Raw genomic sequence first — 49318 nt, 5'->3', positions numbered from 1 at the left:
CGGCGCTGTTCCGATCCAAGGATATTGCATGACCCGCCTGCGCGATTTGCCGGACCCCGATTATCTGCCTGCTTTGAAGCCGCAATACGCCCATCGTCGCCCTGCATTGGGGCTGGGCGCGCTGGAGCCACCGCCGCGGATACTGTTGCTCTACGGTTCCTTGCGTGAGCGGTCCTATTCGCGTCTCGCCGTGGAAGAGGCAGCACGCCTGCTGCGTTGGTTCGGCTGCGAGACACGCATTTTCGACCCTGCCGATCTGCCGTTGCCAGATCAGGTGGTGGGCGACGATCATCCAGCGGTGGATGAACTGCGTCAGCTATCGCTGTGGTCCGAGGGGCAAGTGTGGTGCAGCCCCGAGCGCCACGGCCAGATCACCGGTATCATGAAGACGCAGATCGACCATCTGCCCCTGGCGATGAAGGGACTGCGGCCAACCCAGGGGCGCACGCTGGCGGTGATGCAGGTCAGCGCGGGTTCGCAGTCGTTCAATTCGGTCAACACCTTGCGCGTGCTGGGGCGATGGATGCGGATGTTTGCAATTCCCAACCAATCCTCGGTCGCCAAGGCCTATGACGAGTTTGACGAAGCCGGCCGGATGAAGCCGTCCGCCTATTACGACCGTATCGTCGATGTGATGGAGGAACTGGTCCGCTTCACCGTGCTGCTCCGTCCGCACGCCGACCAACTGGTCGATCGCTATTCCGAGCGGGTCGAGCGCGATTGTCCCGTCGAGACGCCAGTCGACAAGGCTGGACTGGCCAATTGAAGTCGCTTCACTGGAATGGCTGCAATCCATATAGTCCTGTCGGAACTTGCCGGTCGGCAAACGGCCTAGTTGCTGTCGGGACGACGAGCGGTCAAACAAACGCTGAGTGTCCGGTCCTGCCGGAACCTGTCGTTAAGCATCCAGCCAGGGAACGTCGGGTTTGTCCCAGCCTTGGTCTTTCAAGTGCCACGTTACGACGCTGACCGAAGGACCGGTTCTGACGTCCCAACTCGCGCTGCTTAGCGTCGGGTTTGGCGGCGGAGACCGACGCGCGCCCTTGCCTTGACAACGAACACCGGCTTTCAGCATCTGTGCGCGCTATAGGGGTGGGTTCGACCGCTTTGAGAATTTGACCTCGTGCGGAATCAGGGCAGGGTGGGGCGATGCTGACGCGATCCGGGTTCCTTGCACTTGCTGCATTTGTGCTGGTTGCGGCGGCGCCTTCTGCGGGGCTGGACTGGGCGTTTCCTGGTGCGGGGCCCACGGGGGCGCCGGTTTCGGCGGCGCGGGTCTATCGGTTGCCGGGGGCGGCGAAGGGGTTCAGCCAGGCGGCGATTGACGATATGGACCATGCGCCCGACTGGTATGCGGATGAGCATCCGCATACCAGTCGGGCGCGGTGGTGGACCATGTCGGGGGGGCCTGCGGCTATTGCCATCTGGTCAGTGGCGCGGGGCGGAGCGAGAATGCGCAGCTTCGCGGGTTGCCGGTGGACTATATCGAAGAGCAGGTGCACGCCTTTGCCAGCGGCGCGCGCCGTTCGGCCCGGCACGCCTATCCCACGGCCTATATGGCGGCGGCGGCGCGCACGATCGGCGCGGCGGATCTGCGTGCGGCCGCGCGGTACTTTTCCGCGCTGGAGCCGGTGCGGCACGCCCGCGTGATCGAGGCCGCCACCATTCCCCGCGCGGTGCCGATGGATTTCGTCTATACGTTCGACACCTCGGCGCGTGAACCGCTGGGCCATCGCATCATCGAGGGACCGGTGGATGCAGAGCGGCACCGCCTGCGCGATCCGCACGAACAGACGGTTGCCTGGGTTCCGATCGGTTCGATCGCGCGCGGCGGTGCCCTGGCCAACCGTGGCACCGCCCGGTTTCCCGCCTGCGCCGGGTGCCATACGCGGCATTTCATCGGCATCGGAGGCGCTTCGCCGACGTATATCGTTCGCCAGCTTCAGGAATTCCGCGCGCGCACGCGCAACGATCCCGGCGCGGGCCCGATGCAGACGGTCGCGGCGCGGTTGCGCGATGCAGAGATCATCGATCTGGCCGCCTATATCGGCAGCAGACCCGCCTGGACACGCGCCGAAATGGCCGCCTCGATGGCGAAACCGTGACCGGCGGGCTTGCGCAAGGGTCACACCGCGTCGGGCCGCGAAACGCGCGAGATTGCTGACGAATTGTTGCTTAACCCGATGAAATCACTCACACAGAGCCCTATCTGGGGCGGGACAATGGCAGCGTCGTTGCGGCAGGGGTCTGCTGTGCGGCGGCGGCATTTGATCACCCGCAAGTGAACGGCACTTGCGCGCACAAGGACCAGAACAATGGATCTTCAGCTTCACGACAAATTGGCACTCGTCACCGGCAGCACCGCGGGCATCGGCAGGGCCATCGCCGCCGCGCTGGCCCAGGAAGGCGCGCGGGTGATCGTCAATGGCCGCACGCAAGAGGCGGTCGATCGCGCGGTTGGCGAACTGTCGGCGGCGGGCGGCACGATCGAGGGCTTTGCCGGCGATCTGGCGACGCCTGACGCCGCGCAGGCGCTGTTTATGCGGTTTCCCGATGTCGAGATTCTGGTCAACAATCTGGGCATTTTCGAACCCAAGCCGTTTGAAGAGATCCCCGATGAAGACTGGCGCCGGTTCTTCGATGTCAACGTGCTGTCGGGCGTGCGGCTTGCGCGGCTCTATCTGCCCGCGATGCGCACGCGCAACTGGGGGCGCATCATCTTTATCTCCAGCGAGAGCGGGGTGCAGATCCCGTCGGAAATGGTGCATTACGGCATGACCAAGTCCGCCCAGATCGCGGTGGCGCGCGGCATCGCCGAAAGCGTGGCCGGAACCGCCATCACCGTCAACAGCGTGCTGCCCGGCCCGACGCGTTCGCGCGGCGTGGTCGATTTCGTCGAGACCCTGGCGCAATCGGGGGGCAAGAGCTTTGCCCAGGTCGAAACCGAGTTTTTCGAGCATGTCCGCCCCACCTCGCTGATCAGGCGCTTTGCCACGCCCGAGGAAGTGGCGGCGATGGTGACTTATGTGGCCAGCCCGGTCGCCGCGGCCACCAACGGCGCCGCGCTGCGCGTGGATGGCGGCGTTATCAAGAGCGCATTCTGATTGCACGACCGGGGGGTACGGCCGTTGGCGCGTACCCCCCGGATACTTGCCTAATCGAAAGGAACCCTTGATGCGTGTTCTGCACAAAGGCCTTGGCTGGTTGGCGCTGCTGACCGCCGCGTTGCTATCGATGCCGGTTTACGCGCAGACCAGTGCCGCGCCCGCCGACACCTGCCAGCCATCGGCTGATTCGATCCAGAGCCGCGCGGGGCAGGAATGGACGGTGTTGTTCGGGTGGCGCTTTGCCAATCCCGCAGATGGGGTGGCGGCCTATCGCAAACTGGTCGCCGGGATGTCGCCATGGGCCGATTGGGACCCGCCGGTGGCACAGACCCTGGCCATAGGCACGCGCTTTGCCATGGCGATGGCGCCGGATCAGCCGGCGACCAGCCCCGGCGGGTTTGGCACCTTCGATCATATCGCGGCAGTCAGGGACGTGCGCGAAGACCTGGCCGTGCGCGCCGACTGGAAGCCAAAGGTCGATCATGTGGTTATTTTCGAGGTTGTCCGCCCGCTGCCGGTGCTGGTCGGCCCGATCGGGCCGCAAGTCGATCCCACGGTCTGCGAAATCCTGCCCGGTCGCTGGTCGCAGTTCCAGATGCAGGTCGCCCCGGCCGATCGCGCCAGCTATCTCAAGGTGGTGACGAGTTACACCATTCAGTAATCGGGGCGCCCCGCAGGAAATGTCCGGCCCTGCTCCGCCCGCCAAACCTCGCCTTTTTCGATCCTCCCCGTTTCGGGGAGGGGGACCAGCGAAGCTGGTGGAGGGGTTTCGTGACTGGGTAAGATCTTGAAAATACGCGGATCATGACTGGCGGCTTGGTCCATCTTCGTGGCATTGCACAATCCGGTGGGGCCCCTCCACCGGCTTCGCCGGTCCCCCTCCCCGTTTCGGACAGGATTTTTCTGGACTTGATCGAAGGGCCCTTAATCGGTTAACCATTTACGTTGACCGGGGGATAACCATTTTCAGGCGCACAGGCATAGCGTTTGCGTTGTTTTCGCTGGTGTTGCTGGCCAGCGCGACGCTGTTCGCCGCGTTGCTGCCAGCCCGCGCCGCGCAGGAACGATCGGCAGCGACGGCGTTCGGCATCAATGTTCGGAGCGGTCCCGTTGCCGTGCCCGTACGGCAAACGCCGACGATCGCGCAGGCGCTTGAATCGGGCGTGCTGATCGTGATCAGCAAGGCTTCGCAGCGCATGCAGGTATTCAGGGACGGCCAGCCCTGGCTGTGGTCGCCGGTTTCGACCGGACGGCGCGGCCACGGCACACCGGCGGGGGTGTTTCCGATTCTCGAAAAACAGCGGTTTCACCGATCGAACATCTATAGCAACGCGCCGATGCCCTTTATGCAGCGCCTGACCAGCGGCGGCATCGCCATTCACGCCGGGTATGTGCCGAACCACCCCGCCTCGCACGGATGCATCCGCGTGCCTTTTGCCGTCGCCCGCTCGCTTTTCGGCGTGACCCGGACCGGTGACACGACCGTCGTGATCATGAACGAGGCGATGCAATCCGACGATCAGGCGCGCCGTCTGGCGCTCGCCGTCCAGCAGCCCAAGGCCGCATCGCCCGTGTCGCCGGGCCTGCCCCACAGCCCGGCACAAGTGGCGAACGATACCGGCCCGGCAACGCCCCCGGGCCCGGCGGACGCCCAGCCCGCGCCCGGCGCAGGGCAGACCATCCAGCTTGCCGCCGCCTTGTCACCGCAAGAGGCCGAGGCCCGCTGGACCTGGCTGATCAGCGTCCACGCCGAACTCGGCCGGTTCGACAAGGCCGTCGTCCCCGTGGTGGTGGGATCACGCCGCTATTTCCGCCTGCGCGCCTCGGGGCCGGGTGCCTTTACCACCTGTTCCCGCCTGAAGGGCGCGGGTATCGACTGCTTCAGGGTGATCTGATTGAGATTGCGGAAACCGCAGTCTTTGCTCCATAAACCGGCGATGCGCGCATCATTCGTTTTCGCCCTTTGCCTGTCGACCCCGGTTGCCGCCCAAAGCGACCCGGCCCCGTTGCTCAGCGTCGATCCGATGATCGGCACGGGCGGCGAAGGTCACACCTTTCCGGGGGCCACGGCGCCGTTCGGCATGGTTCAGCTTTCACCCGATACCGATACGACGTGCCAGATCAGGGCCTGCTATGGGCATGCCGCCGGGTATCGCTATGAAGATCCGACCATTCAGGGGTTCAGCCACACCCATTTTTCGGGCGCGGGCCATTCGGACCTTGGCGATATTCTGGTCATGCCACAGGCCGGGGCCGACGTGGCGCTTGATCCGGGTGATCCCGGACAGCCCGGTTCCGGCTATCGCTCGCGGTTTGACCACCACAGCGAGATCGCCCGGCCCGGCTATTATGCGGTGACCTTGCGCGACAGCGGGGTGCGCGCCGAACTCGCCGCCGGGACGCGCATCGGCGTGCATCGTTATACCTTTCCGCAAGGCCAGCCGGCGCATCTGCTGATCGACATGCGGTCGTCGCTGTACTATTATCCCGGCAAGATCCTGTGGTCGGGGCTGCATCTGCTGCCCGACGGCACGTTGACCGGATTTCGCGAAACGCGCGGCTGGGCGCCGGGACGAAAGCTGTTTTTCGCGATGCGGTTCTCCGCGCCATTGACCGGGCACGGGTTTGTCGACCGCGATCCGGCGGTGCTCTACAAGGGATTTCAGGGGCCCGGGCGCGGCAGCGATGCCCTGTCCGAAAAACTGGGGCGCGCGCTGGAAGCCCGGCTCGATTTCGGCGTACTGACCGCGCCGCTAGAAGTGCGGGTGGGATTGTCCGGCGTGGACGAGCGTGGCGCGGTGGCCAACCTCGATGCAGAACCGGGGGATTTCGATGCGGTGCGCGCACGCACGGCCACCGCCTGGACGCAGGCGCTTGGCGCGATCGAGATCGACGCGGCCCAGCCGATGCGCCGCAATATCTATACCGCGCTCTACCACGCCCTGCTGGCGCCGAGCGTGTGGAGCGACGCCGATGGGCGCTATCGCGGACCCGATGATCAGGTCCACCTGGCGCAGGGCTTCACGTTCCGATCGACGTATTCGCTGTGGGACACGTTTCGCGCCGAACACCCGCTGCTGACACTGATCCAGCCCGAACAGACCACCGCCGACGTGGTGCGCTCGCTGGTGGAAAGTCAGCGTTACAGTCCCGACGGCATCCTGCCGGTGTGGCAGTTTGCCGGACGCGAAACATGGACCATGATCGGCTATCACGCCGTGCCGGTGATTGCCGACGCCTACCTGAAGGGCCTGCGCGGCTTTGACGCCGATGCCGCGCTCGCTGCGATGGTCGCCAGCGCAGACCATGCCGCCTATGGCGGGCTGGGCGAATATATGGCGCGGGGCTATGTGCCGATCGACAAAGAGCCCGAGGCCGCCTCAAAGACGGTCGAATATGCCTTTGACGACTGGACCATCGCACGCATGGCGCGGGCGATGGGGCGTACCGCGATTGCCGACCGGTTCGAAAAACGCGCAGGCAACTGGCGCAACAGCTTTGATCCACAAACCGGCTGGGTGCGCGCCCGGCTGTCGACCGGCGCTTTTCGCACGCCGTTCGATCCCGCCGCGATCAACTATGGCTCTGACTATACCGAGGGCAATGCCTGGCAATATAGCTGGTTCATGCCGCAGGACGAGGCCGGGCTGATCCGCATGCTGGGCGGCGATGCGAAAGCCGTGGCAAAGCTGGATGCGATGTTCAATTTCGACACCTCGAAACTGGACTACAGCCATGCAGAGGACATTGCCGGGCTGATCGGGCAATATATCCACGGCAATGAGCCCAGCCACCACGTCGCCTATCTCTATGACTATGCCGGCGCGCCCTGGCGCACGCAGGAACGGCTGGCCCAGATCGTGGCCTCGCAATACAAGCCGACCCCCGACGGGCTGGCCGGCAATGACGATCTCGGGCAGATGTCGGCCTGGTTGGTGTTCACGGCGCTGGGGTTCTATCCGGTTGCGCCGGGATCGAACCAATATGTCATCGGCCGACCGTTCGTGGACCGCGCGGTGATGAACCTGCCCAATGGCAAACGGTTTGTCATTGTCGCCGAAGGGCTGTCGGCAGCCAATGGCTATGTGCAATCGGTCATGCTCGATGGCCGCGCCCTGCCCCGCAGCTTTATCACCGATGGCGATATCCGCGCCGGGGGCGAATTGCGCTTTACAATGGGCCCGACGCCCAACCGGCACTGGGCCACATCGGCAGCGGCGCGGCCCTATTCGATGTCGAACGGGTCCGCGCCTGCGAACTGAACAGGATCACCGCGCCGGCAGGATCAATGCACGCGGCCCAGCTTGTCGGGATTGCGCGTGACATAGATTGCGCTGATGCGGCCATCCTCGATCAGCAGCGCGGTGGTCGGTGGCAGGCCATCGGGTTCGCGCGTGATAAAACCGGGCAACCCGTTGATCATGGCAAACCGGATCAGTTGCGACGGGGCGCGACGCAGGCGGGCCAGCGCCACCTGCGCGCGCAGAAACTCGGTTGCGCCGTGCAGGACGCGGGCAACCGACGGACGTTTGCCGCCGCCATCGGAATGGAAACGCACATCCTGCGCCAGCAGGGCGCCCAGTTGCGCCATGTCGCCGTTGCGTGAGGCGTCGAAAAAGGCCGCGGCAATCGCCTTGCCCTGGTGCTGGTCGAGCGGAAAGCGCGGACGTTCCATCCGTACATGCGTTCTTGCGCGGCTGGCCAGTTGCCGACAGGCCGCCTCGTCCCGGTCGAGCACGCGGGCGATGTCCTCAAAGCTTTCGTCAAATACGTCGTGCAGCAGAAAGGCGGCCCGTTCCAGTGGCGACAACCGTTCCAGCGCCAGCAACAGCGGCAAAGTCACATCCTCGTCCCAGTCGTCTTCCACCACGGGTTCGGGCAACCACGGGCCGATATAGCTTTCGCGCTGGAACCGGGCCGATTTCATGTGATCGAGGCAGAGCCGCGTGACGATGCGGCGCAGGAATGCGGCAGGCACTGCAACCTGCCCATGGTCCACCCCGCGCCAGCGCAGGAAGGCATCCTGGACGATATCTTCGGCATCCGCCAGCGAGCCCAACATGCGATAGGCAACACGCAGCAGCCCGGGCCGCTGCGCATCAAAGATCAGGCTGGCCGCCTCGGTCATTGCCAGCCCAGGTCCGGGGCATAGATGTTGAAACCCACTGCCAGCCGGTTCCACCCGTTGATCGCGTTGATCGCCAGCGTCAGTTGCACTTGCTCGGCCTCGGTAAACTGCGCCGCCAGCGCGGCATGGACGGCATCGGGTGCGCGCCGGGTGGCGATTTCGGTCACATGCTCGGTCCAGCCCAGCGCGGCGCGTTCGCGATCGGTATAGCATGGCGCTTCGTGCCAGGCAGCCAGCAGATGAATGCGCTGTTCGCTCTCGCCCGCCTTGCGCGCATCGGATGTGTGCATGTTCAGGCAATTGGCGCAGCCGTTGATCTGCGAAGCGCGGATCTTCACCAGTTCGAGCAGCGACGTTTCCAGCCCGCAGTCGGCCACGGCCTGCGAAAACGCGTACCACGCTTTGAAAATGTCGGGCGAGGCGGTGTAGAGATTAAGGCGCGGGGCCATGGTAACATCCTTTTGCGATTGGGATGCCACCATGACGAGCCGGGCATGTCCGATGTGACATGCGGCGCACATTTTTTCTGTCGCGGCGCGCCGATCCGGCCGCTTCGCGTCAGGGATAGGCGGGTTTGCCGTCTTGCGCGGCAGCGATGCGGGCGTTGGCGGCCTTCAGATCGCGAAACCCGATCAGGCGATGGCTCTCTTCGTCCCACAGCGCCAGGCGCCAGCAGGTCAGACTGTCGCGCAGCGTGATGCGGCGGCTGACCCGGTGCAGTTCGGGTGCTGAATCGAGGCAGGCCTGCAAGTGATAGTTGGGAATGCGGATCGACAGGTGATGGATGTGGTGCAGGCCGATGTTGCCGCTGAACCATTGCAGGATCGGCGGAAGATCGAAATAGGAACTGCCCCGCAGCGCCGCCGCGTGGAAGTTCCAGGTGCCATCGCGTTCCCAATAGGTGTCTTCGAACTGGTGCTGGACATAGAACAGCCAATTGCCGATCCACGCCGCAACGATCATCACCGGCAGGTATGTCGCCAGCACCGCGCCAGCGCCGAACAGCACCATCGGCACGCCAAACACCACGATCAGGACGACGTTGAGCGACATCACACTGCGCCGCGCCGTGCGGTCCTGCCACTTCCGGCCCGTAGCCAATCGTTGCAGCACGATGAAGTTGAGCGGTGCGCCGACCAGCACCATCACGAACGGACTGCGGAACAGCCGGTAGCCCAGCCTCTGCAAAGGCGTGGCCGCCTGATATTCGCGGACCGTCATGGTATCCACATCGCCCCAGCCACGGCGGTCGAGATTGCCACCCGTCGCGTGATGGATGGCGTGGCCCCTTTTCCATTCGGAATAGGGCGTGAGCGTGAACACGCTGATCAGGCGACCCACCAAATCGTTGGCGGCGCGCGACTTGAAAAAGGACCCGTGGCCGCAGTCATGCTGGATAATGAACAGGCGCACCAGCAGCCCGCCAGTCGGGATGGCCAGCAACAGGGCCAGCCAGTACCGGCCTTTGGTCGCCGTGGCGATCACCACCAGCATAACCAGGAACAGCGTCCCGGTCGTGATCAGTTGAAACAGGCTTCGTTTCAGGTCGGGCCCATAGGCCCTGAACCGCCGCACAAGGTCGCGGCCGATCATCTCTGCGTCGCGCACAAGCGTCAGGTCCTGGCCATCGGTCATCACGCGGTCGCTGGCGCCCTGTGCCTGGAAGCGAAGGCCTGAGCCGGTGGCGCGATCATACTGGGTGTCGTTGGGTATCGAAGTCACGGAATAGCGGTCTTTCGGCAGGCCGCTTGCTCACCCCGGGGTTTGCATAGCGGAAGCATGGCCGTGCTGACGCGGCCTTGTCGTTCAGTTTGGAATGGACAAACAGCAGCGCCCCGGGTGCCTGCCGCAATCATCGCAGCCTTATCCCTGATCGTGTTTCGCAAGTGGCCGCTCTTCGCACAAATTTCAAGCGCCACCGTGATTGCGCCCGCAATATCAACGCGTGACCCTGACCGCAATGCGCCAGCGTCAGGTCTTTCGGACCGCGAACGCCAGCATCACGATGGTCAAGCCCATGAAGAACAGGTTCACCCCGGCAATCACGCCGATCGCCCACGCCGCGGTTCCTGGCCAACCGTTCCAGATCAGGAACACCAGTCCCAGATCGATGATCCCCCGGAACAGCAGCCAGCCCCAGTTGCGCGCGTGGTGACGAAAATCGAGCCCGGCAAGGATCGCCGAAAGACCCTCGACAAAGAACAGCGCCGCCAACAACGTGGTCAGCGTCAACGCCCCGCGCAACGGATTGACCAACAGCAAGGCGCCAACCACGATCGCCAGCACCCCGGCCGACAAAGACCACCAGTAGCCCGGCGCATGGCGGGCGTGCAGCAGGCTGACCACCCGCACCAGGCCGCCCGCACACAACAGCCAACCGACCAGGATGTCGACGGCCAGCGTGCCAAGCAATGGCATCGTAAACGCCAGCACGCCGAAAAATTCCAGCAACAGGCCTTCGCACAGCATCAGTTTCCAGCGCTCGGCCAATCGCGCTCCGATACGATCGCGCAGCAGGTCTGGTGTCGGCAGGTGTTCGAAGGCCATTGTTCCGCTCCGTGGTTTCGATGCAACGTGATCGACAGGACGCGCCGGACATCGGACGGACGCAAGGCAGAGGTATCCGGACCGCCACCACCCCGTCAATCGACTTGGACCATCCAGCCGACACAACCGCAAAGCGCCGGATCTCGCGCGGAGATCCGGCGCCATGGGGCAATGGGACGTGCGTTTACTGGCCGGCGTTGCGTGCGGCCTCTTCAATGAACGTGGCCACCACGGCGGGCTGAGACACATAGATGGCGTGGCTGCCGGCGGCTTCTTCGACATGGGCGTGGGCGCGTGCGGCCATCATGCGCTGGGCGGCCGGCGGGATCATCTTGTCATCGGTGGAGACGAGATAGAAGGTCGGCTTGACGCGCCACGCCGGATTGGTGACCGCACCGGTCAGCGCGGCAACACCCCATGGCACTTGCGATGCCGCCATCACGCTGGCGGTGTCGGGATCGACATCGGCCGCAAACGACCCTGCAAACTTGGCATTGTCGAGGAACAGATAGCCATCCTTGGGCGGCAGGATCGGCGGCACCGGGGCGCCCGCCGGGGGATTGGCGATCAGCGAACCGACCGATTCACCCTTGTCCGGCGCGAACGCGGTCACATAGACAAGGCCCGCAACTTTGGCATCGGTGCCCGCTTCGGAAATCACCACGCCGCCATAGCTGTGGCCGACCAGGATGACTTTGCCGTCGGCGGCGGCGATGGCCCGCCGGGTGACCGCAACATCGTCGTCCAGCGTCTGGGTTGGGTTCTGGACAATCGTGACTTTATAGCCGTCGCGGGTCAGGATCTTGTAAACCCCGGCCCAGCCCGATCCGTCAACGAAGCCGCCGTGCACCAGCACGATCGATTTGACGGGAGCAGCGGCGTGGGTGGCGTAGGTGTCCTGGGCGAACGCGGGGAACGCGCCCAGAGCGAGAGCGGCAGTGGCGGCGAGCAGGGTGATGGACTTGCGCATGGGCTTTCTCCGTTTGATATGGTGCGATAATTATTATTGCGATAAGTCTTAGCTACAGGAGGCCCTTGCCCTTTGTCCAGCAAAAGTTTATTGCGATATACATTATCGGAATAACATATTGATTCGAAAGCGAGGAATTTTGTGAGCGAACCCGCCAACGCCCCGCCGCCGCTCGACGCACAACTGTGTTTTTCGCTCTATGCGACGACGATCGCGATCAACCGGTTGTACAAACCGATGCTCGATTCGATGGGCGTGACGTATCCGCAGTACCTGGTGCTGAGCACGCTGTGGGAAAAGGACGGCCAGACCATCTCGGCGATTGCCGACCGGCTGGCGCTGGAGCCGAGCACGATTACCCCGTTGATGAAGCGGCTGGAAGCGGCCGGTTTCGTGTCGCGCCAGCGCAATCCTCACGACGAGCGCCAGGTGCAGGTGTTCCTGTCCGCCAAGGGCAAGGCCCTGCGCAGCGATGCCTCATGCCTGACTCAGGCATTGCTTGAAAACTCGAAACTGTCGATCCCGCAGATGGTTGCGCTCAATGATCAGGTCCGCCAGCTATATGGTGCCCTGACCGCGCGGTAAAACAGGGTTCAATCGTGCCCGCCCTCCCCTCATTGCCGGGGAACGGTGCCACATTTCCCCCAAAGCGAGCGAACAGGCCGTCGGACGGGATTGTCGGGGCCGCCAACTTGAGCGATCGTGCACGCAGAACGCAAGGCCCCCATCGGGATGGGGCACATCGGGCACAAAGCGAGACATGATGACGATCGATCTGCCTGAACGAATTGAACAAAACCGCACATTGCGAACCCTTCCAGGCCGGGTGGCACCGGTGCGCATGACAATGCTGGTTGGCGTGCTGTGGGCGCTGTGGCTGGCGGTGGCCGGCCCGGCCTACGGCCAGTCGGCGACGCCGATCGCCACGATTGCCCAGCAGGTCAACCAGTATGACGCCGCGTTGCGGGCGATTGCGCGCGACGCCCGCGATCCGAAACTCGACGACGATGCGCTGCGCCAAAGGGTTGCGGCGATTGCGCCGATCGATCAGGCGCTCGATGCGATCGTAACCGACTTGTCGGCGCGCACTGCCGCAGTCGATGCGCGGCTGGCCGAGCTGGGACCCGCCCCCGGGGCGGGCCAGCCGCCCGAAGCGCCCGAGGTCAGCCAGGAACGCGCGCGCCTGGTCGCCTTCCGCCAGTCGGTCGACAGCGAGGTCAAGCAGGCGCGCGTGCTGACGGTGGTCACCGACCAGTTGACCACCCATCTGGCCGATCGTCGGCGAGAGCTGTTTTCGACGCGGCTGTGGACCAGCGGCCGATCAGTGCTCGACCCGCGCCTGTGGATCGATTTTGCGCAGAATGTCCGGTTCGACGCGGCCCGGATCGTTGCGATTTATCAGGCGGAAGTGCGCCAACTGGTGACCACCGCGCCCAGCGATGCGGTGCTGGTCGGCTGGGTGGTCAGCGCGCTGATCGCCGCACTGCTGATCTTTCCGGGCATCCTGCTCCTGCTCCGCCTGGGCGATCGCTATGTGGCGGGCATCGAGACGGCATCGCGGCTGCGCCGATCGCTGCGCGCCTTGTTGATCGTGTGCATCATCACCGCCTTGCCGCTGATCGCGGGCTGGCTGATCCGGGTGACACTGGGCGCGGGTGGGGCGCTGACGCCGCAGATGGATGGCGCGCTGGCCATCCTCATTCGCGCGACCGGGTTTTCGGCGCTGTTGTATGGCATTGCCCATGCCTTGCTGGCCGCAGAGGCGCCGATCTGGCGACTGGCCCCGATCTCTGACGATCATGCGGCAAAGCTGCGGCGCTTTCCCGCACTGACGGCCATCGCCGTGGGTGTGGCCAACGGCGTGGCCGGGCTGAATTCCGCCTTTGGCATGTCGCTGTCGACTTCGATGATTACCGATGCGATCACCGTGCTGATCGAACTGGCGATCATCGGCCGCGTGCTGATTGTCGTTGCCAGCAACCGCACGTCCGCCAGGGAGGCGCACGTCGATGCCGCCACGCGGCGGTCGCAAGTGCCCTGGGCAATCGCCGCGCTGGCGAGCTGGGTCGGACTGATCTGGGCGGTCGGCGCCGCGGTGTTCGGTTATCTTGCACTGGCGACGTTCCTGATGCGCGAAATGGTGTGGAGCGCGACAGTCCTCGGCTGCCTGTTCCTGCTGATCCATTTCGCCGATGACCTGTTTCCCGCCTTGCTCGGGCCCCACAGCCGCACCGGGCGCTTCATCGGATCGGTGCTGGCGCTGTCGCGTTCGACGCTGGACCAGATCGGGATACTGCTGGCAGGCTTTGCACGGCTGTCGCTGCTGTTGTTCGGCTGGACCGCGATCGTCGCCCCGCTGGGCGCCAGCACCAGCGATGTCGTGGGCCGGATCAGCTCGAGCGATCTCATCCTTCATATCGGTCCCGTCTCGATCTCGCCCGGCACGATCATCGGGGGCGTGCTGCTGTTTGCGGTCGGGCTGATCGTCACCCGCGCAATCCGCAACTGGGTGGAAAAGCATTACCTGCCCAGCACCACGCTCGACATCGGTGTGCGCACTTCGTTGTCGGCCGGCGTCAGCTATCTGGGGGTGTTTGTCGCGCTGCTGCTGGCCAGCGCCTATCTCGGGGTCAGCCTTGACCGGATCGCACTGCTTGCCGGTGCGCTGTCGGTGGGCATCGGGTTCGGCCTGCAGGCGGTGATCGGCAATTTCGTGTCGGGGCTGATCCTGCTGGCCGAACGCCCCGTCAAAGTCGGCGACTGGATCGCGATCGGCGATCTGGAAGGCGATGTAAAACGCATCAATGTGCGCGCCACCGAAATCGAAATGGCCGATCGTTCGCGCCTGATCGTGCCCAATTCCGAACTGGTGACCAAGACCGTTCGCAACGTGACCCATGGTGAAGCGCTGGGCCGCATTCGCATCGTGCTCAAAGTCAACGACGATGCCGATGTGATCGCATTGCGCGATCTGCTGCTGGCCCATCTGGCGGGGCATGAAACCGTGCTGCGGGACCCGGCGCCGAATGTGTACCTGACCGACGCGCGCGACGGCGGCCTGGAATTCACCTGCTTTGCCTATGTCCCGTCCGCGCGCCAGGCCTTTGGCGTGCGCAGCGCGCTGCTGTTCGAAATCATTCCCGATCTGCGCGCCAACGGCTTTGCGCTGTCCAATTCGACCCCGATCGTGAATGTCGGCATGATCGATCGGCCGATCGAACCTTCGGCACCGGGATGAGGTTGCCGGTGCCCGGTTGGAAATTCCGGCCATGCCGGAATTTCCTGAAGACGGCACCGGCCCGCTCCCCGCGACGAAGAGCACGAAAACGTCCGGGGGACGTTTTCGCTGAGGAGCCGACCACCCATAGGATACCTATAGTAGGGTGGTCGGGTGGGGGAGCGGGCCGGTGCCGTCTACAAAAATCACCTCTTTCGGCGAATTTTCAAAACGACTCTCACGCCGCGTGCAGGACACCCCGATACGTCGCATCCTCAAGCACGCGTCCGGCCCCCATGGCCACGCAGTTCAGGGGGTTGTCGGCCACTCTGACCGGCAACCCGGTCTCATGGGCCAGCAGTTTATCGAGATTGGCCAGCAGTGATCCGCCGCCAGTCATGACAATGCCGCCATGGATGATATCCGCGGCGATCTCGGGCGGGGTGTTTTCCAGGGCGTTGCGGACGGCGGCCACGATCTGCCCGACCGGTTCGGCCAGGGCATCGACAATCTCGGACTGCGACATCGCGATTTCGACCGGCACGCCCCTGGCCAGATCGCGCCCCTTGATCACCGCAACCGGCACCGGGCCCTGCCCGCACAACCGCGCAGAGCCCATTTGCAGCTTGACCCGTTCGGCCGTGGCCTCGCCGATCAGCAGATTGTAGTTGCGGCGCACATGTGACACGATGGCATCGTCCATCCGGTCGCCGCCGACGCGAACCGACAACGCCAGGCTGAGCCCGCCGACCGCGATAACGCCGACTTCGGTGGTTCCCCCGCCAATGTCGACCACCATCGATCCGATCGGATGGGTGACCGGCAGATCGGCGCCGATTGCCGCCGCCATGGGCTCATCGATCAGCCAGACTTTGCGTGCGCCCGCGTTGGATGCCGCATCGCGGATCGCGCGCCGTTCGACAGGCGTTGACCCCGAAGGCACGCAAACGACAATTTCGGGTCTGCCCCGCATCGGACCGCCCGGCCCTTGCGCCTTGCGGATGAAATGCTTGATCATCTGTTCGGCCACTTCGAGATCGGAGATGACCCCGTTGCGCAGCGGGCGGACCGTCTTGATATGATCGGGGGTGCGCCCCATCATCATCTTTGCATCGTTGCCGACCGCCAGCACGCTGGTGACGCCGTTGATGGTCTGCAGCGCGACCACCGATGGTTCGGCCAGCACCACCCCCAGCTTGCGCACATAGACCACCGTATTGGCGGTCCCGAGATCGATCGCCAGGTCGGAGGATGCAAAGGAAAACAGATCAAATAGGGACATAGGCTCATCCGCGGTTCAAACATCCCTCCGCCAGCGCCCTGCTAGCTGAGCGGAATATGAACCGATTACCCGGTCTGCGGCACAATCCCCCCTGTGCGGGACCAACGGGCTTGCCCCATGCCGGTTGGTGTGCGCGGATCGCTGCAAAGGGCCGGCGCAGGCCTATTCTTGCGTTTCGCCAAAAAAATTGACGCTGGCGGGAAGGGTTTTTTGGATTCATGTCTCTCACTGGGAAAAGGCAATAAATGCGCAGGGACATTGGGGGAGGGCGTTACGCAGTCGGAAGGGCAACATAACCTTGCGCGTCGTCGTGCGCTTGCGGCGTGGGTGGCGCGCGAGATCATGCCGCATGAGGGGCGGGTGCGTGCGTGGTTCGCACGCAGACGCTTGAGCCCAGAGGATATCGATGAGCTTATGCAGGAAGCCTATTGCCGAATAGCGATGCTGGACGGGGTCGATCACATCGATTCCGGCCATGCCTATTTCTTTTCCGTGGCGCGGAACCTGTTGCTGCGTCGGCTAAAGCGGCAGCGCGTCGTGCAGTTCGAGGAAATCTGCGAAATCGAGAGCTTTCGGGACCAGAGCAATCCTTCGCCCGAAGAACAGGCCGCCAATCGCCAGGCCTATGACCGGGTGTTGACGCTGATCGCCGGTTTGCCCGAGCGGTGCCGCAACATCGTCGAATTGCGCAAGATCGAGGGCTGGTCGCAAAAAGAGATCGCCGCCCATTTCGGGATAACCGAAAAAGCCGTGGAAAAGCAGGTGTGGTCCGGTGTCCGGGCCGTGCGCGAAGGATGGTCGCGCCAATTCGACCAGCCACCGATCGGCGGTGATTTTGCCGACCCTGCGCGCCAGCGCAAGGCGGTTGAGCCATGACCGGCACAGGCCCCGATGATGCGCTGGAAGCGGCGCGCTGGGTTGCGCGGATGGATTGCGGCACCTGGAGCGATGCGGACGAGGCCGCGCTGCAGCAATGGCTGGCCGGTGCGCCCCGGCGCCACGGGCTTTTGCTGACAACCCATGCGGCATGGTTGCTGCATGACGAGACCGCCCCGCAAGCGCCCGCCACCAGCGAGGATGCAATCGAAAGCCCAGTCGCAAGCCCCGTGCGGTGGCGCAGGCGCGCCGTGCTCGGGGGCGTGGCCGCGGCCGGGATCGGCATGGTCGGTTCGGCCCTGTGGTACGATCCGGGCGTGGCCTATGCGACCAAGCTGGGGGAAATCCGCCGCGTGCCATTGGTCGACGGTTCAGTCATGACCATCAATTCGGGCAGCGAAATCAAGGTTCACATGGCCAAGCGCGCGCGCGAGGTCGAAATCGCGCAGGGCGAGGCATGGTTCGAAGTGGCCAAGGATGCCAGGCGGCCGTTTGTCGTGGCCGCGGGCAATGCCAAGGCCATGGCGATCGGGACCGCCTTTTCGGTGCGCAAGCGCGACAGCGGGGTCGAAGTGCTGGTCACCGAAGGGATCGTGGAAACCTGGTCGGAAGATGTTGATTCCCCGCGCCTGCGCGTCACGGCAGGCCAGCGGGCCTTTATCGGCGACCAGTCGATCGTGCATTTCGAGGCAACCCACGCCTCGGGGGTGGATCGTGCACTCGCCTGGCGCGAAGGCATGATCGATCTCAACGGCACGACGCTGGGCGATGCCGCCGAAGAGTTCAACCGTTACAACGATCGCAAGATCCTGATCTCGAACCCGGCGATGATCGGCGAACAGTTCGACGGGGTGTTTCGCATCGACGATCCCGAAGGGTTTGCCAACGCCGTGCGCAGTGCGCTCAATGCCAACGTCAACATGGACGATCCACGCTGGATCAGGATCGAACCGGCGCGATAGAGCGGCCACACGCCAAAAAATCATTGCAAGGCAGTATATTATCGAAAAACTGGCATCTTTTTCCAGAAATTTTTTCTAAAAAATTGCACACATTGGGAAGGAAACTTTGGATCCGGGACTCTTGGTAAGCAAAGGGGCAAAAAAGCTCTTTGGATCAAAGTTTCTTGTTGAGGGGGAATTGATGCCATATTCTGCAATTCGTCAGGCGCTATTTGCGTCCACTGGAATTGTGTGCATGATGACCGTGCCAGCCACGGCACAGGCCGCGGCACAGCTCAAACAGTTTTCAATCGACGCCCAATCGGCCGAGACCGCCATCGGCGAATTCGGACACCAGGCCGGCGTACAGATCGTTGCCCCGCGAAAGTTGACCCGCTCGGTGCGGACCAACCCCGTCCACGGCGAATTGTCGGTTGCCGCAGCGCTCGACCGGCTGTTTGCCGGGACCGGGCTCGAGGTGCGCCAGACCGGGCCGCAGACATTTGCGGTGGTGGCAAAACCGGTCGCCACCGCCGGGCCGTCGGCGGTGGCCTCGGCAGCCCTGGTTGGGCGGACCGCTGTCGCCGAAGAGACCTCTGCCGCGCAGCCGGCGGCGCCGCCTGCCGCCGATCCCACCCAGGGCGCCGCTGCGCCCGATGCGGCGCCGATCATCGTCACCGGCCTGCGCGCCAGTCTCGACAATTCGCGCGGGATCAAGCGCGCGGCCAGCGGCATCGTCGATGCCATCTCGATCAAGGATATCGGCAAGTTGCCGGATGCCAACCTGGCCGAATCGCTCCAGCGCATCACCGGCGTATCGATTGACCGGTCGGGCGGCGAAGGCGCGTTCATCACGGTCCGCGGCTTTGGCCCGGAATTCAACACGGTGCTGGTCAACGGCCGCCAATTGGCCACCCCTACCGACCCTAGCCAGGCATCTGGTCGGGCATTCTCGTTCGACACGCTGGCGTCCGAGCTTGTATCGGGTGTGGAGGTCTACAAGTCGTCGACCGCGCGATTTCAGTCTGGCGGGGTTGGATCGACGGTCAACATCAAGACGGCCCGGCCGTTTGACTACAACGGGTTGAAATTCTCGTCCTCGGTCGATGTCAACTATGACACCAATGCCAAGAAGGCCGCGCCCGACGGGTCATTCCTGTTTTCGGACACCACCCACGACGGCAATTTCGGCGTGCTGCTGTCGGGCAGCTATCAGCATCGCTATGGCAAGCTGAACACCGCGCAGACCGACGGCTGGCTGGTCAACCCGGCGGTTCCGGGCAGCCAGGTCAATGGCGGAGCGGGCACCGTCAGCGCCAGCAACCCCAACGGCAACCTGTTCATCCCGCAGGATTTCGATGAACGCGTGATCACCGAAAACCGCGAGCGCATCGGCGGCACGCTGGTGTTGCAATACCGGCCCAACAACGATCTGACGATTACCGCCGACGCGCTTTACAGCAAGTTTACCGACACCACCGATTCCCGCTCGTTCGGCAACTGGTTCACCGCCACCAACCTGACCAACGTCAAGACCGATGCCAACGGCACGGCCATCGACATGACCCAGGCATCGGGCATTGCCGAGGATTTCCACGACGAAAAATTCGACAAGCGCACCAACACCAAGGCGTTCGGCCTGAATGCCGACTGGAAGATCAGCGAACACGTCAGCGCGGTGTTCGATGTCAACTATTCGGTGGCCAAGGAAGATCCCAACAACGGCCAGGAAAACGAACTGGCTCTGTTGGGCTATGATACGGGTTACGCACGGTTTCAGTCCGACAGTTCGGTATTGCCCTGGTTGTCCCAGGGACTGCCCGTCGCAGGCGGCGGCGCATGCCCCGGATCGGCAACCAATTCTGGCGTGGCCAGTTCCAGCGCAGTGGTGGGGCAGAACAACCAGGGCGCCAACGAACAGTTGTGCCAGCACGTGATGTTCTATCGCGGCTATGGGACGGATGACCAGGTGGTCCAGGCGCGTGCCGATTTCGTCTACAAAAGCGACAGCAAAGAGGGGCTGACCAGGGCCAACTGGGGCTTGTATGTTTCGCAGGATCGCAAGGACACCGCCTACGATTCCAACGAAGACGATTCGGGCAATGCGGTAGCCGGATATTTGATCCCTGCCCCCGCCAGCGTGCCGATCTCGGTGTTCAATGCCGGGTCGAATTTCCTTTCGGGCATCAGCGGCGCCAGTCGCCTGCCAACCCAATGGCTGACGTTCGATGCCGCCACTTTGTTCAGCGCGATCACCGCGCAACAGCAGGCCACCAATCCCGGGTTCACCTTTGCCCCGCATGACATCAACGACACCGTCGTACGCGAACGGGTGTTCGGCAGCTATTTCGAATCGCAATTCGATGGCGCGCTGGCGGACCGGCCGTTCAGCCTGGTGGCCGGGGTCCGCGTCGAACTGACATCGGCCTATGTCAACGGCCTAGCCACGGCCTATACCGGCCTGCGCTATCAGGACCCGACCGACGATATCCCGGTATCATCGGGCACCACGCGGACGGTCGGCACCAACAATTATGTCGATATCCTGCCCAACCTTGCCTTCAAATGGCTGGTCAGCGACACCTTCACCGCGCGTCTGGCCGCATCGCAGACGCTGACCCGGCCCACGCTCGAACAATTGTCGCCGGTCACCACGTTGAACACCTATCGGCCGGGCGATTTTGCCGCGTCCACCGGCAATCCCAACCTCAAACCGTTCAAGTCGGACAATCTCGATATCTCGGGCGAATATTACTACGCCCGCGCCAGCTATGTCTCGCTGGGCGGATTTCTGAAAAATGTCAGCAACTTCATCGTGCTGAACCAGACCACCGGCCCGATCAACGGCGTCAACGGCCCGCTGATCGATCCGGGCACCCCGTCCAGCCCCAACACCACCAACGCGCCGGCGCAATGGACCATCACGGCGCCGATCAACGGCGCGGATGCCACCGTGGTCGGGCTGGAGGCGGCATGGCAGCACGCGTTGGGCAACACCGGGATCGGCTGGCAGGTCAACGGCACTCTGGTCCATTCCAACCGCCAGTTGAACCCCCAGGACGTCAGCCAGAAATTCGCGCTGACCGGCCTGTCGAATTCGGCCAATGCCGTGCTGTTCTATGACAAGAACGGCATCGAGGCACGCATCGCATGGAACTGGCGCGCGCACTTCCTGCAATACCTGACCCCGCCGCCCAACGGCGCCGGTCAGGCAGTGACGCAAGTGCGCGCCTATCAGCAATTCGATGCCAGCCTGGGCTATCACCTGAACAAACAATATTCGGTGTTTTTCGAAGCGGCGAACCTGACCGACAGCAAGCTGGAGAAATATGCCTATTACACCAACCAGTTCCTCTACGCCGAAGACAGCGGGCGGCGGTTCAAGGCCGGTGTGCGGTACAACTTCTGATCCGCACAGGTTGATCGATTGACCGCCAGGGGTCCGGGCGTTCACAACCACGCCCGGACCTTTGCCGTCTGCCCCCTGGGCACTACTGGCGCGAACGCAGCGCGATAGAGGCTTTACGTGGAATGACCCAAGCTGTGAAATCGGTCTGCATTGTCGGCGGCGGTTCGGCCGGATGGCTGACCGCCGGATTGATCGCCGCCCGGCATCGTGGCGCGCCGGGCGGCGAGCACTGCCTGTCGATCACGCTGGTGGAAAGCGTGGAACGCGGGGCGATCGGCGTGGGCGAAGGCACCTGGCCGACCATGCGCCAGACTTTGCGCAAGATCGGCATTTCCGAAACCGATTTCATCCGCGCCTGCCACGCCTCGTTCAAGCAGGGCGCCAAATTCGTCGGCTGGCGCACGGGCGATCCGGACGATTTCTATTACCACCCGCTGGTCCTGCCCGAGGGCTTTCCCGATCTGGACCTGGCGCCGCACTGGCATGAAGCGGCGGCATCCTCGTTTTCGGATACCGTGTGTTTTCAGGAGTTCCTGTGCGAAAACGGTCTGGCGCCAAAGCTGATCACCTCGCCCGAATATGGCGGGATCGCCAACTATGCCTATCACCTCGATGCCGGGCAGCTTGGCAAATTGCTGCGCGATCATTGCGTGGGCAAACTCGGCGTGCGCCACCTCGATGACGAGATCGTCCGCGTGGAACAGGCCGACAACGGCGATGTGACCGCGGTGGTCGGTCTGCGCCATGGCCCGATCAAGGCCGACCTGTTCATTGATTGCAGCGGATTTTCCTCACTGCTGCTGGGCCAGACACTGGGCGTGCCGTTTGTCGATTGCAGCGATGTGCTGTTCATCGATCGCGCGCTGGCCGTACAGGTGCCCTATGACGGACCAGACAGCCCGATCGTCTCACACACCGTTTCCACCGCGCAAAAGCACGGCTGGATCTGGGACATCGGACTGCAAAGCCGGCGCGGCGTCGGCTATGTCTGGTCCAGCCGCCATGCCGGGGCCGACCGCGTGGCGGACGAACTGGCGGCCTATGTCGGCCCCGCCTTTGCCGATCTCAATCCGCGCGAAATCGCCATTCGATCGGGCCATCGCGCCTGTTTCTGGAAAAACAACGTGGTTGCCGTGGGACTGGCCGCCGGCTTTCTCGAACCGCTCGAAGCCTCGGCGCTGGTGCTGGTCGAACTGTCGGCCGACTATATCGCCACCGCGATGCCGGCCACGCGCCATGCGATGGATATTGTCGCCCGGCGATTCAACGCCATGACCCGCTATCGCTGGGACCGCATCATCGAGTTTCTGAAGCTGCATTACATGTTGTCCGAACGCGAAGACACTGCGTTCTGGCGCGACAACCGCGACCCCGACACCATCCCGCAGAATTTGTGCGACCAGTTGGAATTGTGGCGCCACCATCCGCCCGGCGAGCATGATTTCGCCAGCGCCAACGAGATGTTTCCGGCGGCAAGCTATCAATACGTGCTCTATGGCATGGGTTTTCGCACCGAGCCTTTGCGCAGACCCACAGCGGACGAGCGCCACGCGGCGCAGGACGCCTTTGCCCGCACCACCGCCACCAAGCGAAAGCTCGCCGCGATGCCGACCAACCGCGCCCTGCTGGACAAATTGGCGCAGTACCGATTTCAGCCGATCTGAATTTTGGCCATTTTCATCAGACTTTTACAGGGGGCAGTGATGAAACTCGTTCAACTCAGCCGCACCGAGCACGGGCATCTGCGCATCAATCCCGCGCTGGCGCTGTCGGTGGCGGCCAATGTCCATCTGGTGCCGCTGACGCTGTCGGAAATCCGCACCGTTGCCAGCCAGTTTCCGGTGTTCCTGGCCAAAGATGGCGAAACCGGGCAATTCTATCCCTGTGCGCTGATGGGGCTGGAACCGCACGAAAACCTCTATTGGACCGGGTCGGCGCTCGATGCCGACCATATCCCGCTCAACCTTCTGCGCTTGCCGTTCTTCATCGGCGGGGCCGATCCGGCACAGGCGGCGATCTGCCTTGATGAACACAGCCCCGGCGTCGATGCCAACGGACCCTGCGCCATCCTCGAACCCGATGGCAGCGACACCGGCTATATCACCACGATCCATGGCATTCTCGACCGGCTGGCGGCAGGCAAGGCACCGACGCGTGGGTTTGTTGAAAGGGTGGTCGGTCTGGGGCTGGCACGGGAGACAAAGCTCGACGTGCGCTTCGACAATGGCACGGGGGCCGTGCTGAACGGCCTTTATGCCATCGATGAAACGGCCTTGGGCCGCCAGGTGGCGGCGGTGACCGATTTTGACGATGTCATGGTGCTGGCCGCAATGGCGCTGTCGCTGGCGCATGTCGGCGGCCTGGTCCGGCGCAAAAACCGGCGGATCGAGGCCGACGCGCAATGGCTGGGCGCGGCGGCCTAGGCACCATGACCGCGCATCGGGGCCTGGCGCTGGGGCGCGATCACGTGCCCGTGTGGATCTTTGACGATGCCCACCCCGCGCCGCAGGCCTTGCGCGCGGCAGCAGAGGCCGTGTGCTTTGCCCGGCAGGATGGCGATTTCTACCCCGGGGTGCGCGCGGACCCGCCAGCGGACTATGCCGACTGGCTGGCCGATTTTCTGCACATTCGCGCCGAATGGGCCGGAATGCAGGTCCTGCGCGCCAGCTTTGCGATCGCCGCCACCGATCCGGCGTCGCTCCTGCCGATCCAGCGCATTCCCCATTTTGACGATCCCGACCCGGCGATCTGGGCGGCGGTGCACTATCTGGCCGAGGTGCCACACGGCGGCACGCTGTTCTTTCACCACCGCCGCAGCGGGTATGAACGGATCACAGCGTCGCGTGTGTCGGCATGGCGCCAGGCGCTGGCCGCCGACAGCGCCGAACACGGATTTCCCGACGCAGCCTATTGCGGGCCCGATGATGCACGGTTTACCTGCATCGGTTCGGCCGGTTGGCGCCCCAACCGCCTGGTGCTCTATCCCGCCAATTGCCTCCACGCCGGCGACATCGGCGGATCGTGGGCCAGTCGGTCCCGGCTGACGATAACCGCGCTCTTGCGCCTTGGCCCCTAGGCTTAGGGGCGCACCAGCACCTTCAACGCCTCGCGCGCGTTCATCGCGGCATAGCCGTCCGGCACATCATCGAGCGCCACCGTGCGGTCGAACACCAGGCCGGGCTGGATACGGCCCTCCATCACGTCGGGCAGCAGCGTGTCGATATAGGCGCGCACCGGCGCCGGGCCGCCGCCGACCACGACGTTGCGATAGAACATCGGTTGCGCGCCGGGAATCGTGTCGTAATGCGGAACGCCCACGCGGCCAACCGCGCCACCGGCCCGGACAATCCCCATCGCGGTGGCCATCGCATCAGCGGTTCCGACACATTCCAGCACCGATTGCACGCCGATCCCGCCGGTCAACGCCATGATACCGGTGATCGCCTCATCACCCCGCGTTGCCACGACATCGGTCGCGCCGAACTGCCGCGCCAGATCGGTGCGGACCGTGTGGCGCCCCAGCATGATGATCTGTTCGGCGCCCAACCGTTTGGCCGCGATCACCCCGCAGAGCCCGACCGCGCCATCGCCGATCACCGCCACCGTGCCCCCCGGCCTGACTCGCGAGATGACCGCCGCATGGTGGCCGGTGCCCATCACGTCGGACAACGTCAGCAGCCCGGGCATCAGCGCATCGTCTTCGCCGACCGGCAAGGGATAGAGCGTGCCATCGGCCCAGGGCACGCGCAAGGCTTCGGCCTGCGCGCCACCGGCTTCGCCGCCAACACCGAAAAAGCCCCCGTGACGGCACGCGGTCTGCAAGCCTTCGTCGCAAAACAGGCAACTGCCATCGGAAAAGGCAAACGGCATGATCACCACTTGCCCGCGCCGGATCGTGCGCACCTCGCTGCCGATATCGAGCACCACGCCGATCGCTTCGTGGCCCATCTGCTGGCCCGCCACATTTGGCCCGCCGTTGTAGGGCCACAAGTCGCTGCCGCAGATGCAGGCCCGCGTGATGCGGATCACCGCGTCGGTGGGTTGACGGATGGCGGCATCGGGCACGGTCTCGATACGCACATCGTGCGCCTTGATCATCACGGTTGCGCGCATGTCAACTACTCCTGATCCTGCACCGGGCCACCGAGGTAATCGGCATCGGACACGTGTTCCATCCATTCGACCATGCGGCCATCGAGCCCTTCCTGGATGGCGATATGGGTCATCGCAGTGGTCGGCGTCGCGCCGTGCCAGTGGCGATGCCCGGGCGGGCACCACACCACATCGCCCGCGCGGATTTCCACCACCGGGCCACCTTCGCAGCGGGTCCAGCCGGTGCCCGCGGTAACGACCAGCGTCTGGCCGAGCGGGTGGGTGTGCCAGGCGGTGCGCGCGCCGGGCTCGAACGTGACACTGGCGCAGGCGTGGCGTGCCGGTTCGGGCGCGGTGTTCAACGGATCGATGCGCACACGACCGGTAAACCAGTCTGCAGGACCAACCTGGGCGGGTCGGCTGCCATTGCGGTACAAGATCATGCAATGCTCCTATCGGAAACGGGCCAGGGCCCGCACGCAATCTTTGCGCGGGGGCCACCATGTTTCAGGTTGTTTCATCAATTGGCGTTGTACCGTCAAACGGGCGCGTTGATTACCATCAGGCTGGTTGATACAACGATGAATCCCGTTCATCAATGACCGGTCTCAAAGCCCCAGCGGACGCAATTCCCGGATCAATTCGATCAGCAGGCGCAGGCCCGTGGGCAACTGGTGCCGACCGGGGTAATAGATGTGAAAGCCCTCGCCCATCGAAGACCAGTCATCCAGCACCGTCCGCAAGGCACCGCGCGCGACCGCCCCGGCAACGCAGGGTTCGGGCAAATAGGCCAGCGCCGCGCCGCCTTCGGCCAGGTCGAGCGCGAGCTGGGTCTGGTCCATCGTGATCGCGCCGGGCACGTCGATCGCGATCGCCTCACCACCCCGCTCGAATTCCCAGTGATAGAGACTGTCATCGCCCAGCCGGAAACGCAGGCAGCGATGGCGGGCCAGATCGCGCGGATGCGCGGGGATGCCGAAACGGGCGAGATAGTCGGGCGATCCTACCACCACCCAGGCAATGTCGGCCGACAGCCGCCGCGCGATCATGTCTTCGGGCACTGTCCCGCCATAGCGAATGCCTGCATCGAACCCTTGCCCGACGACATCGACCATCGCGTTGCTGACCGCCACATCGACGGTGATGCCCGGATAGCGATCGACAAACACCGGCAGCACTTTGCCCAGCAGCAGCGTGGCGGCATGTTCGGGCACATTCAGGCGGATGCGGCCCATCGGTTCGTCCCGCAAACGGTCAAGCCGGTCGACCGCCGCACCGATCGCCGCAAACGGGCCTTCGAGCGCGGCCTGCAATTCCTCGCCCGCCGCCGTCAGCGTGACACTGCGGCTGGTGCGATTGACCAGTCTTGTACCCAGCCGCGCCTCCAGCCCCTTCAACCCATGGCTGATGGCCGAGGCGCTGATACCCAGTTCCAGCCCCGCGCGCCGAAAATTGCGGTGACGGGCCAGCACGAGAAACATCTGGAAATCGGCAAGATCGGCACGGCCAACGGTCATCGCGCAAGGATGCGGCGGTTCGCCGGGTTTGACAAGCTGATCGGGGCGCGCAGACGCCGCAAGTGGAACAGGTGATCTGACCCGTTGCCGTCAGAACCGCATGTCGTACCCTTCGGGCGGCGCGGGATAGGTGTGCCCGGCATGGCGCGGCCCGGGATGGCGCAGTGTCGAGGCGCGGCCCTCGTGCTGCAACCGGTGCGCCGCTTGCGCCCAGTCGGGCAGATCGCTGCCCTCCTGAACCCAGCGGACCATGCCCGCCTCGCTGCACCAGTCTTGCAGATGGGGCATGGCACTGCGATGCGCGCCGCTGGCCGCAAAGGCCTGCATGGCAATGGCGTCGCGCCAGACGGTGACCGTCCAATAGGCGAGATCGCCCTCGCGCCGGACCGCCCCGGCAAGATGCCCTTCGGCCTTGCGGATCTGCGCGATGATCCGGTGCGCGTGGATATAGAACAACGGCACAAAGCGGACCGAGCGCAGGCGAAAGCGGGTGATGCTGACGATTGCCATGGCGGTTACAGCGTCACGACGAGCTTGCGCGCCGAAACGCCCGCCGCCTGGCGATCAAGCGCCTGGGGAATGGCGGCGAGGCCGTGCCCGGCTATGATCGGTTCGGGCGCGGCGACGAAACGACCCTCGGCCAGCGCGCGCGGCAGGAAATCGCGGAAGATCATCGGCCCGACCTCGGTGTTCAGCAAGGCGCTGCCCCAGATAAACCTGGTGCGCACGCCCTTGCGGCGCGACTGGATCGCCAGCGCAAGGTTGCCCATCATGACCCGCGCCAGCGTGGGCACCAGCCGTGCCAGCCGTCCCTTGCCTGCGGGCACAGCGTCGAAACTGGCCGGCGGATTGGCCATGGCGACAAAGCGGTTGCCCTGGCAGGCGCCAAGGATCGCGATGCACGCGCCCGCCGATCCCTGGCCGATCGCCAGTGCACCGGCCAGAGTGCGCCCGCGCAGCGCCGCAATGATATCGCGGATGACGCTCGCGCTGGCATAGTCAAACGCCAGACGCGCGCCGAGCCTGGTCACATAATCAAAGTTGCGCGGCGATGCGGTGGTGATGACATCATAGCCTGCCGCAACGGCCAACTGGATGGCGTTGCTGCCCACACTGGTCGAACCGCCCCAGATCACCAGGGTTTGCCCTTTGGCTTGCGGTTCGGCCGAAGGCGCGTCAAGCGCAAGGCAGTCGGCATCGAACAGCCCGGTTGCGGCGGTCGACAGCGCCAGTGGCAGGACCGAGGCCTGAGCAAACGACAGGCTGTCGGGCATCGGCGAGGCCATATGCGCGGGCAGGATGGCATAGTGCTGAAATGCGCCCTCGGCGGCGCGATGACCCTTGTCGGCACCGGCGGCATAGCCCAGCACCCGCTCACCGACGCGGAACCGGGTGACCCCTTCGCCCACCGCGACCACCACGCCTGCGACATCAGAGCCCGCGATGAACGGATATGCGATCCATGGCGTGATAAGATCGCCAACCGCGCGCACCAGTCGGTCCATCGGGTTGACCGCGACGGCATGGACACGAACCAGTATCTCACCGGTGCGCGGCGCTGTGCAGGGTGCCGACGCCACGGTGAAGTCGGCGCGCTTGGCGTTGAGCCAGAGGGCAATATTGTCGGGCATGAGGTTCTCCTTGGCAAACGGGGTGACTGTTCCTGCCATGCGGGATAGACCTGCCAGATCGGACGAACCATGCTGAGACGTCCGTCATTTCGTTGCAATCGTCCAAGGAACGCCGATGGACCCCTTGTCCGACATTCTCTCGATCCTGCGCCCCAACAGCTATGGCTTTCGCGGGCTCGATGCCGGCGGCGACTGGGCGCTGGCATTTGCGGCCGATGACGCGATCAAGTGCTATGCCATCACCGAGGGGCATTGCTGGCTGGCGATAGAGGATATCGCCGCGCCCATTCGCCTCGAAGCGGGCGATTTCGCGCTGTTGCCCGGGGGCAAGTCCTATCGCCTGCACAGCGCCGCCGATGTCGCCCCGATCGACGCCTACACCTTCTTTCCCGCCATTCCGCCGGGCGAGATCGCCATGCTGAATGGCGGAGGCGCCTGCACCGGGGTTGGTGGCTATTTCGATTTCGCCGGGATGCACGCCGGCATGCTGCTGGGGATGCTGCCGCCGGTGGTCATCATTCGCGCCGCAGAGGGGCGCGAAGATCTCCGCTGGTCGATCGAGCGACTGATGCGCGAATTGCGCACGCCCCGGCCCGGGGGCACCCTGCTGGCCGAACACCTGACCCAGGCGTTGCTGATCGAGGCCCTGCGGCTCCATCTGACCGAGCACTCTGCCGAACACAGCGGCTGGCTGTTTGCGCTGGCCGACCGGCAGATGCTGGCAGTCATGACCGCGATGCATGGCGAACCGGGCCGCAAGTGGACGCTGGAAAGCCTGGCCAGGATCGCAGGCATGTCGCGATCAAGCTTTGCCGCGCGGTTCAAACAGCGCGTGGGCGAGCCGGCGATGGATTATCTCACGCGCTGGCGCATGATGCTGGCCGCCGACCGCCTGGCCAATGCCGGCATGTCGATCGCGGTTGTTGCCCCCACCGTGGGCTACGAATCCGAAAGCGCGTTCGGCGCGGCCTTCAAGCGCGTGATCGGCTATTCACCGCGCCAGTTTGCCAGGGGCGCGGCACGCTGATCGCTACAATCCCGACCACTCGTTGGGATCGCACGGGTCGGTCGTCTCGATATTGATGCTGGGTTGGGTCTGGCGGACGCGGCTGCCGCACGGGACCGATCGGGTCAGCCAGACATTGCCGCCGATCACCGATCCCTTGCCGATGGTGATGCGTCCCAGCACGGTGGCGCCGGCATAGATCGTTACGTCGTCCTCGATGATCGGGTGGCGCGGGGTGTTCAGCAGGCGACCTTCGTCATCGGTGGCAAAGCTGCGCGCGCCCAGCGTCACTGCCTGGTACAACCGCACGCCCTTGCCGATCACGGCGGTCTGGCCGATCACCACACCGGTGCCATGATCGATGAAAAAGCTTTCGCCGATCGATGCCCCGGGGTGGATATCGATGCCGGTGCGCGAATGCGCGTTTTCCGCGATGATCCGCGCCACCAGCGGGGCACCCAGCAGATAGAGTTCGTGCGCAATGCGATGGTGGATCAGCGCAATCGTGCCGGGATAGCACAGCAGCACTTCATCAACGCTGCGCGCCGCCGGATCGCCGCGAAACGCCGCTTCAAGATCGGTGTCGAGCAGCGCGCGGATCGCCGGAAGGCGCGTAGCCAGTTCCTCGACAATCGCGGTCACCGCGCGCTCGATCGCTTCCGATCCGCGCGTCGGGCGCACATAGTACAGTTCCATCCGCACTTGCTCTGCCAGCATCGGCAGCGCGGATTGCAGACTGTTGCGAACGAATACATTTTCGTCGCACGCCTTCAGCCCTGGTGGCCCCAGCCGCAACGGGAACAGCGCAGCGGCCAGCACATCGATGATCTGCCCCAGCGCGTGGCGCGAGGGGAATCCGTGGGCACCGAACTCGCCCGCGTGGCCCTGCGCATCGCGCCAGCTTTCACGCACCTCGCGCAATCGGGTGACAACGCGCGAAATATCTAACGGCGCATGCTCCGTCACTTGCGGATCAGCCATGGCATTTCATCCTTTTGCGACAGCGCCGGTCAGAGCTTGGCACGAACGACGATGGCTTGTCCGCCCTCGTCAAACACCGCCGCGTCAAGACTTTCGCTCGTGGCACATTCACCCGGATGTATGACCGTTTCGCCAATCCGCAAGGTGCCCTCGCGCGGAAGCAGCAGCACCGGGCACCGGTAGGCCGCGCATAGCGCCGCATCGGGCACGCCATCGATGCGATGGGCCTGAAAATAGCGCCCGTCGGCCAGTTCGACCGTGCCGGCGTCGGGGATATGGCGATGCAGCGCAGGGGCATAGGGTTCACCCCGCGCGACCGCGATCCCGTCATGAAGATGCAATTCGCGCGGACGCCCATAATCGTACAGCCGATAGGTGATGTCGGCGTTCTGCTGAATCTCGATCACCCCCACCCCGGCGCCGATGGCATGCACCGTGCCAGCCGGAATATAGAAGAAATCGCCCGGCCGCACCGGATACCAGGTCAACAAGTGCTCGATGCTGCCATCGAGCGCGGCGGCACGCATGGCGTCGTGATCGATCGGCTGGTTGAAGCCCACGCCGAGCGTGGCGCCCGGTTCGGCATGGATCACCAGCCAGCATTCGTCCTTGCCGGTGGTCTTGCCACCCGCCGCCAGCGCCTGCGCATCGTTGGGGTGGACCTGCACCGACAGCTTTTCACTGGTGAAGATGTACTTGATCAGGATCGAGGGAACTTCGGGCGGCGGCTCGAACCAGATTTCACCGACCCGGTGCCCCGGCGCGGGGGCGAACGGTGCGGGCAGCACATCCATGCCCCACGGCTTGTCGACCAGTTTGACGGGCAGGCCGGTCACTGGTTGACCGCCCCCTGCAACTTGCCCACCAGTTGCGCGCCGCCCGGCGTGGTGATCATCACTTCGTTGCCATCGACCACGATGATCAGGTTTTCTACCCCGACCACCGACACGCGTGGACCATCGCTTTCGACCATCACATTGCGGCAATTCTTCAGTTCGGCGGGACCGCGCACCGCATTGCCCAGATCATCGCGGGGCAAGGCATCGTGCAGCGCCTGCCAGTTGCCGATATCAGACCAATCCATCGACACCGGCACCATCGCTGCGCGATTGGTCTTTTCCATCACCGCATAATCGACCGAATCGCCGCGGATCGTGGCAAAGATTGCCGCGTCGGGGTAAAACCTGTCGCCCTCTTCGTGCCCGGCAGCCACCGCCGCGCGCACGGCTTCGGCAATATCGGGGCGATGCTGCGTCAGCTCGGCCAGGAATGCCCCGGCGCGAAAGGCAAAGATGCCGCCATTCCACGAATAGCCGCCATCGGCCAGAAACGCCCTGGCGCGGTCCAGATCGGGTTTTTCGACAAAGCGTTCGACCCGATAGCCCGATGAACCGGCGATCGCCTCGCCCCGCTTGAGATAGCCAAAGCCCGTTTCGGGCGAAGTGGGCGCGATGCCGAATGACACCAGCCAGTCGTCTGCGGCCAGCGCCGCCGCCTCATGGGCCGCGGCCTGGAACGCAGCCCAGTCACCAATGTGATGGTCGCTGGGGCACACCAGCATGATCGCCTCGGCCGGCAGACGCACCGCGGCCAATGCGATCGCGGCGGCGGTGTTCCTGCCCTCGGGCTCGACAATGATGCTGCCGCGTTGCGCATCGGGCAACTGGCTTTCGACCAGCAGCACGTGTGCGGAACCCGCCACCACCACCGGATCTGCAAACCCCGCATTGGGGCTGCAGCGCAGCACCGTTGCCGCAAACAGCGTGGTTTCGCCCATCAGCGGCAGAAACGGCTTGGGCATGGCCTTGCGCGAACGCGGCCAGAGCCGGGTGCCGCTGCCCCCACACAAGATGACAGGTACAATCTGTGTCACGCAGGTAAATTCTTTCCCGGAAATTGCATAAAACGGGGCCCATCCGCCTGAAAGGCCGTGGCGGTTGCTTATCCCACGGGTCATACCGTGTCATGCCAAAAGTGCCTTGGAAATCGCGGAAAACCGGCTCCATCTGCCTCATTGTCGCACGTCAGGGCATCGCGGCGCGCCCCGCGAAGCTCTGTCCGATTAACGATTGACATCGATGTCAGACAGACATATCCAGAGCGCGAAGGCTGCGCTTTCGGTCGCGAATTTCTGTGCGAATCGGACCCAACAACAAGGCGCAGTCCGAACAGGAGGGGAATCTCATGAAACGCCAATATCTGGCGCGCGTCTTTGCGCGCTCTGCTTCTGCGTCCGCAATGATTGTCGCCGGTCTCGCCGGCAATCCGCTGCTGGCCCAGTCGGCCGCGCAACCGGCGCCCGCGGCTACCGGCACGGCACCTGCCAGCGCAGCGCCCGCCACCAAACCCGCCGAAGATGTCACCAACGCGATCATCGTCAGCGGCTATCGCGCCAGCTTGCGCAGCGCGATCAACACCAAGCGCAATTCCGATCTGCTGCTGGAATCGATCGCGCCTGAAGATATCGGCAAGTTCCCCGACCAGAACGTGGCTGAATCGCTGCAGCGCCTGCCCGGCGTGCAGATCGACCGTTCCAATGGCCAGGGCACATCGGTGCTGATCGACGGCTTGCGCCAGAACGCCACGCTGCTCAATGGCGAAGTGTTCCTGACCGGTCGCGAATTCTACGTCTCGGGCGAAGCATCGGGCGGCGGCGCTGGCGCCAACAGCCAGTATGCCTCGCTCGAAGGCGTGCCGAGCGAGGAAATCGGCGGCATCGACGTCTACAAGAACCCGCAGGCTTCGACCGTCGAAGGCGGCATCGGCGGTACCATCAACCTCAAGGGCATCGACCCGCTGGCGCAAAAGCAGGGCCTGACCATCGCGGGCAACTTGCGCGGCACGGTGTCCTCGGGCGCCAAGAAGGTAACGCCCGACGGCACTCTGTTCGTGTCGTACAAAGTCAGCGACAATTTCGCGGCGTTCGCGGCCGTGTCATACGACCACGAGAAGACCCTGACCGACACGTTCCAGGACGCCAACCGCAACCAGTGGCTGATCACCGACTATGTCACCACGCCGCAATTCGGTCCCAACGGCGGCGGGCTGACCGCCGCGAGCTTTGCGCCGGGATCAAAGAACTACCTCATCCCGCAGCTTGCCTATTTCACCAACGACAACGATGATCGCAAGATCTTCGGCGCCTCGGCGGGCTTCAATGCAAAATTGAGCGATGACCTGTCGCTCAGCTTTGTGTGGTTCCACAGCCACGAAGATGACACCGACATCCAGTATTCGGACAAAGTCTGGTTCAACGGCCAGGGTGCGTCCGCGGGAACGCCGTCGTCACCGGGCACCGCGTTGCCCGCGCTGCTGGCAGGCAGCCCGTCATCGATCGACAGCAACGGGGTTGTCCAGTCGGGCTCGTTCTACGCCAACGGTGCGGAAACCGCGACGCTGTACCAGAACACCACTGCGCATGCCGACAACTACCAGGCCAAGCTGAAATTCGACAACAAGGAAGGTCTGCGGCTCAACTTTGGCGGCGCCTATTCCAAGGCAGCCTCCGATCTGGAGGCAGACCAGGCCGACGTCGAACACGGTCAGTACAACAGCTATGCAACCGGGCTGCCGACCACGTCGGCTCCGGGGTGCAACACCGGCGCTTCCACGTGCGCGACCGGGGGCACGCCGGGTTATTCGTTCAACTGGGCCAACGGTGGTACTTCGGGCCTGCCGTCGGTGTCGTACAATTCGAACGTGCTCAACAATCCCAACTATACCCTGTTCAAATCCAACTGGGCCTGGGCCAACAAGACCGACCAGTCGGCATGGGACGTGCACTTCGACGCAGCCTGGGATGTCCGGCCGGGCATCACCATCGAGGCCGGTGCGCGCGGCGCTGGCCGCGACGTGCAACAGATCTTTGGCCGTTACCTGATCACCTCGCCCGACGGGTCGCCGATCAACACCAGCATTGCCACCGGCGGCGGCAACTATGTCTATTACCTCGATCCGGGCTATGCCGGGCTGCCCTATTCGACCGCGCTGTCGAATCCCAATCTGGCGATGAACGTCAACAATTTCGGGGCCGGCTCGATCACGGTGAAAAACCCCTATACCGGGGGCATGACCAACCCATCGACTTACCTCGAAACCGTGTGGTCGGGCGGCGGTGGCGGCACCAACACCACCGAAAAGTTCTTTGAAGACACGCTCAGCTCGTTCGAAGTCAACAGCAAGACCACCGCGGCCTATCTGATGACCGACATTGGCGAAAAGTCGTCGGCCTATCACCTCAACGTCGGTGTGCGGTTCGTTTCGACCTGGCTCGATATCAACAATGCCCAGACCGCACCCGTGCCGACCTTCTATGGCACGGCGTCGTGGAACGGGGTGAACAACAACAACGTTCCGGTGACCACCGACCGCCAGTACAACGACGTGCTGCCGTCGCTGAACTTTGAATACAAGCTTGGCGATCACCAGATCATCCGTCTGGGCGCGGCCAAGGTGATGTCGCCGCAGGATCTGTTCTCGCTGGGTCTGGGCAATACTTTCAACTTCACGCGCCAGGTCGGCTCGCGGACAAATGTCAACACCGGCGTCGCCGACGGGTTTGCCTTTGCCGGCGGGTCGTCGGGCAACACCCAACTCGATCCCTATCGCGCGTGGCAGGGGGTCGCCGACTACGAAAACTACTTTGCGCCCGGTTCGATGATCAGCGTCGCGGCGTTTTACAAGAAAGTGCTCAATTTCGTCGAAACGCTCAATGTCCCGACATTGGTCAACGACGATTTCGGTGGCACCGTGGCCGATGTGACCAAGCCGGAAAACGCCGGATCGGGTTATATCTACGGCCTTGAACTGAGCGCCCAATGGCAGGCCCGCGACGGCATCCTGCAGGGCTTTGGCCTGGCCGGAAACTATACCCGGTCGGAATCGAGCGCCAGCCTGCCAACGTCGTTCACCACAAATGCCCCGATCCCGGGGGTTGCCAAGAACGCCTTCACACTCAACGGTTTTTATGAATCGCACGGCTTCTCGGCCCGCCTGTCCTATTCGTGGCGCGACAAGTCGATCAACGATTCAGCCGCGGGTGCGACGTTCGCATTCAACAACCAGATCGGCGTTTCGCAGACTTATGAGGTCTTTTCGGCCCCCTATGGTCAGCTCGACGGGCAGATCGGCTATGACGTGAACCGCAATTTCGGACTGGTGTTCTCGGCACAGAACCTGACCAAGACGGCCCAGCATACTTATCTGCAATGGCCCAACGAACCGTTCACCTATTTCAATTCGGGTCACCGGTTCTTCTTTGGCGCCAAGTTCAAATACTGACGTCCTCCCTCGCGGCCGCCGTTCCTCATGCGGCGGCCGCACTTTTTTCAGGGGCCCTGATCCGATGACCCGCGTGCATGCCACCCCCACCGACGATCCGGACGGCGCGATCCGTTCGATCCTGATCGTCGGCGGCGGCACCGCCGGGTGGACGGCGGCGGCCATCCTGGCTCGCGCGCTGACCGGCACGCGCACGCGCATCACGCTGGTCGAAAGCGCCGCGATCGGGGTGATCGGCGTGGGCGAGGCAACCATCCCGCCGTTTGTCGATCTGTTGCAGTTCCTGGGCATCAAACTGCCCGATTTCATCCACCATACCGGCGCCACGCAAAAACTGGGCATCCGTTTCGACGGGTGGAACGGCGACGGTTCATCTTATTGGCACCCGTTCGGCACGTTCGGCACCACTGTCGCACGCCGACCGTTCCACCACGCGGTGCTGCGCGCACGCGCGGCGGGCGCAACCGCGCGGGTGAGCGATTTCAGCCTGTGCGCGGCGCTGGCCGAACGCGATCTGGGCTTTGCACCGCAGGGCCCGGTGCCGCCCGGCGCGCGGTTCGCCCTCCACCTCGATGCGGTGCTGGTCGCGCGTTATTTCGCGCACTATGCGCAAAGCCTGGGGGTGACCCGCATCGAGGGCACCGTGGCAGGCGCCACTCGCGATGCGCGTGGCATGATCGGCGCGGTACACCTGGCCGACGGGGGCGCCATCGCCGCCGACTTGTTCATCGATGCCAGCGGTTTTCACGGCGTGCTGATCGATCGCGAACTCGCCGAACCTTATATCGACTGGCGCGCGCATCTGCCCTGCGATCGCGCACTGGCCCTGCCCACCGATCGCGGATCACGCCTGCCGCCCTATACGCTGTCGGCGGCAATGCGGTCTGGCTGGCGCTGGCAGATCCCGTTGCAGCACCGCACCGGCAATGGCTATGTCTATGCCTCGACCCATTGCGCCGACGATGCCGCCGCCGACGAATTGCTGGCCGCGCTGGCGGTGCCCGGCAATCCCGCCCCGCGCCAGTTGCGGTTTGTGCCGGGGCGCCGCGCGCGCGCCTGGGTCGGCAATTGCGTGGCGATCGGGCTTGCCTCGGGCTTTCTGGAACCGCTTGAATCGACTAGCATCCATCTCGCCTGCGCGGGCGTGCTCAATTTGCTCGATCACTTTCCGGGGCGCGCTTGCGACCCCGCGCTGGCGGCCAGCTACAACGCCGAACTGGCGGCGGAAATGGATCATGTGCGCGATTTCCTGATCCTGCACTATGCGCTCACACAGCGCCGCGACACCCCATTCTGGCGTGATATGGCCGCTGCCCCCCTGCCCGACAGCCTGGCCGCGCGGATCGCGCTCTATGCCGATGCCGGGATCGTGCGGCCGCGTCCGCGCGACTTGTTCACCGAACCAAGCTGGTTCTACGTGTTCGACGGCATGGGCCTGACCCCGCGCCGCACCGACCCGTTGCTGGCCGTCGTCGAACCCGTCCGACTGGCGCAGATGCTCGGCCAGATCGGGCGCGATGCGTTGGCCGGTGCGCGTATGGCCGTTTCCCACGCCGACCTGTTTCCCCCTTCTCAGACCAGAGTTGCTATCGTCGCATGATGTGTGTCCGTACCCCGTCCCGCGCTGTCGCGCGCGCGTGCCTGCTGCTTTGCCTGTCCGTGGCCCAACCTGCGCTGGCCGATCCGCCGGGCACCGCGCATCCGGCGATCTGGCCGCAATACCACTATCCGCCCACCACCGACGCCGCGACCGAAGCGCGCATCGCCGACTTGTTGCGGCGCATGACTCTGGAGGAAAAGGTCGGCCAGATGGTCCAGGGCGATATCAACAGCACCACGCCCGAGGATCTGCGCCGATACCACCTTGGCGCGGTGCTCAACGGCGGCAACAGCGGCCCCGGCAACAACGACAAGGCGCTGGCGCCCGAATGGCTTAAGCTGGCCGATGCCTATTGGGCTGCCTCGACCGACCGTTCGCAAGGTGGCGTCGGTATCCCGGTGATCTGGGGCACCGATGCCGTGCATGGCCATTCCAACATCATCGGCGCAACGCTGTTTCCGCACAATATCGGGCTGGGCGCGACGCACGATCCGGCGCTGATCGAACGCATCGGCGCCGCCACTGCCGAGGAAATCCGCGCCACCGGGATCGAATGGACCTTTGCGCCCACGGTGACCGTGCCGCAGGATTACCGCTGGGGCCGCGCCTATGAAGGCTATTCGTCGGACCCGGCGCTGGTATCGCAATTTGTCGGGGCGATGCTGCGCGGGTTGCAGGGCCCGCCCGATGGGCACAACCTCATCGCCTCGGGCAAAGTGATCGCCTCCACCAAGCATTTCATCGGCGATGGCGCGACCACCAACGGGGTCGACCAGGGCGATGCGGCAATCCCCGAAACCGCGCTGCGCGACATTCACGGCGCGCCCTATGGCCCCGCGATCGAAGGCGGCGTGGCCACCATCATGGCCAGCTTTTCGAGCTGGCAGGGCGTCAAGATGGCGGGCAACCACTCGCTGCTGACCGGCGTGCTGAAAGACCGCATGAACTTCGGCGGGTTTGTGGTGTCCGACTGGAATGCGCATGGCCAGGTCGAACATTGCACCAATGCCTCGTGCCCTGAAACGGTGCTGGCCGGCGTCGACATGGTGATGGCGCCCGACAGTTGGAAAGACATGGTCACCAGCCTGATCGCGCAAGTGCGCGGCGGGGTGATTCCGATGGCGCGCATCGACGAGGCGGTCACCCGCATCCTGCGGGTCAAGGCGCGGCTGGGCCTGTTTGACGCAGGCGCCCCCTCGACCCGGCCCCTAGCCGGGCAATGGGCGTTGCTGGGATCGCCCGCCCACCGCGCGGTGGCGCGCGAGGCGGTGCGCAAATCGCTGGTCCTGCTCAAGAACGATGGCGTGCTGCCGCTGCATGGCAAGGCGCGCCTGCTGGTGGCGGGCGACGGGGCCGACGACATTGCCCGCGCCGCCGGAGGCTGGACGATCAGTTGGCAGGGCACCGGGCTGACCCGGGCCGACTTTCCCGGCGCGACCTCGCTGTGGCAGGGGCTGAAATCCGCCGTCGAGGCCGCTGGCGGGCAGGCCGAACTGGCTCCAGACGGGCACTATACCCAGCGCCCCGATGCCGCGGTGGTGGTGTTCGGCGAACGGCCCTACGCCGAATTCCAGGGCGATCTCAAATCGTTGCAATTGACGCCCGATCTGACCGCGCCGTGGGAAACGATGCGGCGCCTGCGTGCCCAGCATATTCCGGTGGTGGCGGTGATGCTCACCGGGCGGCCCCTGTTCGTCAACCCCGCGCTCAATGCCGCCGATGCCTTTGTGGTCGCCTGGCTGCCCGGCAGCGAAGGCGAGGGGCTGGCCGATGTGCTGGTCGGCGATGCCGGGGGCCATCCGCGCTTTGCGATGACCGGCAAATTGCCGACCGCCTGGCCGCGCACCGCGCGCGCCGCCGATGGCGTGCTGTTTCCGTTCGGCTATGGCCTGACCTGGCGTGACCGCACGCGCGACTGGACACCCCTGTCCGAAGATCCGGGCGTTGCCCCCACCGGCGATGCGCGGCGCTGGTTTGCCAACGGGCAACCCGCCAGCGGCTGGTCGCTGCGGGTCGAGGCCGCCGATGGCAGCGGATCGACACGGGTGACCACGGTGCCCGTCGATGCGCTGGGCGGGCGCGTGCACGTAACCGCCCGCGACTTCGCGGTGCAGGAAGGCGCGCGGCGGTTCGCGGTGGATGACGGTGCGGCGACGATCGCACTGATGCCGCCCGCCCCGCTCGATCTGGCGCGCGAAGCCAACGGCGATGTCATGCTGTTGCTGACCGTGCGTGTGGCGGCGGCGCCCGCGCACGCCGCGCTGGGCGCCACGTGCAACGGCACGCCGTGCACCGCCAATGTGCCGGTGGTGCTGCCCGCCAACGACCGCTGGGTGCGCTATGGCCTGCCGCTCAAGTGCCTGGCCGCGCATGGCGCCGATGTATCCCGGCTGGGCGAAGCGTTCCGCCTGTCGGTCGAAGGCACCAGCGATTTCACCATCGGCGAAGTCCGGCTGGGCAACGATGCGGAGACTTTGCTGCCATGTCCCAATCCATAACGTCCGAATTGATGAGCACCAACCGTCGCACCGTGCTGGCCGGGCTGGCCGCGAGTCCGCTCGCCATCGGCACGGCGCGTGCTGCCACCGCAGCGCCCGGCTTTGTGCGGCGCGAAGGCATCGGACTGATGCGCGACGGGCGTCCGTGGCGGCACACCGGCGCCAATGCCTGGTACCTGGCCTGGCTGGGCGCCGATCCGGCTGGCCGCGCGCGGCTGGGACGCGAACTCGACCGGTTGCAGGCGATCGGCGTGCGCAATGTGCGGCTGCTCGCCTGGGCCGAGGAAGGGCCATTGCGCGCCAGTGTCACCCCCGGTTTTGTCAACCGCGCGGGGCAGCGCAACGCGGCGCTGCTGATCGGGCTCGACCATGCCATGGCCGAACTGGCGCGGCGCGACATGACCGGTGTGCTCTATCTGACCAACAACTGGGAATGGTCGGGGGGGATGATGACCCGGCTGTGGTATGAAACCGGGCACTATCTCGACAACAACGATCCCACGCACCCCTGGCCCGCGTTTCCCGACGCGGGCGCGCAATTCTATGCCAACCGCCCGGCGGTGGCGCGCTTTTTCGACGATGTGCGCGCGCTGGTCGGGCGAGTCAACAGCGTGACGGGCCGGGCCTATCGCGATGACCCGGCGATCCTGTCATGGCAATTGTGCAACGAACCGCGCCCGGGCGTCAGCCCCGAGGTGATGGCGCGCGTGCTGCCCGACTATTACGCGTGGATCGACGCCACCGCGGCGCTGATCCGCAGCATCGATCCCAACCATCTGGTCTCGCTGGGCATGGAAGGCACGATCGCCAGCGCCGGGCGCGAAGACATCGTCGTGCGCGCGCACCAATCGATCGATTATCTGACCGCACACGTCTGGCCGCTCAACTGGGGCTGGGTCGATGGCAAGAACCTGGCCGGAACCTGGGACGCCGGGCGCGCCAAAGTCGAAGCCTATGTGGCCACGCATGTCCGCCTTGCCAAAGCGCTGAACAAGCCGCTGGTGATCGAGGAATTCGGCTTTCCCCGCGATGGCGAATTGTATGACCCCACGGTGCCGACCACCTTCCGCCAGCGCTATTACCGGCTGATCTATGCCGCCGCCGAGGCGAGCCTGGCCGAGGGCGGCCCGATCGCGGGCACCAATTTCTGGGGCTGGAACGGCGAAGCGCGCACCACGCGCCCCGATCACCGCTGGCACGCGGGCGACCCGCTGATGGGCGACCCGCCCCACGAACCCCAGGGCTGGTACGGCAATTTCGACAGCGACGCGCCGATGATCGCGGTCATCCGCGACCACGCCGCCCGGTTCGCCACACGCGCCTGAGCGGGCCTAACCGCGCGGTGCCGCCGTGGATTGGCGGATCAGCAGTTCGTGGCGGTGCAGCACGGGGGCGGGTACGGGTTCTCCGGCCAACAGTTTGAGCAGGCCTTCGGTGGCCGACACCGCCATGTCGAACACCGGTTGGCGCACGGTGGTCAGTTTGGGCATGATCAGGCGCGAGATGTCGGAATCGTCGAAACCGACCACCGACAGGTCGTCGGGGGTGGCCAGGCCCGCATCGCGGGCCACGGTGATTGCGCCCACCGCCATGTCGTCGTTCTGGGCCAGCACGGCGGTCGGGCGCGGGCCGGGCCGGGCCAGAATGCGCTGCATCGCGGCTTCGCCGCTGGCCAGCGTGAAATCGCCCGGTTCGACCGCGACCGTCTCGATCGCGATGCCGTGCGCGGCGAACGCCTGGGCATAGCCCGCGCTGCGCGCCGCGCTGGCACGGTGGGTGGGATCGCCCAGGATCACCGCCAGCCGCCGGTGCCCCAGCGTCAGCAGGTGTTCCGCCGCCTCGCGCGCGGCGGCCGTGTCGTCGAGTAGCGAACAGGCGCCCCGCCCCGGTTCAAGCTGCGGCGCGATCCGGCCATAGGGAATGCCCGCCGCGTCTAGCCGGTCGAGCACCGCAATCTCGTCGCTGCCCGGCGGGGCCAGCACCACACCATCGAGCGCGGCCGAGCGCAGAAAGGTGAAGAACGCCTCGGGCTGGGCACAGACATCGCGAAACGGCAGGATGATCATCCGCCAGCGTTCGTCGGCCAGCCGTTCCAGCACACCGCGCTGCAATTCGACGACATAGCTGGGGCTGGGGCGTTCATACGTCAGCCCCAGCATGAAACTGCGCCGCGTGATCAACCCTTTGGCGGTGATATTGGGCTGATAATTCAGCTCTTTGGCGACCGCCTTGACGCGGTCGCGCACGGCATCCTTGACGAACGGTTCGTCATTCAGAACACGCGACACGGTCTTGGGAGACACCCCGGCGGCAGTCGCGATTTCGTAGATCGTGGCGCGGCGCGAAATGGCAGGTCTCCGAAAAATTGCCTCAGCTTTGCGCGAAAGGCGCCCGCTTGACAAGCACCTACCCGATCAAGGGTAGCGGGCCGGTGCCGTCTTCAAAATTCGCCTCTTTCGGCGAATTTTCAAACAAAGAGCTAAAGCGCGCGGACGAGGGCCTGGAGCGCGGCGGAGAAATAGTCGGTGTCGATCGCCTCGGGCACGGGGGGCAGGCCCAACGTCCGGCGCAGGATCGCCATGCCCCCCGCCGACAGCGGATAAGGCGCGCGTTCGCCGCTGGTCACGTCGATCCATGCCGGGGGGTGGCCGCCCGCACCGCCTTCGGCACGCCAGAAATCGGCCATCGGTTGCGCCAGCGAGGCGCGGCGCCCGGCCATGGCATAGAGCGGGATGCGGATTGCATCATAGCCAAAGCGTGGCGGATGGTCGGCCGCCGGGACGACTTTGCCACCAGCGCCGATCTCGATCCAGTCGCACGGCAGCCCCGCTGCACCGAACCGCGCCTCGCGCAGCACACCTTGCGCATCGTCGATCACCGCGCTCCACGCGCCATCGCCATCGAGCGCGGCGAAGGCATCGAGCGCGGGCCAGATGAAATACGACGGGTTGAGCGTGACTTTGTCGGCCTGCGCAAAGCCGATCCGGCCCGGCAGCAGCAAGTGCCGACCATGGCGGGTGATCACCAGATGGTCGCGAATGGCGGCGCGGATCGCGGCGCTGCGGCCGGCCCAGCCCTGCCCGCCCCAGCGCCGGGCGGCCTCTGCCAGCGCCCAGGCGATCAGGATATCGCCATCGGTCGCGTTGTTCGGATCGGCCACCGGATCGCTTTGGCGCGGGTCGTATTTCCAGGTGAACAGCGCCACATCGGTGCGCGCCAGATTGGCCTCGGTCCAGTTGAGGATCGTTTCGAACCCGGCGCGATCGCCCGCCAGCACGGCCAGGATCAGGCCATAGCCCTGCCCTTCGCTGTGGCTGATATTGCCGTTGCCGCTGTCGATCACCCGGCCCGCGCCATCGACAAAGGCGCCGCGAAACAGCGCCCAGAACGGGTCGGCCGCCGGTTCGCGCCCTTCGCCCGGACGCGAACAGCCGATCACCAGCGCACAGCCGAGCGAAACCAGCAGCGAGCGCCGGTTGAACCTGCCAAAATCAGATACCATGGTGCAACTCGATCACATCGCCATGCTGGCGCAAAATGCGCGTGGACAGCGCCGGGCCGCTGCCCAGTGCGCGAAACCAGGCGTCATAGGCGCCTTCGATCATGGCCGGAAACAGCCGCGCCCAATAGTGGTCCTGATCGCCCAGCAGCAGGACCGGCGCCCCGCTGTGCACGATCTTCAGCCCGGTTTCGACCGCGCTGATCCGGGCATGGCCGCACCCGCACGACGACCACAACGCGTTTATGCGTTCGACCAGCGCGTCGATATCGTGCACTTGCGCCAGATCGACCAGCCCGGCCACGCGCCGCCCCACCGCCAGGTAAAAGCCGCGCGCCGCCTCGGGGCTGGCCTGTGCAAACACTTCCGCCGCGGTCATCGCGGTCAGCACCGCCAGCCCGAATTCACGCGCGGGCGCACTGGCCCGTTCGCGCACCCGTGCCAGCAGGTCCAGCGTCATTTGCCACCACCGAGCGACTGGCGAATGCCGACCAGCGCGCGGAATTCGTCAAAGCTGCCAAAGGTGTTGTAGCTGACTTCGCCGCCGACCCGCGTCAGTGGCGATATCCGGTAATAGGCCGATCCGCTGGCCGACCAGGCAAAGCCGGTCTGGCTGAGGCTGTCATAATAGTTGCGCACATCGCTGTCCTTTGCCTTGAGCGTGTCGAGCAACGCCTGTGCGGAAGGATCGGTGGGATAGAGATTGGCCTGATCCTCCAGATAGCTCTGGAAGCCGGGCGTCACCGAACCCTTGAGGTCGAAATGGTCGTTCTGATAGGTATACGTGATCGGCATGCCCACCGCGAGAAAGCTCTGAGGGCTGAAATAGCCGCCCATGCCATACGTGAAATAGTCCTGCGCGTTGGCATAGGACTGGTAATTGACGTTGAACCCGGCGGTCAGGTTCGAATGCACGGTATGGCGCACGCGCAGATAGGCGCCGATGTTGGCCTCGACATTGTGGTTGGTCGGCACCGCGACACCGGCATAGGCATTGTAGGTGACATCGCCATAGACACCGTTGCCGTCGCGATCATACGACAGGCCCGCACCGCCACCGGTGCGCATGACATGACCCCACAATTCGCCCGTTACCGGATCGCGCGTGCCCGCATAGGACACCACACTGTCGGTCACCGGTTTGCGTTCGAACCAAGCGCGCGCGGCCACGTTGGGCGTGACTTGCGGGGTCACCGCCACACGCCAGGTGGCGCGCGTTTCGCCAAACCCGATCGGCGTGGCGCCGACTTCGGCCTGCACAACCTTGCCGGTATAGCCCACCGCCGGGGCGACCCCAGCGGCGCGCTGGGTATCGGCCTGGACAAATTGCGCCGCCACTGCGTTGACGATCGATTGCGCCTCGATCGTGGCATCGCGGCCAAACCGTTGGAGGCTGTCGCCGGTCGGGCGGCCCGCATCGATCACCACTTCATCGGCGCGCGCATAGACGCGGCCCCCGGCCAACCCGGTCGAAATCTGCGCCGACCCCTTCAACTCATTGAGTTGCGACAGCCCGGTTTCGCCCGAGCGTGAGCGATAGCCGGTGCCAACCTCGACGCGCGGACCATCGTCCTGCGCCAGATTGGCAATGTCGGTCTGGATTTCGGCCAGCACCGGATCGGCCGGAACCGAAGGTTGCGCCGCGCCGCCGGACACCACGGCAGCGGCTTCGGGAACGCGCCCGCCCCATTCGTTCGACAGGCCCGCCGGATTGGCCCCCGCCGTCCATGGTGCCGCATCGGGAGCGGGAGCGGGAGCCGCCGCCACCGGGGCCGGGTTGTCGAGCGCAATTGTCCCCATTGCGGGCAGCCGGGTGCCGGTGCCCAGGCTGAACGGATTGACCGGTTGCGGCGCCGGCGCTGCCGCCGAGGCGCGGAACGGATTGCCGCCCAGCGCTTCGCCACCGTTGCCAAAGGGGTTGCCGCCGAACGGATTGCCGCCCGATCCGCTGGCCATCTGGCGATTGTAGAGATCGCGCGCCTGCTTGAAATAGCGCGCCGCCTGCCCGCCATTGCCGCGTGTCTGTTCGGTCCTGGCCGCCGCCAGATAGACGTCATAGCTTTGCGGGAACGTCTGGATCAGCCGGGCCTCGGCCTGTTGCGACAGCGCGCGGTCGCCGGCCGCCTGTGCGGTCTGCATCAGCCCGGTCAGCGCGTCCTTGTCGCCTGGCTTGTGCGTCAGGATGATCTGGAACGTCTGCGCGGCGCGCGCCGCCATCTGTCCCGACTGATAGAGCCGGGCCAATGCGCTCAACACCTCGATATTGTCGGGCGCCGCGCTCCAGCCGCGCTGCAGCACGTCGAACGCTTCGGCATATTGGCCATGCAGACGCAGCCGGTCGGCCTGCGTCGCGGCCATCGCTGCGCTGATCCGCCCCAGCGCCCGTTGTCCGTCGGTTGACGATCCCGCCAACAGGCTGGCCTTTTGCAAGGCCGCCTGCGCCAGATCGTCGCGCCCGGTGCGGGTGGCCACGCGGATCACCGCTTCATACCCGCCCAGATCGGTGATCGACCCGGCCATTGCCGCCTGGGCCAGCGAGGCGGCATCGACCGCATCGCCCATGTCATAAAGCGCGTCGGCCACCGCCGCCTGCCGCGCGGCGGGCAGGCCCTTGGCCTGACCAATCTGGCGCAGCGCGGCAACCGCCTCGGCCTTTTGCCCGCCCGCCGCCAGCGCCTTGGCACGCGCGATCGCGGCCTCGGTTTTCAGCCCCATCGCCAGCGCGCGCATCGGCTGCGTGCGGTACGTATCGGGGATGCGCTGGAGCAGCGCCTCGGCCGCAGCCGGATGCCCCATGTCGGAATCGAGCATGGCCGCGGCATAGAGCGCATCGGGGTTGGTCGAAGCCGACAGCGACTGCACCAGCGATTCCGCTTCGGGCAGGCGCCCGCGCGCAAACATGAAGCGCGCGAATTCATAGCGGATCCACGGATCATCGGCATCGAGCATCAGGCCCTGCTGAAACTCCTGCTCGGCGGCCAGATCGTCGCCGCGGGCCGCCGCCGCCAGAGCGCGACCGCGCGCCGCCCGGCTGGCCAGCCGTTTGTCGTCGGCGCCCGCCTTGCCGCCATCGAGATCTGCCGCCTGGCGATAGAGATCGGCCGAATCCGCATAACGTCCCTGCCGGTCATAGATATCGGCCAGCAGTTCCAGCGCGGCGCGATCCTTGCCCCCGTCAGACCGCAGCAAGTCCTCGGCCACTTTCTGCGCCGCGGCAAGCTGCCCGTGCGCGACCAGATCGCGCGCTTCGCCAACGCCTGCGAAATAGCGCGCAGAGGCCAGCGCCTGCGCCCATTTGACCGCATTGCCACCTTGCGAGGCCTGTTCGAGCAGATCGCGCGCTCGCCCAAAATTGCCCTGTTTCAGCGCCACCAGGCCCAACCCGCCCTGCGCATCGGCATCGCGCCGATTGCGCGCCAGCGCCGCATCGAATTCGCGCGTGGCAGTGGTCAGATCGTTGTCCTGCAGCGCGGCAAACCCGGCCACACGCGCCCGCCCGGCCAGATCTGCCGCCGCGACCGGTGCGGGCCGCGCGCGCGCCGGTTCGCGCTCCGGCGCAGGCGTGGCGGCGGGCTTCGCCGCCACCGCCTTTGGCGCCGTTGGTTTTGGTGCAGGCGCGGGGCCGGCCAGCGCGCGCTTCACTTCCGCATTGTCGGGCTCGATCACCTGGGCACGGTGCAACGCCTGATAGGCCAGATCGCCGCGCCCTTTCGACTGCCAGTACTGCGCCTGCTGCAACAGCGCGCGCACCGCCGGATTTTCCGCCATGGCGCATGTCGGCCACAGGCATGCGCCTGCCAGCAACAGCGCCAGAGTCTGGTGCAAACGCGTCACTTGTCGTCTCCCGCACTGTCAAGGCGACGACGCGCCTGACGGCTGAAATAGAGGTAGACTGGGCCGGTCAGCAGCAGTGCGACGATCAGCGCGCTCAACGCCATGAGCAAGGGATGTTGCGCGAACCAGTAGCCCAGTTTCATCCAGGCCGGCAGGCTGCCCACCCAATATTGTGGCTGGATGGCAAAGCTGGTCATGCCATCGCCGGTCACCACCGACAGATCGCCCTGCACTTGCGCATTGATCTTTTCATCGTTCAGCCCATCGACCAGCGCGGGCAGCGTGGCGGGCTGATCGGCCAGCAGTGCGACCACCGTGCGCCCCGCGGTGAACGGCGACTGGAACGATACGATCCCCGAAAAACCCTTGGCGGCATAGACCACGCTTTGCGCGTCATCGCTGCTGCCATGCCATTCCGACCCGCCCAGCAGGGCTTCGAGATATTGCAGCGGCGTTCGCTCGTTGACCCGCAGCGCCCCGTTTTCAAAGCGTACCGGCGCGCCGCCGAACAGCGCCTCGGTTCCGGCCAGCGCCGAACTGCCGATCACCAGGATATCCTGTTCGTGCAACTGGTCGGGATCGATCTCGCTGACCACGGTCACACCCGTGGTGGCGACGCCGGTGGCATCGCCCATCCGGCCCATCACGTTCAGAAACGCCTCGATCGCCTCGGCCGACGGGTTGGCGTCCATCACCACGGTGGTTTCGGCAAGGTCAGGCCGCACCGTGAACGGATAGCCGGCGCCCGCAAACGTCGCCAGATTGGGCATCTGCAACGCGTGCCAGGCCTGCGTCAGGTCGATCGTGCTGTTGGGATCGAGCGCAACCCGCACGTTTTCGGGCAACGTGCCGGTGCACTTCTTCTTGTCCGCCAGGATCAGGTTGTAATCGAACACCAGTTCATTCTGGCCGAACAGCGTATAGCGCGGCAGCACCACGCTCTGCCGCCCCACCGAATCGTGCGCCGATCCGGTGCCGAACGGTCCACCATCGAGCAGCCATTGCCACCAGTTGCCGGTCAGCGGCAGCGTGCGCAGATACGTCCCGTTCAGCGACACATCGAGCCGCGAGCCCTTGCGGTCGAGCCAGGGTGCGGTGGGATAGCGATAGGTCAGATCGACCGAGCCGCCATCGTGGGGCCAGAAGAACAAGTCGGGCGCGACGCGAAAACGTGCGGTCAACGGCCCGGGCGGCAGGCCCATGCCCTGCAAGGCATAAGCCGGCATGACTTCGCCCAGCTTGACCGGGCGATCGGTGGTGATCCAGCGCGGCGCGCCATAGCGCGGCCAGGTCGGAATGCGCGCACCGTCAAACGCCATGTGCGCACCGCCCACCACGCCATGCCCCGATGCCAGCGCGCCCGCGGCCAGCCGGATTTCATCATCGTTGCGCCCGGTCAGCACCAGCAACGTGCCCGACGCATCGACCGGATTGCGCACCAGCGTCGCCCCAGGCCCGGTCACCGGCACGTCGACACCGGGCAGCGAGGCCCCCGCGCGCAGGAACACCACCGCATTGCCTTGTGGCAACTGACCCACCATCGGCTTGAAGCCATAGCCGCGATACGACGCCAGGCTGCCCATCCACGACGCGATCGAGGCTGCCGCCGCCAGATCGCCATGATCGGGCTTGCCCGCGAACACAAACGGCAGTTTCAACGCGCCATTGTCAAACCGGTCGAAGAAAGGCCCCGGCAGACGCGCCAGATCGAGCGCTTGCGCGGTCGGCTGCACGGTCAGGTCCAACCAGCTTTGCGTGTTGCTGATGTTCGCCCACAGCGAGGAATGGAACGGATCCTCGCAATCGCGCGCATAGTGGCCGAGCAGGCGGAAATTGAGCTGGTTGTCGCCAGGCAGGAACAGCGCGGGATTGATCGCGATCTTCAGGTCCTGACCGCCCGAAT

General features: G+C 65.0%; 38 protein-coding genes (1 of these 38 cut by a window edge). 19 read left to right on the top strand and 19 right to left on the bottom strand.

All coding sequences use genetic code 11. From position 1 onward, the window contains the following. The first annotated feature begins 28 nt into the window (after positions 1 to 28). From arsH to AQZ49_RS17670, 6 genes are all read left to right on the top strand, one after another. Positions 29 to 766: an arsenical resistance protein ArsH gene (gene arsH / locus AQZ49_RS17695; protein ID WP_067618759.1), complete on the top strand. Its 738-nt coding sequence runs from the start codon at positions 29 to 31 to the stop codon at positions 764 to 766. A 622-nt stretch (positions 767 to 1388) separates the two neighbouring features. Beyond that, positions 1389 to 2105, top strand: a complete 717-nt coding sequence (locus AQZ49_RS17690) for a c-type cytochrome (protein WP_067618757.1) — start codon at positions 1389 to 1391, stop codon at positions 2103 to 2105. Positions 2106 to 2315: 210 nt separating this feature from the next. Beyond that, positions 2316 to 3104 (top strand): SDR family NAD(P)-dependent oxidoreductase, encoded by a 789-nt coding sequence (locus AQZ49_RS17685; protein ID WP_067618753.1) that lies wholly within the window; start codon positions 2316 to 2318, stop codon positions 3102 to 3104. Between the two features lie 70 nt (positions 3105 to 3174). Continuing rightward, entirely contained in the window at positions 3175 to 3768 is a 594-nt protein-coding gene (locus tag AQZ49_RS17680) for a hypothetical protein (RefSeq protein ID WP_067618750.1), read from the top strand. Positions 3769 to 4099: 331 nt separating this feature from the next. After that, entirely contained in the window at positions 4100 to 5002 is a 903-nt protein-coding gene (locus AQZ49_RS17675) for a L,D-transpeptidase family protein (RefSeq protein ID WP_067618747.1), read from the top strand. 42 nt (positions 5003 to 5044) lie between these two features. Next, complete coding sequence (locus AQZ49_RS17670; protein WP_067618744.1) at positions 5045 to 7369, top strand: GH92 family glycosyl hydrolase; 2325 nt, start codon at positions 5045 to 5047, stop codon at positions 7367 to 7369. A gap of 23 nt (positions 7370 to 7392) precedes the next feature. Here the strand turns inward: AQZ49_RS17670 and AQZ49_RS17665 are convergent, their stop codons facing one another. The 5 genes from AQZ49_RS17665 to AQZ49_RS17645 all read right to left on the bottom strand — a co-directional run bounded on the left by AQZ49_RS17665 (position 7393) and on the right by AQZ49_RS17645 (position 11752). Beyond that, positions 7393 to 8235, bottom strand: a complete 843-nt coding sequence (locus AQZ49_RS17665; protein WP_067618742.1) for a sigma-70 family RNA polymerase sigma factor — start codon at positions 8233 to 8235, stop codon at positions 7393 to 7395. Next, positions 8232 to 8684 carry a carboxymuconolactone decarboxylase family protein gene (locus tag AQZ49_RS17660; RefSeq protein ID WP_067618822.1) on the bottom strand — a complete coding sequence of 151 codons (453 nt, stop codon included), beginning with the start codon at positions 8682 to 8684 and terminating at the stop codon, positions 8232 to 8234. Before AQZ49_RS17660 ends, AQZ49_RS17665 begins: the two co-directional genes overlap by 4 nt. Before the next feature lie 109 nt (positions 8685 to 8793). Continuing rightward, positions 8794 to 9957 (bottom strand): fatty acid desaturase, encoded by a 1164-nt coding sequence (locus tag AQZ49_RS17655; RefSeq protein WP_231739295.1) that lies wholly within the window; start codon positions 9955 to 9957, stop codon positions 8794 to 8796. Between the two features lie 249 nt (positions 9958 to 10206). Continuing rightward, on the bottom strand, positions 10207 to 10782 hold the full coding sequence (locus AQZ49_RS17650) for an HdeD family acid-resistance protein (protein ID WP_067618740.1): 576 nt from the start codon (positions 10780 to 10782) through the stop codon (positions 10207 to 10209). Positions 10783 to 10966: 184 nt separating this feature from the next. Then, the gene (locus AQZ49_RS17645) at positions 10967 to 11752 is read right to left on the bottom strand and encodes an alpha/beta hydrolase (protein WP_082701875.1); all 786 of its coding nucleotides are present in this window, start codon (positions 11750 to 11752) and stop codon (positions 10967 to 10969) included. A 141-nt stretch (positions 11753 to 11893) separates the two neighbouring features. Between AQZ49_RS17645 and AQZ49_RS17640 the strand changes: the two genes are divergently transcribed. Together AQZ49_RS17640 and AQZ49_RS17635 are read left to right on the top strand one after the other, a co-directional pair. Further along, positions 11894 to 12337 (top strand): MarR family winged helix-turn-helix transcriptional regulator, encoded by a 444-nt coding sequence (locus AQZ49_RS17640; RefSeq protein ID WP_067618737.1) that lies wholly within the window; start codon positions 11894 to 11896, stop codon positions 12335 to 12337. A gap of 256 nt (positions 12338 to 12593) precedes the next feature. Continuing rightward, positions 12594 to 14990 carry a DUF3772 domain-containing protein gene (locus tag AQZ49_RS17635; RefSeq protein ID WP_067618734.1) on the top strand — a complete coding sequence of 799 codons (2397 nt, stop codon included), beginning with the start codon at positions 12594 to 12596 and terminating at the stop codon, positions 14988 to 14990. Between the two features lie 217 nt (positions 14991 to 15207). Here the strand turns inward: AQZ49_RS17635 and AQZ49_RS17630 are convergent, their stop codons facing one another. After that, complete coding sequence (locus tag AQZ49_RS17630; RefSeq protein WP_067618732.1) at positions 15208 to 16251, bottom strand: rod shape-determining protein; 1044 nt, start codon at positions 16249 to 16251, stop codon at positions 15208 to 15210. A 117-nt stretch (positions 16252 to 16368) separates the two neighbouring features. Between AQZ49_RS17630 and AQZ49_RS17625 the strand changes: the two genes are divergently transcribed. The 6 genes from AQZ49_RS17625 (at position 16369) to AQZ49_RS17600 (ending at position 24553) form a co-directional block, all read left to right on the top strand. After that, complete coding sequence (locus AQZ49_RS17625) at positions 16369 to 17127, top strand: RNA polymerase sigma factor (protein ID WP_231739294.1); 759 nt, start codon at positions 16369 to 16371, stop codon at positions 17125 to 17127. After that, positions 17124 to 18089, top strand: coding sequence for a FecR family protein (locus tag AQZ49_RS17620; protein ID WP_067618729.1), 966 nt, complete (start codon positions 17124 to 17126; stop codon positions 18087 to 18089). The genes AQZ49_RS17625 and AQZ49_RS17620 overlap by 4 nt, the downstream gene beginning before the upstream one ends. A 235-nt stretch (positions 18090 to 18324) precedes the next feature. Continuing rightward, on the top strand, positions 18325 to 21477 hold the full coding sequence (locus AQZ49_RS17615) for a TonB-dependent receptor (protein ID WP_231739293.1): 3153 nt from the start codon (positions 18325 to 18327) through the stop codon (positions 21475 to 21477). A 122-nt stretch (positions 21478 to 21599) separates the two neighbouring features. Then, positions 21600 to 23141: a tryptophan halogenase family protein gene (locus AQZ49_RS17610; protein WP_067618726.1), complete on the top strand. Its 1542-nt coding sequence runs from the start codon at positions 21600 to 21602 to the stop codon at positions 23139 to 23141. A 39-nt stretch (positions 23142 to 23180) separates the two neighbouring features. Next, the gene (locus tag AQZ49_RS17605) at positions 23181 to 23900 is read left to right on the top strand and encodes a SapC family protein (protein WP_067618724.1); all 720 of its coding nucleotides are present in this window, start codon (positions 23181 to 23183) and stop codon (positions 23898 to 23900) included. 5 nt (positions 23901 to 23905) lie between these two features. Beyond that, a complete protein-coding gene (locus AQZ49_RS17600) occupies positions 23906 to 24553 on the top strand; it encodes a DUF6445 family protein (protein WP_067618722.1) in 648 nt (215 codons plus the stop codon). Positions 24554 to 24555: 2 nt separating this feature from the next. On the opposite strand, the gene AQZ49_RS17595 is transcribed toward AQZ49_RS17600, so the two are convergent. The 5 genes from AQZ49_RS17595 to AQZ49_RS17575 all read right to left on the bottom strand — a co-directional run bounded on the left by AQZ49_RS17595 (position 24556) and on the right by AQZ49_RS17575 (position 28717). After that, complete coding sequence (locus tag AQZ49_RS17595; RefSeq protein WP_156428375.1) at positions 24556 to 25590, bottom strand: zinc-binding dehydrogenase; 1035 nt, start codon at positions 25588 to 25590, stop codon at positions 24556 to 24558. Between the two features lie 5 nt (positions 25591 to 25595). After that, entirely contained in the window at positions 25596 to 26012 is a 417-nt protein-coding gene (locus AQZ49_RS17590; RefSeq protein ID WP_067618718.1) for a (R)-mandelonitrile lyase, read from the bottom strand. Positions 26013 to 26177: 165 nt separating this feature from the next. Next, positions 26178 to 27086, bottom strand: a complete 909-nt coding sequence (locus AQZ49_RS17585) for a LysR family transcriptional regulator (RefSeq protein WP_067618716.1) — start codon at positions 27084 to 27086, stop codon at positions 26178 to 26180. 90 nt (positions 27087 to 27176) lie between these two features. After that, on the bottom strand, positions 27177 to 27596 hold the full coding sequence (locus AQZ49_RS17580; RefSeq protein WP_067618714.1) for a DUF3291 domain-containing protein: 420 nt from the start codon (positions 27594 to 27596) through the stop codon (positions 27177 to 27179). A 5-nt stretch (positions 27597 to 27601) separates the two neighbouring features. Then, positions 27602 to 28717: a zinc-binding alcohol dehydrogenase family protein gene (locus AQZ49_RS17575; protein WP_067618709.1), complete on the bottom strand. Its 1116-nt coding sequence runs from the start codon at positions 28715 to 28717 to the stop codon at positions 27602 to 27604. A gap of 115 nt (positions 28718 to 28832) precedes the next feature. Here AQZ49_RS17575 and AQZ49_RS17570 point away from each other — a divergent pair, with 115 nt between their 5' ends. Next, the gene (locus AQZ49_RS17570) at positions 28833 to 29744 is read left to right on the top strand and encodes an AraC family transcriptional regulator (protein ID WP_067618707.1); all 912 of its coding nucleotides are present in this window, start codon (positions 28833 to 28835) and stop codon (positions 29742 to 29744) included. Between the two features lie 3 nt (positions 29745 to 29747). Here the strand turns inward: AQZ49_RS17570 and epsC are convergent, their stop codons facing one another. Genes epsC through AQZ49_RS17555 form a run of 3 tightly spaced genes read right to left on the bottom strand, consistent with a single transcriptional unit; the run spans position 29748 to position 32577 of the window. Further along, the gene (gene epsC / locus AQZ49_RS17565; RefSeq protein ID WP_067618704.1) at positions 29748 to 30704 is read right to left on the bottom strand and encodes a serine O-acetyltransferase EpsC; all 957 of its coding nucleotides are present in this window, start codon (positions 30702 to 30704) and stop codon (positions 29748 to 29750) included. A gap of 29 nt (positions 30705 to 30733) precedes the next feature. Then, positions 30734 to 31498: a class I mannose-6-phosphate isomerase gene (locus tag AQZ49_RS17560; RefSeq protein WP_369819151.1), complete on the bottom strand. Its 765-nt coding sequence runs from the start codon at positions 31496 to 31498 to the stop codon at positions 30734 to 30736. Positions 31499 to 31536: 38 nt separating this feature from the next. After that, a complete protein-coding gene (locus AQZ49_RS17555) occupies positions 31537 to 32577 on the bottom strand; it encodes a mannose-1-phosphate guanylyltransferase (RefSeq protein ID WP_067618804.1) in 1041 nt (346 codons plus the stop codon). A gap of 311 nt (positions 32578 to 32888) precedes the next feature. On the opposite strand from AQZ49_RS17555, the gene AQZ49_RS17550 reads away from it, so the two are divergent. The 4 genes from AQZ49_RS17550 to AQZ49_RS17535 all read left to right on the top strand — a co-directional run bounded on the left by AQZ49_RS17550 (position 32889) and on the right by AQZ49_RS17535 (position 41407). Continuing rightward, entirely contained in the window at positions 32889 to 35984 is a 3096-nt protein-coding gene (locus AQZ49_RS17550) for a TonB-dependent receptor (protein WP_156428374.1), read from the top strand. Between the two features lie 64 nt (positions 35985 to 36048). Further along, positions 36049 to 37584: a tryptophan halogenase family protein gene (locus AQZ49_RS17545; RefSeq protein WP_082701872.1), complete on the top strand. Its 1536-nt coding sequence runs from the start codon at positions 36049 to 36051 to the stop codon at positions 37582 to 37584. A gap of 59 nt (positions 37585 to 37643) precedes the next feature. Next, a complete protein-coding gene (locus AQZ49_RS17540; protein WP_231739292.1) occupies positions 37644 to 40082 on the top strand; it encodes a glycoside hydrolase family 3 protein in 2439 nt (812 codons plus the stop codon). Positions 40083 to 40093: 11 nt separating this feature from the next. Continuing rightward, complete coding sequence (locus AQZ49_RS17535; RefSeq protein ID WP_067618689.1) at positions 40094 to 41407, top strand: glycoside hydrolase 5 family protein; 1314 nt, start codon at positions 40094 to 40096, stop codon at positions 41405 to 41407. Between the two features lie 6 nt (positions 41408 to 41413). Here the strand turns inward: AQZ49_RS17535 and AQZ49_RS17530 are convergent, their stop codons facing one another. From AQZ49_RS17530 to bcsA, 5 genes are all read right to left on the bottom strand, one after another. Next, entirely contained in the window at positions 41414 to 42484 is a 1071-nt protein-coding gene (locus AQZ49_RS17530) for a LacI family DNA-binding transcriptional regulator (protein WP_255355429.1), read from the bottom strand. Between the two features lie 77 nt (positions 42485 to 42561). Then, positions 42562 to 43584: a family 8 glycosyl hydrolase gene (locus AQZ49_RS17525; protein ID WP_067618686.1), complete on the bottom strand. Its 1023-nt coding sequence runs from the start codon at positions 43582 to 43584 to the stop codon at positions 42562 to 42564. Beyond that, positions 43574 to 44041, bottom strand: coding sequence for a cellulose biosynthesis protein BcsD (locus tag AQZ49_RS17520; RefSeq protein WP_067618683.1), 468 nt, complete (start codon positions 44039 to 44041; stop codon positions 43574 to 43576). Before AQZ49_RS17520 ends, AQZ49_RS17525 begins: the two co-directional genes overlap by 11 nt. Beyond that, the gene (locus AQZ49_RS17515; RefSeq protein WP_067618680.1) at positions 44038 to 47415 is read right to left on the bottom strand and encodes a cellulose biosynthesis protein BcsC; all 3378 of its coding nucleotides are present in this window, start codon (positions 47413 to 47415) and stop codon (positions 44038 to 44040) included. The genes AQZ49_RS17520 and AQZ49_RS17515 overlap by 4 nt, the downstream gene beginning before the upstream one ends. Then, positions 47412 to 49318, bottom strand: partial view of a UDP-forming cellulose synthase catalytic subunit gene (gene bcsA / locus AQZ49_RS17510; protein WP_156428373.1) — the 3' end only. 2569 nt of this gene lie beyond the right edge of the window; the window shows 1907 of its 4476 coding nt (coding positions 2570–4476); the start codon falls outside the window, past its right edge — the gene reads right to left on this strand; its stop codon occupies positions 47412 to 47414. Before bcsA ends, AQZ49_RS17515 begins: the two co-directional genes overlap by 4 nt.

Source organism: Novosphingobium sp. FSW06-99, assembly GCF_001519065.1.
In the GTDB taxonomy this organism is placed as follows: domain Bacteria; phylum Pseudomonadota; class Alphaproteobacteria; order Sphingomonadales; family Sphingomonadaceae; genus Novosphingobium.
The sequence above is the reverse complement of the archived record's forward strand: the minus strand, read 5'-3'. Positions and strand labels throughout refer to the sequence as shown.

Excerpts from the sequence above, each read along its gene's own strand:
- AQZ49_RS17630 (WP_067618732.1), bottom strand. The coding sequence starts at position 16,251 with ATGTCCCTATTTGATCTGTTTTCCTTTGCATCCTCCGACCTGGCGATC.
- AQZ49_RS17605 (WP_067618724.1), top strand. The coding sequence starts at position 23,181 with ATGAAACTCGTTCAACTCAGCCGCACCGAGCACGGGCATCTGCGCATC.
- AQZ49_RS17595 (WP_156428375.1), bottom strand. The coding sequence starts at position 25,590 with ATGCGCGCAACCGTGATGATCAAGGCGCACGATGTGCGTATCGAGACC.
- AQZ49_RS17620 (WP_067618729.1), top strand. The coding sequence starts at position 17,124 with ATGACCGGCACAGGCCCCGATGATGCGCTGGAAGCGGCGCGCTGGGTT.
- AQZ49_RS17665 (WP_067618742.1), bottom strand. The coding sequence starts at position 8,235 with ATGACCGAGGCGGCCAGCCTGATCTTTGATGCGCAGCGGCCCGGGCTG.
- AQZ49_RS17650 (WP_067618740.1), bottom strand. The coding sequence starts at position 10,782 with ATGGCCTTCGAACACCTGCCGACACCAGACCTGCTGCGCGATCGTATC.
- arsH (WP_067618759.1), top strand. The coding sequence starts at position 29 with ATGACCCGCCTGCGCGATTTGCCGGACCCCGATTATCTGCCTGCTTTG.
- AQZ49_RS17635 (WP_067618734.1), top strand. The coding sequence starts at position 12,594 with ATGACAATGCTGGTTGGCGTGCTGTGGGCGCTGTGGCTGGCGGTGGCC.
- AQZ49_RS17680 (WP_067618750.1), top strand. The coding sequence starts at position 3,175 with ATGCGTGTTCTGCACAAAGGCCTTGGCTGGTTGGCGCTGCTGACCGCC.
- AQZ49_RS17645 (WP_082701875.1), bottom strand. The coding sequence starts at position 11,752 with ATGCGCAAGTCCATCACCCTGCTCGCCGCCACTGCCGCTCTCGCTCTG.
- epsC (WP_067618704.1), bottom strand. The coding sequence starts at position 30,704 with ATGGCTGATCCGCAAGTGACGGAGCATGCGCCGTTAGATATTTCGCGC.
- AQZ49_RS17600 (WP_067618722.1), top strand. The coding sequence starts at position 23,906 with ATGACCGCGCATCGGGGCCTGGCGCTGGGGCGCGATCACGTGCCCGTG.
- AQZ49_RS17550 (WP_156428374.1), top strand. The coding sequence starts at position 32,889 with ATGAAACGCCAATATCTGGCGCGCGTCTTTGCGCGCTCTGCTTCTGCG.
- AQZ49_RS17590 (WP_067618718.1), bottom strand. The coding sequence starts at position 26,012 with ATGATCTTGTACCGCAATGGCAGCCGACCCGCCCAGGTTGGTCCTGCA.
- AQZ49_RS17670 (WP_067618744.1), top strand. The coding sequence starts at position 5,045 with ATGCGCGCATCATTCGTTTTCGCCCTTTGCCTGTCGACCCCGGTTGCC.
- AQZ49_RS17610 (WP_067618726.1), top strand. The coding sequence starts at position 21,600 with ATGACCCAAGCTGTGAAATCGGTCTGCATTGTCGGCGGCGGTTCGGCC.
- AQZ49_RS17520 (WP_067618683.1), bottom strand. The coding sequence starts at position 44,041 with ATGACGCTGGACCTGCTGGCACGGGTGCGCGAACGGGCCAGTGCGCCC.
- AQZ49_RS17580 (WP_067618714.1), bottom strand. The coding sequence starts at position 27,596 with ATGGCAATCGTCAGCATCACCCGCTTTCGCCTGCGCTCGGTCCGCTTT.
- AQZ49_RS17575 (WP_067618709.1), bottom strand. The coding sequence starts at position 28,717 with ATGCCCGACAATATTGCCCTCTGGCTCAACGCCAAGCGCGCCGACTTC.
- AQZ49_RS17525 (WP_067618686.1), bottom strand. The coding sequence starts at position 43,584 with ATGGTATCTGATTTTGGCAGGTTCAACCGGCGCTCGCTGCTGGTTTCG.
- AQZ49_RS17545 (WP_082701872.1), top strand. The coding sequence starts at position 36,049 with ATGACCCGCGTGCATGCCACCCCCACCGACGATCCGGACGGCGCGATC.
- AQZ49_RS17560 (WP_369819151.1), bottom strand. The coding sequence starts at position 31,498 with ATGGATGTGCTGCCCGCACCGTTCGCCCCCGCGCCGGGGCACCGGGTC.
- AQZ49_RS17535 (WP_067618689.1), top strand. The coding sequence starts at position 40,094 with ATGAGCACCAACCGTCGCACCGTGCTGGCCGGGCTGGCCGCGAGTCCG.
- AQZ49_RS17585 (WP_067618716.1), bottom strand. The coding sequence starts at position 27,086 with ATGACCGTTGGCCGTGCCGATCTTGCCGATTTCCAGATGTTTCTCGTG.
- AQZ49_RS17615 (WP_231739293.1), top strand. The coding sequence starts at position 18,325 with ATGATGACCGTGCCAGCCACGGCACAGGCCGCGGCACAGCTCAAACAG.
- AQZ49_RS17625 (WP_231739294.1), top strand. The coding sequence starts at position 16,369 with ATGCCGGTTGGTGTGCGCGGATCGCTGCAAAGGGCCGGCGCAGGCCTA.
- AQZ49_RS17660 (WP_067618822.1), bottom strand. The coding sequence starts at position 8,684 with ATGGCCCCGCGCCTTAATCTCTACACCGCCTCGCCCGACATTTTCAAA.
- AQZ49_RS17570 (WP_067618707.1), top strand. The coding sequence starts at position 28,833 with ATGGACCCCTTGTCCGACATTCTCTCGATCCTGCGCCCCAACAGCTAT.
- AQZ49_RS17685 (WP_067618753.1), top strand. The coding sequence starts at position 2,316 with ATGGATCTTCAGCTTCACGACAAATTGGCACTCGTCACCGGCAGCACC.